Annotated in this window: 44 protein-coding genes and 1 tRNA gene (2 of these 45 cut by a window edge); 23 read left to right on the forward strand and 22 right to left on the reverse strand. The window is 49.7% G+C overall.

Annotation, left to right across the window (positions count from 1 at the left end; all coding sequences use genetic code 11):
* On the reverse strand, positions 1-637 hold the start of the coding sequence (lysS, locus tag JHJ32_RS13670) for a lysine--tRNA ligase (RefSeq protein ID WP_079717771.1). 1082 nt of this gene lie to the left of the window's left edge; 637 of the gene's 1719 nt are visible here — the first part of the coding sequence; it begins with the start codon at positions 635-637; its stop codon lies off the left edge, out of view.
* A 307-nt stretch (positions 638-944) separates the two neighbouring features.
* Between lysS and JHJ32_RS13675 the strand changes: the two genes are divergently transcribed.
* From JHJ32_RS13675 to JHJ32_RS13690, 4 genes are all read left to right on the forward strand, one after another.
* Entirely contained in the window at positions 945-1529 is a 585-nt protein-coding gene (locus tag JHJ32_RS13675; protein WP_233632655.1) for an RNA polymerase sigma factor, read from the forward strand.
* Between the two features lie 12 nt (positions 1530-1541).
* A complete protein-coding gene (locus JHJ32_RS13680) occupies positions 1542-2867 on the forward strand; it encodes a hypothetical protein (RefSeq protein WP_200121314.1) in 1326 nt (441 codons plus the stop codon).
* A gap of 243 nt (positions 2868-3110) precedes the next feature.
* Complete coding sequence (locus tag JHJ32_RS13685; RefSeq protein WP_200121315.1) at positions 3111-5036, forward strand: sensor histidine kinase; 1926 nt, start codon at positions 3111-3113, stop codon at positions 5034-5036.
* A gap of 108 nt (positions 5037-5144) precedes the next feature.
* Positions 5145-6560 (forward strand): alkaline phosphatase, encoded by a 1416-nt coding sequence (locus tag JHJ32_RS13690; RefSeq protein WP_200121316.1) that lies wholly within the window; start codon positions 5145-5147, stop codon positions 6558-6560.
* Between the two features lie 48 nt (positions 6561-6608).
* Here JHJ32_RS13690 and JHJ32_RS13695 read toward each other — a convergent pair whose 3' ends face one another.
* Entirely contained in the window at positions 6609-7235 is a 627-nt protein-coding gene (locus JHJ32_RS13695; RefSeq protein ID WP_079717776.1) for an HAD family phosphatase, read from the reverse strand.
* Complete coding sequence (locus JHJ32_RS13700) at positions 7232-8428, reverse strand: proline dehydrogenase family protein (protein ID WP_079717777.1); 1197 nt, start codon at positions 8426-8428, stop codon at positions 7232-7234. Before JHJ32_RS13700 ends, JHJ32_RS13695 begins: the two co-directional genes overlap by 4 nt.
* A 324-nt stretch (positions 8429-8752) precedes the next feature.
* Here JHJ32_RS13700 and JHJ32_RS13705 point away from each other — a divergent pair, with 324 nt between their 5' ends.
* The 4 genes from JHJ32_RS13705 (at position 8753) to JHJ32_RS13720 (ending at position 11281) form a co-directional block, all read left to right on the forward strand.
* Complete coding sequence (locus tag JHJ32_RS13705) at positions 8753-8962, forward strand: RNA-binding S4 domain-containing protein (protein WP_370584521.1); 210 nt, start codon at positions 8753-8755, stop codon at positions 8960-8962.
* A 4-nt stretch (positions 8963-8966) separates the two neighbouring features.
* Positions 8967-9392, forward strand: coding sequence for a hypothetical protein (locus tag JHJ32_RS13710; RefSeq protein WP_079717778.1), 426 nt, complete (start codon positions 8967-8969; stop codon positions 9390-9392).
* 9 nt (positions 9393-9401) lie between these two features.
* Positions 9402-10469 carry a 3-dehydroquinate synthase gene (aroB, locus tag JHJ32_RS13715; protein ID WP_200121317.1) on the forward strand — a complete coding sequence of 356 codons (1068 nt, stop codon included), beginning with the start codon at positions 9402-9404 and terminating at the stop codon, positions 10467-10469.
* Positions 10470-10549: 80 nt separating this feature from the next.
* The gene (locus tag JHJ32_RS13720; protein ID WP_233632656.1) at positions 10550-11281 is read left to right on the forward strand and encodes a ThuA domain-containing protein; all 732 of its coding nucleotides are present in this window, start codon (positions 10550-10552) and stop codon (positions 11279-11281) included.
* 42 nt (positions 11282-11323) lie between these two features.
* Here the strand turns inward: JHJ32_RS13720 and lpxB are convergent, their stop codons facing one another.
* The 4 genes from lpxB to JHJ32_RS13740 all read right to left on the reverse strand — a co-directional run bounded on the left by lpxB (position 11324) and on the right by JHJ32_RS13740 (position 15824).
* Positions 11324-12439 carry a lipid-A-disaccharide synthase gene (gene lpxB, locus JHJ32_RS13725; protein WP_200121319.1) on the reverse strand — a complete coding sequence of 372 codons (1116 nt, stop codon included), beginning with the start codon at positions 12437-12439 and terminating at the stop codon, positions 11324-11326.
* A gap of 55 nt (positions 12440-12494) precedes the next feature.
* Entirely contained in the window at positions 12495-13703 is a 1209-nt protein-coding gene (locus tag JHJ32_RS13730) for a porin (protein WP_200121320.1), read from the reverse strand.
* 94 nt (positions 13704-13797) lie between these two features.
* Positions 13798-14898, reverse strand: coding sequence for an agmatine/peptidylarginine deiminase (locus JHJ32_RS13735; protein WP_079717782.1), 1101 nt, complete (start codon positions 14896-14898; stop codon positions 13798-13800).
* A 53-nt stretch (positions 14899-14951) separates the two neighbouring features.
* Entirely contained in the window at positions 14952-15824 is an 873-nt protein-coding gene (locus JHJ32_RS13740) for a carbon-nitrogen hydrolase (RefSeq protein WP_200121321.1), read from the reverse strand.
* A 124-nt stretch (positions 15825-15948) separates the two neighbouring features.
* On the opposite strand from JHJ32_RS13740, the gene JHJ32_RS13745 reads away from it, so the two are divergent.
* Positions 15949-17199, forward strand: a complete 1251-nt coding sequence (locus tag JHJ32_RS13745) for a carboxypeptidase-like regulatory domain-containing protein (RefSeq protein ID WP_200121322.1) — start codon at positions 15949-15951, stop codon at positions 17197-17199.
* Positions 17200-17206: 7 nt separating this feature from the next.
* Here the strand turns inward: JHJ32_RS13745 and JHJ32_RS13750 are convergent, their stop codons facing one another.
* From JHJ32_RS13750 to dnaE, 5 genes are all read right to left on the reverse strand, one after another.
* Entirely contained in the window at positions 17207-18070 is an 864-nt protein-coding gene (locus JHJ32_RS13750) for a YncE family protein (RefSeq protein ID WP_200121323.1), read from the reverse strand.
* A gap of 115 nt (positions 18071-18185) precedes the next feature.
* Positions 18186-19664, reverse strand: coding sequence for an RNA polymerase factor sigma-54 (rpoN, locus tag JHJ32_RS13755; RefSeq protein ID WP_079717784.1), 1479 nt, complete (start codon positions 19662-19664; stop codon positions 18186-18188).
* A gap of 54 nt (positions 19665-19718) precedes the next feature.
* A complete protein-coding gene (locus tag JHJ32_RS13760; protein ID WP_200121324.1) occupies positions 19719-20795 on the reverse strand; it encodes a hypothetical protein in 1077 nt (358 codons plus the stop codon).
* A 182-nt stretch (positions 20796-20977) separates the two neighbouring features.
* Entirely contained in the window at positions 20978-21295 is a 318-nt protein-coding gene (trxA, locus tag JHJ32_RS13765; protein WP_079717786.1) for a thioredoxin, read from the reverse strand.
* 185 nt (positions 21296-21480) lie between these two features.
* Positions 21481-25914 carry a DNA polymerase III subunit alpha gene (dnaE, locus tag JHJ32_RS13770; protein WP_200121325.1) on the reverse strand — a complete coding sequence of 1478 codons (4434 nt, stop codon included), beginning with the start codon at positions 25912-25914 and terminating at the stop codon, positions 21481-21483.
* A 392-nt stretch (positions 25915-26306) separates the two neighbouring features.
* Between dnaE and JHJ32_RS13775 the strand changes: the two genes are divergently transcribed.
* Positions 26307-27617 (forward strand): ammonium transporter, encoded by a 1311-nt coding sequence (locus JHJ32_RS13775; protein ID WP_079717788.1) that lies wholly within the window; start codon positions 26307-26309, stop codon positions 27615-27617.
* A gap of 193 nt (positions 27618-27810) precedes the next feature.
* Entirely contained in the window at positions 27811-29721 is a 1911-nt protein-coding gene (locus JHJ32_RS13780) for a class II glutamine amidotransferase (RefSeq protein ID WP_079717789.1), read from the forward strand.
* Positions 29722-29799: 78 nt separating this feature from the next.
* Here the strand turns inward: JHJ32_RS13780 and JHJ32_RS13785 are convergent, their stop codons facing one another.
* The 7 genes from JHJ32_RS13785 to JHJ32_RS13815 form a co-directional block, all read right to left on the reverse strand.
* A complete protein-coding gene (locus JHJ32_RS13785) occupies positions 29800-30774 on the reverse strand; it encodes a bifunctional riboflavin kinase/FAD synthetase (RefSeq protein ID WP_200121326.1) in 975 nt (324 codons plus the stop codon).
* Positions 30752-31489, reverse strand: coding sequence for a tRNA pseudouridine(55) synthase TruB (gene truB, locus JHJ32_RS13790; RefSeq protein WP_079717793.1), 738 nt, complete (start codon positions 31487-31489; stop codon positions 30752-30754). Before truB ends, JHJ32_RS13785 begins: the two co-directional genes overlap by 23 nt.
* The gene (locus tag JHJ32_RS13795) at positions 31489-32283 is read right to left on the reverse strand and encodes an undecaprenyl-diphosphate phosphatase (protein WP_079717794.1); all 795 of its coding nucleotides are present in this window, start codon (positions 32281-32283) and stop codon (positions 31489-31491) included. Before JHJ32_RS13795 ends, truB begins: the two co-directional genes overlap by 1 nt.
* On the reverse strand, positions 32280-32519 hold the full coding sequence (locus tag JHJ32_RS13800) for a DUF3098 domain-containing protein (RefSeq protein WP_079717795.1): 240 nt from the start codon (positions 32517-32519) through the stop codon (positions 32280-32282). Before JHJ32_RS13800 ends, JHJ32_RS13795 begins: the two co-directional genes overlap by 4 nt.
* 9 nt (positions 32520-32528) lie before the next feature.
* Positions 32529-33407 (reverse strand): ABC transporter permease, encoded by an 879-nt coding sequence (locus JHJ32_RS13805; protein WP_079717796.1) that lies wholly within the window; start codon positions 33405-33407, stop codon positions 32529-32531.
* 142 nt (positions 33408-33549) lie between these two features.
* Positions 33550-38100 (reverse strand): efflux RND transporter permease subunit, encoded by a 4551-nt coding sequence (locus JHJ32_RS13810; protein WP_200121327.1) that lies wholly within the window; start codon positions 38098-38100, stop codon positions 33550-33552.
* A 39-nt stretch (positions 38101-38139) separates the two neighbouring features.
* On the reverse strand, positions 38140-39294 hold the full coding sequence (locus JHJ32_RS13815) for an efflux RND transporter periplasmic adaptor subunit (RefSeq protein WP_079717798.1): 1155 nt from the start codon (positions 39292-39294) through the stop codon (positions 38140-38142).
* Between the two features lie 492 nt (positions 39295-39786).
* On the opposite strand from JHJ32_RS13815, the gene JHJ32_RS13820 reads away from it, so the two are divergent.
* Both JHJ32_RS13820 and leuS read left to right on the forward strand, forming a co-directional pair.
* Positions 39787-39975, forward strand: a complete 189-nt coding sequence (locus JHJ32_RS13820; protein ID WP_139378722.1) for a hypothetical protein — start codon at positions 39787-39789, stop codon at positions 39973-39975.
* 208 nt (positions 39976-40183) lie between these two features.
* A complete protein-coding gene (gene leuS, locus JHJ32_RS13825) occupies positions 40184-42976 on the forward strand; it encodes a leucine--tRNA ligase (RefSeq protein ID WP_200121328.1) in 2793 nt (930 codons plus the stop codon).
* Between the two features lie 3 nt (positions 42977-42979).
* Here the strand turns inward: leuS and JHJ32_RS13830 are convergent, their stop codons facing one another.
* From JHJ32_RS13830 to putP, 3 genes are all read right to left on the reverse strand, one after another.
* Positions 42980-43825 (reverse strand): universal stress protein, encoded by an 846-nt coding sequence (locus JHJ32_RS13830; RefSeq protein ID WP_200121329.1) that lies wholly within the window; start codon positions 43823-43825, stop codon positions 42980-42982.
* Between the two features lie 176 nt (positions 43826-44001).
* On the reverse strand, positions 44002-44232 hold the full coding sequence (locus JHJ32_RS13835; RefSeq protein WP_233632657.1) for a hypothetical protein: 231 nt from the start codon (positions 44230-44232) through the stop codon (positions 44002-44004).
* Between the two features lie 79 nt (positions 44233-44311).
* A complete protein-coding gene (gene putP / locus JHJ32_RS13840) occupies positions 44312-45790 on the reverse strand; it encodes a sodium/proline symporter PutP (protein WP_200121331.1) in 1479 nt (492 codons plus the stop codon).
* Between the two features lie 119 nt (positions 45791-45909).
* Here putP and JHJ32_RS13845 point away from each other — a divergent pair, with 119 nt between their 5' ends.
* From JHJ32_RS13845 to JHJ32_RS13890, 10 genes are all read left to right on the forward strand, one after another.
* Complete coding sequence (locus JHJ32_RS13845; protein ID WP_079717803.1) at positions 45910-48030, forward strand: S9 family peptidase; 2121 nt, start codon at positions 45910-45912, stop codon at positions 48028-48030.
* Between the two features lie 109 nt (positions 48031-48139).
* Positions 48140-50056, forward strand: a complete 1917-nt coding sequence (locus JHJ32_RS13850; protein ID WP_200121332.1) for a 7TM diverse intracellular signaling domain-containing protein — start codon at positions 48140-48142, stop codon at positions 50054-50056.
* Positions 50034-50693 (forward strand): response regulator transcription factor, encoded by a 660-nt coding sequence (locus JHJ32_RS13855; RefSeq protein ID WP_200121333.1) that lies wholly within the window; start codon positions 50034-50036, stop codon positions 50691-50693. The genes JHJ32_RS13850 and JHJ32_RS13855 overlap by 23 nt, the downstream gene beginning before the upstream one ends.
* Positions 50694-51096: 403 nt before the next feature.
* Positions 51097-51519 carry a hypothetical protein gene (locus JHJ32_RS13860; protein ID WP_200121334.1) on the forward strand — a complete coding sequence of 141 codons (423 nt, stop codon included), beginning with the start codon at positions 51097-51099 and terminating at the stop codon, positions 51517-51519.
* Between the two features lie 401 nt (positions 51520-51920).
* Complete coding sequence (locus JHJ32_RS13865; RefSeq protein WP_200121335.1) at positions 51921-52148, forward strand: hypothetical protein; 228 nt, start codon at positions 51921-51923, stop codon at positions 52146-52148.
* Positions 52149-52209: 61 nt separating this feature from the next.
* Positions 52210-52283 (forward strand) — tRNA-Ala (locus tag JHJ32_RS13870).
* 469 nt (positions 52284-52752) lie between these two features.
* The gene (locus JHJ32_RS13875) at positions 52753-53727 is read left to right on the forward strand and encodes an NAD(P)-dependent alcohol dehydrogenase (protein WP_200121336.1); all 975 of its coding nucleotides are present in this window, start codon (positions 52753-52755) and stop codon (positions 53725-53727) included.
* 45 nt (positions 53728-53772) lie between these two features.
* Positions 53773-54216 (forward strand): hypothetical protein, encoded by a 444-nt coding sequence (locus JHJ32_RS13880; RefSeq protein WP_200121337.1) that lies wholly within the window; start codon positions 53773-53775, stop codon positions 54214-54216.
* A gap of 135 nt (positions 54217-54351) precedes the next feature.
* On the forward strand, positions 54352-56643 hold the full coding sequence (locus JHJ32_RS13885; RefSeq protein WP_200121338.1) for a TonB-dependent receptor domain-containing protein: 2292 nt from the start codon (positions 54352-54354) through the stop codon (positions 56641-56643).
* Positions 56644-56652: 9 nt separating this feature from the next.
* Positions 56653-57671: the 5' portion of an exo-alpha-sialidase gene (locus JHJ32_RS13890; RefSeq protein WP_200121339.1), read on the forward strand. 196 nt of this gene lie beyond the right edge of the window; only the first 1019 of its 1215 coding nucleotides appear in the window; it begins with the start codon at positions 56653-56655; the stop codon falls past the right edge of the window.

The following is a 57671-nucleotide window of genomic DNA, read 5'->3' on the forward strand; positions in this document are numbered from 1 at the left end:
TGCTCTGCAGGACGGGGGTATCTACTTCCAGTGCACCTCGCTCATTAAGGAAATCCCGGATGGCACTTTTTACCTTGGATACCTTGACGAACGTTTCGCGCACGTGCGGATTGACCACCAGGTCGACATAGCGCTGGCGATAGCGAAATTCGGGGTCTGTGACAGCATCGAACGTCTTGCCGTCGGCAGACTTGACCACAGGCAACGGCTTCAATGATTTCGATAACAGCGTAAGCTGTTGTACATGTATTGAAATTTCACCCGTGTTGGTCGTAAACACAAACCCCCTGATACCGAGGAAGTCGCCGATATCAAGCAATTTCTTAAACACCGTGTTGTAAAGCGTCTTATCTTCCTCCGGGCACAGATCGTCGCGTTTCACATACGCTTGTATCCGCCCGGTGGCATCCTGCAATTCGATAAATGAAGCGTTGCCCATCACACGGCGGCTCATCATGCGGCCGGCAATGCTGATATTTTTATAATTTAACTTGTCGCGTTCGTAGTTTTCCAAAATATCTTCGGCTGTTGCATTGACGTCAAAAGCCTCGGCAGGGTAGGGATTTATGCCCAATGCCGTCAATTTCGCTAACGCATCCCTGCGTTGAAGTTCCTGTTCAGATAGTGTGGTACTCATTCAATGAAAATTGAGCGGCAAACTTACCTAAATTACGGCTGATATGCAATGTGTGTTTGGAAGTTCGGTCGTCGGCTATTAGGTGTAGCATTTCTGTGCTGAGATTCGTTGTGTTACAAAACAAAGGTGATAAGCTTATGGAGCACGGTTCAGGGCTGGCTACGTACTGCCGATAGGTTGAATGTATAGATTCGTTGGCGCTCGTTTTTGATTTGAATATGAAAGCCGGTTTGTCTAAGTTTGCATGTCAAATAAACGAGCTGATTAATAGTAGCATAGCCGCAGCGTGAGTTTTAACATCCGATACTTGAAGGGGAAGCGTGTGTTGTCATTGGAGAACGCAGTGCGGGGGTGTGTCCAAGACGGTGATGAGCGAAGCAAGGAATGGATATACAAGAGCTGTTATGGTTATGTCCGAGCCATTACGATGCGTTATGTTAAGAACGAATTTGACGCGGAAGAGCTGACGAACGAAAGTTTTATCCGGGCATTCAATAAAATAGCGACGTTCAGTAGCGTAGAGTCGGGCGAGCGATTTGAACGTTCATTCCGCGCCTGGTTGGCCCGTATAGCTGTAAACATCTCCATTGACTTTTTACGCGCCCAAAAGCAGTTGCTGGCATTAGATGACGTTGGCGAAGGGGAAATTGAGCAGCAACAGGTGGAGGTGTCGGGAAATTTGCATGTAGAGGATATCATGAAATTATTGTTGCAATTGCCGGAGATTCAGCGTACGATTTTTAACCTGTATGAGGTAGAAGGCTATTCGCATGAGGAGGTTTCCGTTATGCTGGATATTCCTGAAAGTACATCCCGCACTTACCTTACCCGGGCGAAGAAAAAGCTGAGGCAACTTTACTTGGCATCAATAAATATCACAGCAGGATTTTAACGGTATGCTGAAATGAACGAACGTAAAGAAAATAAGGAACTGATTCAACGGATGGCAGAGGCCCTGCGCAACCATGTTGAGCCGTACCGGGAAGGGGCGTGGGAGCGTTTTTCAGCCATGGATGGCGGGCGGAGGCCGCGGGCGCTGCGATGGCCTTACTGGGGTGCTGCGGCGGTATTGCTGTTGGCCGTGGGGCTGTTTTGGTTCAGTCGCCAACCAGGCGATGTGCCGGATATCGTCCAGTACAGCGTTGAATCGCCAGTGTCAGCCCCTTCGGCATCGGATACGCAACGGGCGGTCGAATCGCCCGTAGGCGAATCGGGACAATCGGTGCAGCTCGCGCAACAAGCGCCGGATGGTATGCGCGGGCAGCATGGCCAACGTACACCCGCCGCTGAGCAGCCTTTATTGTCGATGGTTGTAAGTCAAACCAATGCGGCAACGGACAGTGCTGGCGGGCAACATTTCGTGGTTACGGTGGGGGCAGACGACAGCAGTGCGACGACTAAGAATGCGCCTCGTTTGGCGGCTACGGCCGAAGGCAATGCGTCCAAGCAAGAACAATCCTTTGGCCGGTTTCTTGAGCAGGGCGTCTCCCGCCATGCGGCAACGGACCATGCTGCACCGGCGATGGCCGCTGCCAAAACACGTCATGATGCCAGAAAGTGGAATCTGGGATTAGTGGTATCGCCGTCGATGACCAGTGAAAAGGTAAATATGGGAGGCGGTATTGCCGTAGCATACCGGCTGTCGGATAAGTTTTCCATCGGATCCGGTGTATCGATCGGCCAACTTGGTGTCGGCGAGAACCCGGATTACCAGCCAGGTTCGTCGTACGATCGATCGCCGCCAGTGTATGCGTCTCCATCGCCCGTTGGAGGATACTCAGGTTTTACGACCAACGCCGAACAGTATAAACAGGATATTTCGGTGACCAGTAGTGTCGTAACACTGGACATTCCCATAGACTTGCGGTACGAAGTGGCGCGCGGATTCTATACCTCGGTGGGCGTATCGTATGTGGCAGTTTTAAATGAGCAGCGTACCAATCATTTTGTCGGCCAGCTCAATGAACGTACTTTTGGAGAAACGAATTCCGCGCATAGGGATCTGACGGCTTCCACTGAACTCGTATCGATGTCCGAACGGTCAACTGATCGGCCCCTTGAAGGAAAGGGATATGCGGGGTTTATGAATTTTTCCATTGGCCGTAAAATGCCGATCTCCCGTAAAATTTCACTCGCTGTGGAACCTTACTTCAAGCTTCCCATCGGCCGGCTTTCGAAGGAGGAAATGGATTTCACCAATGGTGGTATCCGCATCGTTACCGGGTTTTGATCTGACGTCTCCCCGGAGTAATAATTATTTAATAGCCAACGTTTTGATTAGTTGGTAAAATCTACTACATTTGATGCGTTCGTTTTGCTTGGCAGCTATTTGAACTGGCGAAATGAATATCACATCTACCTTTTTGTGTTTTTGACCGCCGAAAGGCATGCTTCTTGTGGGCTAGCCGTGTTTTGGGTATAAGGTTGGTGCCTTTATATACGATGGAGGCAATGGTTTTACAAACGTCTAACGATGGAACAAAGTCTCGTACGCTTTTACTTGATACCCGCTTTAATGGTTATCCATGGTTTCTTTGGCCATGCCTTTGGAGGCATTGTATTTCAGTCCGAAAAAGACTCTGCCATCATCAACGACTGGTATCACGACGCTTTTCGTTCGTTGAACAGCAACCTCAGAAAATCAGATGATCTCATCAACAAGGCGTGGAAAATGTCTATCGATATCGCCTATGATCAGGGGATTGCCGATGGTTATTATTATACGGGCTGCGTGTATGAACAAAAAGGAGCGTTGAATGTAGCCCGGCGATATTTCGAAAAGGCGGTGACGTTGTATTCGCAGGGAGGCTTTTTGGATAACCTTCCAGATTGTTATAAGCGGTTGGGCAAAATTTATATAACGGAGGGCCGGTACTATACCGCTTTACAACATTTCACGAGTGGGCTGCGTGTTGCCGAGGAGCAAAACAATGACGTTGGCCAGATTGAGCTGGGCATTCAGCTTGCTGACTATCACAATACCATTTCAAAAGATTACAAAGAGGCAGCCGCCATACTGCAAGCTGCTGCCCGCCAAGCGAAAATGGCCAACTACCCCCAGGCCTTGGGCACTATATATTTGCAATATGGCATGAATTATGCCAGTCAGTGCGATTATGAGCAAGCGTTGCATTACACCCAGCTGGCAAAAAAGGAGTTCGGTAGCGTATCAAACACGGAGAACTTATTGAAGGCATTGCTTGTCGAAGGAGACATTCACGGCAAGCTGCATGACGAGAAACGGTTGACGGCGACCCTTGAAGCAGCTGAACCACTGCTTAAGCCGGTTGACGACCAGCAATTGCAGATCGCTTACGAACTATTGCATGCCACGAGGTTGTTTCTGCTTGGGTCGTACAACGCGGCGCTGGACGTCTGTAAGCCACTGTATGCCCAGTTGGACGGCGATGTGCAACAGCGCGCGTGGCGCGAGGTCCGTTCATTGTATTTTAAGGTGTTGTATGCGCTGGGTGATGTGCGGCAAGCCGATAGCTTATTCAATGATTATGAATACATCAAGGACAGCGTTTATACTGCACAATATGTCGGCCAGGGCATGGAGATGCGCGAAAATTACAAGCTGGAGGAATTTGAGCGCCAGATCCGGGAGCAGCAATTGGAGCTATCCAACACCAACTACCAACGCTATGGCTTTATCATCGGCATTCTCGTATTATTGACGGTATTGGTGATTCTTTACTTCCTCTTTCGGGAAAAAGACAAACTTGCCCACCGTGTTGCCATAAAAAACGCTGAAATTTCTGTTCAGAACGAAATATTGAAACAAGCCAACAGGCAAAACGAACTGTTATTGCGTGAGATACATCACCGTGTAAAAAATAACCTTCAAATCATTAATAGCCTGCTTAATCTCCAATCCAGGAAAACAACGAACGAGGAGGTCCTTGCCATGATGCAGGAAAGCAGCAGCAGAATAAATTCCATCGCGCTCATCCACAATAAACTGTATCAACAGCAAAGCCTCAACCGGTTAAACATCCAAGACTATATCGAGCAATTGGGGGCCCACTTGCTAAGCATTTATAATGTCGGCAAAAAGCGGGTACGCTTTGAAGTAGAAGCCAATAACGTTTCACTTGATATTGACACGGCGATTCCGATAGGGTTGATATTGACTGAACTGATGACCAATTCGCTGAAGTATGCCTTTGTTGATCGCGACGAAGGAGAAATCTCCGTTCACGTGAAGCATGAAGGGGAGAAAGATTACGAATTGATTTTTAAGGACAACGGCGTAGGGATTCCCGAGACGAAACTTGCGCAACCCAATGAGACACTGGGATTCCGCTTGATTCACTCCCTGACCAGGCAGTTGGCCGGAATTATCCAATATACCTTTGGCGAGTTTTCGATGTATAATATCCGCTTCAAGGGTTAGGCCTATTCATCCAATAATTATATTTATCATTGCTATTTTACATTACGTTAATCTTTGGTTGCTATTTTTGAAACATTTTAACAACCAATCGTCAAAGTTGCTTATTCAATGAAACGCAGAGATTTTTTTAGAAACGCGGCTTTTACAGCCGCTGGAGCCGCTGTATTGTCCCCCTTTGAGTCTATTGCGGGTGGACGCCATTCCGCAGTTGCCCATTCCGCAGACAAACGGGCCAAGAATATTATTTTTATGGTCAGCGATGGGATGAGCATAGGCACGCTAAGTATGGCCAACATGCTCAGTGAGCGGCGGGATGGCAAGTTGAGCACCTGGATGTCGTTGTACCATGCCGGTACGGTGCAGCGTGGACTCATGGACACCGCATCGGCCAACAGCTTGGTTACCGATTCATCTGCGGCAAGCTCAGCATGGGGTGGGGGCGTCCGTGTAAACAACGGCGTACTCAATGTTGCGCCAGATGGCAGCAAGCCAACCCCCATCCTGCAGAAATTTAAGGCTGCAGGCAAAGCCGTCGGATGCGTCACTACGGTGCCGATTACACATGCGACGCCAGCAGGGTTTTGTGTCAACAACGATAGCCGGTCTGCTCAGGCGGAAATAGCGCTGACATACCATGACTTACGATTTGATGTCATGATGGGCGGAGGTACGGAGTTTTTCAGTGCCGATAAACGGGATGACAGGGTGGATGTCTTTGGCAAATTTGCCTCCAGCGGTTTTCAGGTTGCCAAGACAAGGGATGAGCTATTGGCGATTGATGCGGGTGGTAAGGATGCACCGATTTTGGGTGTTTTCCACCAGGATGGACTGCCCTATGCGTTGGACAGGGAACACGACGAGACGCTGAAAAAAGAGACCCCGTCGCTGGCTGAAATGGTTGGGACAGCGATTCGCCACTTGAAAAAGAATCGGAATGGTTTTGTGTTGCAGGTAGAAGGTGGAAAGGTAGATTGGGCAGCGCATGCCAATGACGTGGGTGCATTGTTGTACGACCAATTGGCATTTGAAGAGGCTTTAGCCACAGCCATTGCTTTTGCCGAGGCCGACGGAGACACGCTGGTCATTGTGACCACTGATCACGGCAATGCTAACCCCGGATTGTTCGGGGGGACAAAAAACTTCGAGCGAATCATTGATTTCAAGCATACCAACGACTGGGTATTGCAGGGCATAGACCGTGATTTCACGGCAAGGCAAGTGATTGAGCGAATCGAACATGCACAGGGAATTGTCATTAAAGCCGACGAAGCCATTCGGCTGCTTTCCCATTATGTAACCGACCGGAATGAGGATGGGTTGTACAATCCTTATAAGTTGCCGTTTGCCGAATTTGCCGAGATCCAGCAGCGTTATACGGCGGTAAGTTGGGCCAGTACCGGCCACTCGGGCGACCACGTTGAGATTGCGGCGTACGGCGCGGGGCAAGGGTTGTTAAAACCATTTGTGCGCAATACCGACATGCATTATCTGATGTTGGAAGTCACTGGGGTATCAAAAGGCTAAGTACAAGATGTGGTACCGTTGCCGGGCATTTTTGCCTGGCAACGGCCGCTATATTATCTCGTCAATCCTTATCCAGTCCATCCCTGCGGCGATGGCCCCCTGTACACCCGGGTTGCCATCTTCAAAGACCAGGCAGTCCTGCGGAGCGACCTGAAGCTGCGCTGCCGCCTTGAGAAAGGGGTCGGCATAGGGTTTGCCTCTATCGGTGTCATCAGCGCAAACGAGTGTTTCGATAGTATCGATAAGTCCGATCACCGTGAGTGTGCGCGTTACCGTTTTCCGGCTTCCGCCGGAAACCACACCGATGCGAACTTTGCCGACATGGTTTTGCAGGTGATGCACCACGAAATCGATCGGCAAGGTGTCTGCTATATAGCGTTCCAGGAAGATGGTCGACTTTGCGGTAGCGAATTCATGGGGTGGCACATGGGTATGATACCGTTTATTGATTTCCTCGGCGATCAGTACCGTTGGCCATCCGGCGAGTTCGTCGATGATTGCCGTGTCGAGCGTTATCCCGTATTGCGCCGCGGCTTCACGGTATGCCGCCTTGTGTGCATGCATGTTGTCGGCAAGGGTGCCGTCACAATCGTATAGGAATGCTTTATAATCTCTTTTGCGACTGAGCTGAGTCAGCGTCGCCAGTTTTTTCTGTATTAAAGCATCGTCCGTCATTTGCTGGATTTCCTCCTTCTTTTTTCTTTGGTTATAAGTGCAAGCTCGCGCCCGGTTTGCCCCGCCACTGATGTGTTTTCCTGCGCCCGCCGGAATAGGTAAGGCATTACGGCCTTCACTGGGCCGTAAGGCATATATTTGGCCACGTTATACCCTACTTCGGCGAGGTTGAAGCTTAAGTTGTCGCTCATTCCCAGCAATTGCGCAAAATGAATGTGCGGATGATTGTGAGCCAACTGCCGCCTGTCCATTTCCTGCGCCAACAGTCTGCTACTGTCCTCATTGTGCGTGCCGGCCATGAAACCAACCCGATCGATGTGATCGAGGCAGAACAGCAAAGCGAGGTTATAGTCCCGATCGGTGGACGCTTTGTCTGGCTGGATAGGCGATAGGTAACCTTGCTCAGCGGCCCTTTCCCGCTCAATTTCCATGTAAGCACCCCGCACCAGCTTAGCGCCGAGGAAAAAGCCATCAGTTTCTGCCAGGTAGCAATCAGCTTGAAGAGACGCCAGCTTGTCATGCCGATAAAGCTGATAAGTATTGTACACAACCGGCGCGTTCCGGTTGTAGCGTTGCATCATTTCGCGTGCAAGGTCGTCAATAGCGTCCTGTATCCACGAATGCTCTGCGTCAATGAGCACCTTTACACCCTCGTCGAAACAAGCCTGGCAAATACGTTCGATACGTTGCTTTACCCGTTCGTATTCGGCCGTCTCCTCCGGGGTGAGCGGTTGTTTGGCATCTACCTTTTCAAACAGCTCAAAACGGCCGAGCCCCGTGGGCTTAAACACCGAGAAGGCTATATTAGGGTTGGTTTTAGCATAAGCGACCGTACGCAGGATTTCATCACAGGTCTCGTCAAAAACCTGTTCGGTGTCTTCGCCTTCCACAGAGTAGTCGAGGATAGTGCCTACACGCTGGCTGGCCAGGCGTTCGATGGCCGGGATACACCCCGTAATGGTTTCCCCACCACAAAAATGGTTGAAAATGGTACTGCGGATAAGGCCGGTCACGGGCAACCCCGCGCGCAGCGCAAAGTTGGTGATGGGCGGGCCAACGTTGGTGAGGAAATTGCTGGCGATGATCTTAAATAGCCAATAAGCCTTGTTTAGATCGGCATTGCTTTTACTTTTGAAAGCGATTTCCGTATTTTCAAACGAAAGAGCGCTTTGCTGCTGAGTTTGCTGAGACATTAATTGATACAAGTATGCGGCGAAATTAGCGATAATTGGTATTTTTCACAAGTTTTTTTGAGCTGGCGGCTATCGACGTTCAGTCATGGGCCGATGGTACATCGGGGACCTTTCGGTGTGTTGCCAAGTTGCTCTTTTACGGGTTGTTACAACGGTATTGAAACAGTTCATTAGATTGCTTATGCACATTCCGAAGCCATTTTGGTAACTAGCCGGGATGCAGGCAACGCGCAGCATGGCCCAGCTTGCGACCGGCTGGCTAAAATACAAGCTGAAATGCACCCCGGTATATTTGCAAATAAACGCAATTTTGTCTTAGTTTGCATGATGGTTACCTTTAAGATCACCGGCGAATATATCCAGCTTATCCAATTGTTGAAAGTACTCAATTGGGTTGAACATGGTGGAGAAGCTCAGGCCGTGGTCATAACAGGTATGGTCAAATACAATGGAAAGACGGACTTTCGCAAACGGCTGAAAGTACGGCCTGGCGATACGGTGGAATTTAGGGGTAAACAAGTATGCATAGTTTGACGACATGAAGAAACCGTTGATAGTCATACTGCTCGCGCTGTTAGGCGCATGCGATGGAACTAAAAAGGACGCCAATAGGCCTTATGTCCTTGCGGTGACCGTGGAGGCTTACGAGAAAAAGAAGTCAGCTGCCTTAATTGAGAAAAAGGAGACCGATACGGTGGAAGCGGCAAATGCATTAGCCGCTTATGGCAAAGGGATCCAGAAATACGCGGCTGTACTTATGCACATCCAACAATTCCCTGATTCAATAAAAGGTACGAAAGGATTAGCAATATTCGATGAGCAGGGCAATGATGTCGTTCCTACGATTCCGCAGCACCAGCGCGATAGCGTCATCATGAACTTTATCCAGTTTGCGAGACGCTCCACGATACCCTATTACGATCGGGTGAAAGATTTTGAACTTAAGCTGATGTCAGCAAGATAGCACACACCGATGAGTCAATATATAACAAGCATAGGCTACAACGTTTTTTTTGATAATACCCTTGCTGCCTTACAGCAGTTTGTCCAGGGCAGTACGTATTCGAAGGTGCTCATACTCGTAGATCGGCATACCAGCGAGCATTGCCTTCCGTTGCTGCAAGCGGCGATGCCAGGCTTTGATGGTTATGATATCATCGAAATTGATCCGGGCGAGGAGAACAAGAATATTGATTTCTGCATAGGCATTTGGAAGATGATGCTTGACTTCGGTGCTGACCGCCAGAGTTTGCTCATCAACTTGGGGGGCGGAGTCGTGACTGACATGGGCGGGTTCGCAGCATCCACCTTCAAGCGAGGAATAGACTTTGTGCAAGTGCCGACGACGCTTTTGTCGCAGGTGGACGCGTCCGTGGGGGGTAAGACAGGCATTGACATGGACAATGTAAAGAACATCATTGGCACGTTTGCCCAGCCCAAAGCGGTATTTATCGCGGACCGGTTTTTAGCGACCCTGGACAAGCGGCAGCTTGTATCGGGCTTTGCGGAAGTTATCAAACATGGCTTGATTGCCGATAAGGCATTTTACGAGACGGTGAAGGGCATGGATGCTGCCGATCTATCCTTGGAGCACATCCGGCACTCGGTGGCTATTAAAAATGAGGTGGTCACGCAGGATCCTACTGAAAAAGGACTGCGCAAAATTTTGAACTTCGGCCACACAATAGGGCATGCCATCGAAGGGTATTCATTAGCCCATGATGCCAACCCGCTGCTTCATGGCGAAGCAATCGCCGTAGGTATGATTTGCGAGGGGTATCTGGCACATCGTGCCAATGGGCTGGTTAAAGACGCTTTGGACGACCTGATTTATACATTCCGTACTCATTTTCCGGACTACACCTATCATGCTGGAATATACGACTCATTGATAGCGCTGATGAAAAATGACAAGAAAAATAGTGGCGATCGAATCGGGTTTGCCCTGATTAGTGATATCGGGCGTTGCAGCATTGACCAGTTTGTTGGTGAGGAGCTGATTCGGGAAAGTCTTGATTTTTATCGGGAGTTGGTTGGTTAGCCGAGCGCCATGGGGAGTCAGCGGTCGGCTTGCTTGTCCGTCTAAATAATTTATAGGTAACCAGTTAAACTAAATTTGACATGATTCAACGTTCTAAAAAAATGCTACGGTTGTCAGTTTTAATGCTGTTGACCATGGCCAATGTGATGTGTAGTGATGCGCAGCCTCGCGTATTGGTGTTTTCAAAGACAACGGGATTTCGGCATGATAATATAGAAAAAGGCGCAGAAACGATCAAACAACTGGGAGCAACGCACGGCTTTACCGTAGATCATACCGAAGATGCATCGTTATTTACCGATGAGAACCTGAAGCAATACAGGGCCGTTGTTTTCCTGAGCACCACGGGTACGATACTGGATGACCAGCAGAAAGCGGCATTCATGCGCTACATCCAGGCGGGAAATGGTTTTGTGGGTATCCACGCTGCCAGCGATACGGAGTATGAATGGCCTTGGTACGGGAAACTTGTCGGGGGGTATTTTTTAAGCCACCCGCAGGTGCAGCACGCTGATATCCATGTTGTGGATAAATCCCATCCCGCCACCAAGCACCTGCCCGACGTGTGGAATCGAAAGGATGAGTGGTATGATTTCAAAGACCTCAACGATGAGGTGACGCTTTTAATGCGGCTTGATGAAACCTCATACCAAGGGGGCAAAATGGGTGACTATCATCCCATGTCTTGGTATCATGAATACGACGGTGGGCGAGCCTTTTACACCGCGCTGGGCCACACCAAGGAGTCTTTTGACGAGCCGGCGTTCCAACAGCACATCGTTGGTGCGTTACACTACGCGATGGGTAATTGATGGACTGAACGCGCCAAGGATGCCTATCCAGCTCGGAGATGTCTATCCCGTTCGGAGAAAGGCGATAATCTGCTGGGCCGTGCGTTCGGAAGCCCCCGGTCCTCCCATTTCCTTGTGGAGGGCGGCATAATCTTCCAGTACTTGTGCCCGATGCTTTTTGTTGTTCAATAGGCGGTTAAGCTCTTCGGAAATGTTTTCTACGGTACACTCCTTTTGGATGAGCTCGCGGACAGCTGGTTTGTCCAAAATGAGGTTGACCAAGCTGATGTGTTTAACTTGGATAAGCCACCGGCCGATGGCGACAGATAAGGGGTGGGCTTTGTATACGACCACTTGGGGTACGTCAAACAATGCCGTTTCCAAGGTAGCCGTACCACTGGCCACGACAGCTACTTCGGCATGTTTGAGTAAGTCATATGTTGCATCAAAAACTATGGGAAGGTTGGCTTCCCCCATATGCTGCCGGTAATATTCGGGGGTGAAATTGGGTGCTCCGGCTACCACGCAGTGATGAGCGGGAAAGCGGAAAGATAATTGGCTCATAATGGGAAGCAGCTTGCTGATCTCCATGTGCCGGCTACCTGGAAGCAGTGCGATAATGGGTCTGCCTGTAAGGCCATGTGCATCGCGGAAGCGTTCGTTATAGGAGTAATCGGCAATGGCATCCAACAACGGATTGCCAACATAATCGACATCCATGTGCCACTTTCGATAGAAATCAACTTCAAAGGGGAGGATACAAAATAGCTTATCCACCACGCGTTTGATTTTCAATACCCTCCGTTGGTTCCAAGCCCAGACTTTGGGCGAAATATAATAGCATACCTTGATCCCGTTTTTTTTGGCGAAAGTCGCGATTTTAAGGTTAAAGCCGGGAAAGTCGATCAAGATAAGGCAGTTTGGCTGATAAGCCAAGAGGTCTGCTTTCACACGACGTAGGTTGGCGGAGATGGCGCGGATATTAGCCAACACTTCCACAAATCCCATAAAAGCCATTTCAGAGGTGTGAATAACGGCTTTTTCGCCGGAGGCTCCTTGCATGCGGTCACCGCCGACCACGCGGAATTGTGCTTCCGTATCCTGTTTTTTTAGTGCCAGAATTAGGTTAGCGCCATGTAGATCGCCCGATGTTTCGCCTGCAATGATATAGTATTTCATGACGTAAAAATAAGGTTTTCCAATAACGTTTAACGCCGGATTCTGATACCCCGTCTTAAATCCCTAGTTCGATCTGAAAAGTTGCCGCCCAGTTATTCCCATCATGGCTTGTCCGATAAGTGCCGTCTTCGACGTTATAGCTTGCATTGAATTGCAGCTTTAGGCGGTGTGCACGGAAATATTTAGTCAGGCCCAATTCGATAACCTCGGTCTGCGCCTCGTAGGCGCGGATATCCCGATGGGGTTTGATCCACGTGTAGCGGCCGGCAATTTCGTAGCCCAGTTTTCTGTCTAGGAGATAAGACAGCTGCTGGTTTACGCCCTGTCCCTTAAAGGCATAGGTAACTTCCCCGTCCTCGTCGGTAGTAAATGGATTGTCGACGCCTCGTTTCATGTATTCGACCTGGTAGGCCCATCCGCGGTATTTGAAGATGGCATCATAAAACGTAGTTTTGAGCGTCAGGGGCGTCATGACATATGTGCCCGTCTGGCCTCCGGTACGCGTTGTCCGGTCGTTATAGCTGTACCCGCCGCCGAAGGAAAGTTTGGGCGTTTCCTCGTATTCAAGGTCGCCTTCATAATAATCGCCCTCATTCGTGAATTCGCCCAGTGGGAGGAACTCCGCCCGGCCGGTGTACGCAAGGCCGTTGTCCGTGGTGGTGGAAACGCGGCCTTCACCGGTGCTAATGGCTCCTTTAAGATGAATGGGGACTGCTCCGATTTTAGGCGAGTAATACGCTTTGATGCCGAAATCGCGGTCGATGTTGAACGTTGCGTTGACGAGCGACCGTTCGGCAAATTGCAGTTCTCCGGAGGAGTTTACCCGTTGGCGGTTTCCCGGAAGCTTGTTTTGCCCAAAAGCGACATAAAAGTTATCCGTGAAGCTGTAGAAAACAACCGCATCCCGCACAATATTTACCACATCCGTGTCGTCGTAATCTTGATCGCCGCGTGTAAATCCAAGCTGAATGCTGTAAGACAGCCTGGGATTATAGATGTAGCCATCCATGCGCAGCCTAAGCCGTCTGATGCGGGCTTCAAAGTCTTCGGCTCCTAAATCATCCCCCCCGATGGTCGTATATTTCAACCGGTTTTGCATCCTGAACCTGAAGTTGATGTAGAAGGTCGAGTCATCGCCGGTATATTGAATGCCTTTGAAGTCTTCGATGGTCGGGCGTTCGTCACGCTGGCGCTGGGCAAAGGATGAGCTGCAAAATCCGATACTCAACGCGAGGATGAAAAGAGTAAGGAGCCGATAGTTCATGTAATGTGTGGGTTAAATTTCGGTTACGAATATCTAACGGTAACGTTATCGTATTGTTTGTTTAATGTTAAGTAATCATTAACTTCCCTCTACATTACACAACGTCCGGCTCCTGCTGGCTGAGGCAATGCCAACTGCCAAGGCCCCAAATAATATCTGTACTGTCGATGCCTACTACACGGCGTTCAGGGAAGCATGCTGAGAGGATATCCAAGGCTTTTTGATCGTTAGAATCGTCCCGATAAGTGGGCACTATCACTGCGGCATTGGCAATATAAAAGTTGGCATAAGAGGCCGGTAGCCGCTGGCCATCGTAAATAACGGGTTTCGGCATGGGCAATTCGATGATTTTGAGCGGCTTGCCATCCGGTAGGCGCATTTTTTTGAGCAACTGAAGGTTGTCCTGCAAGATGGAGTAGTTTTCATCTGATCGATTTTCCTCGATCACGGTTACGACGGTGTCGGCATTGACAAAACGGGTAATGTCGTCAATGTGGCCATCGGTATCATCGCCCACGATACCGTCGCCGAGCCAAAGTACCTGTGATGCTCCATAATAGGCATATAGATAGGCCTCAATTTGCTGCTGATTCAACTGTGGGTTACGGTTTTTATTCAGTAAACAAGCCATACTGGTCAAGATGGTCCCTGCGCCGTTAAAATCCACCGACCCGCCTTCCATGACAATACCGGGATGGTAGACCGGAATGCCGAGCGCCTCGCCTACAAGCGTCGGAATAACATCGTCCTGCTCATACGGCGGATATTTATTCCCCCATGCATTGTACCCCCAGTCCACGATGACCTTTGGGACGGCAGCTTCCGGGTTAATTAGGAATGCAGGCCCGTGGTCGCGGCACCAGGCGTCATCCGTCGGATGGTGATAAAAAGTGACGGCAGAGAGATCCACGTTCGCATTGATCAGGTGTTCGCTTGCGAATGCCTCCATGGCCGCATCTTTAACATTGATGCATACGTGTTCACCAGCGGATATTTCCCTGATGAATTGCGAATAAGGCGCAAAAACAGCGTCCAGTTTGCCGGGCCAGCTTGCTTCTTTATGGGGCCAGCTCAACCAAGTGGCCCGGTGCGGGTGCCATTCCGCGGGGAATTGATAGCCGGATGCTTTTGGCGTTTGGGAGTCTGGAGTTGGAAGTCCCGACCCTGAAGCGGTGTATTGCGATTTAGTTGTCATTGATCAACGTGTTTTTACTTCCTTCCATGGTTCTTTTTGGCAGCTCCCCACTGCTATTCATCAATAAACCGTTTAGTAATGGGCTGGTAACTATCTATCCGCCTGTCGCGCAGGAAAGGCCAATGTTTACGGAAATAATCGGACTGCGTCAGGTCGACCTCAGTAACTTCAGTTTCCTCGGCATCATGCGAGGCGAGGTAAAGCAATCGGCCCTGTGCGTTGGTAATAAAACTACCTCCCCAGAATTTCATTGCGCCATCCTGTTCAAACCCTACACGGTTGACGCTGACCACCGGCAATCCATTGGCCACCGAGTGGCTCCGTTGGATGGTTTGCCAGGCATTATATTGATCTTGGTTGGTCTCCTCGTCTTGGTCGGCGGCCCAGCCGATGGCGGTAGGAAAGAAGAGGATTTCGGCGCCCATCAAAGCTGTGATGCGCGCGGCCTCGGGGTACCACTGGTCCCAGCAGATCAATACGCCGATGGTTGCATATTTTGTCTTGAAGACCTTATAGCCCAAATCGCCCGGTGTGAAATAAAATTTTTCATAGTACCCCGGATCGTCAGGGATATGCATTTTCCGGTATTTTCCCAAATACGCACCGTCGGCATCGATTACCGCCGTGGTGTTGTGATATAAGCCTTCTGTGCGTTTTTCGAACAAGGAAGCAATTATGACCACACCTAATTCCGCAGCGACGGCTTGCAAAGCTTCGGTTGACGGCCCTGGAATGGGCTCGGCCAGTTCGAAGTTGTCGTAATCTTCCACATCGCAGAAGTAAAGCGATGTAAACAGCTCCTGCAAACAGATAATTTGCGCGCCCTTAGACGCGGCTACACGGATTTGATCCACCGCTTTGGCAAGATTGGCGGCCTTATCTGCCACACAGCTCATCTGCACGGTCCCTATCTTTACATTAGTCATGATGATGTCGTATTATTGAACTGCAAAAATACGAAAACTATGCCAATAACCCCTGTTGCCGAGGCGGATAAAAACACTTATAAACTGACAAATAGGTTTTACGAAAATTTCGTAAATTAGCGCTGTGAGAACACCTATAATGGTATTGCTGGCAGCGGCCATCGGTTGGCTTGCGCCCGTCTATGCACAACAGCGGCTTGTGGGTAAGGTGGTGCGCGCTGAAAATGACGAACCGATCGCAGGTGCAAGCGTATTTATCAACAATACGACGTATGGCACCAGTTCGGCAAACAACGGAGACTTTGAATTGCCGGCGATTGCAACGGGCACGTACGAGATAATCGTTTCGGCAGTGGGCTATCATACCTATGCGATGCCAATCGATCTTTCCGGACGGCAGCCGGCATTCCTGCATATCAAGCTGGAAGCGAAGCAGACGATGCTAGAGGAAGTGGAAGTAGTAGCTTTTGAAGCGAATGGGTGGAAGCAATGGGGGCGGCTCTTCCTTGAAGTGTTTATTGGCACTTCACCCAATGCCGATAAGACGCTGCTCCTGAATCCGGAGGTGTTGCGCTTTCGGCACTACCGGGATGAAGGGTATCTCGAAGCGATAGCCACGGCGCCGCTGGTTATTAAAAACCGTTCGTTGGGATACACCGTCGAATATGTGCTTGAAAATTTCCGCGTAGATTTTCGCAACCGTATTAACCAATATGCAGGGTATCCCCATTTTATAGAAATGGCCGGAGGGGCGCGTAGCCGGCGGGTTTACGCGAAGCGGCGGAAGGCAACTTATCAGACATCTTTGATGCATTTTATGCGTAGCTTATACCAAGGTACCCTAAGTGAGGATGGATTCGAGGTGCGTCGCATGCAGCGCAAACCGAATGAAGAAAAGCGGAGAGTAAGAACGTTGCAGCGGACCATCTATAAATCGGTCTGGGATTCGACACGCCGGATGCATATCTCGGTATTGGCTGACCCCGTGGTGTATACCGAAGACTCGCTGGCCTATTTCCGTGAAATCATGGCGCAGGATGACGAATTGGTTACTGTTTTTCCGCAGTTGTTAACCGTAGACAGCTTACTTGTGGACAGTTTGGACGGCCGGAAAAAAATGGTCTTTGAAGATTACCTGCATGTGCAGAACACGCGGCTTAAGGAAGAGCCCGGCTATCTGCGCCATTTCAATGAAGTGCGTAAGCCGGGCCCTCAAACATCTATGCTGCTGCTCTATGACAACCCTTACATTTGGATTGAGCGCAATGGCAGCTATTTTCCGCCGCAGAGCCTTTATACCGGATGGTATTGGGCTTGGTGCGATAAAATAGCCGATCTGCTGCCGCTCGATTACAATCCACCCACAGTTGATTAGTAAACTATCAATATCGCAATTGATACGCTGCCACCTCATTTTTTAGAAAGGTGGGAACGATGACGAGATCTTTCCCCCGCACGAAGCCGATGTCAGCCGTGTTGGATTTTTCAGCTTGTGTGTCTAGAATCACGGAGGTTTCGCTTCCACGGATGAAAAAGATCTCTCCATGCCACCTGCTGGCGACAAACGTGCTATCGTTAAGAATGATCAACCCATCTCCACCCGTTACTTCCGTATTAATTACTTCCTGGGTATAGTTGCCATCATCACTGAATTTTTTCAACCCTTCGCCATCGAGGGCATACAAGTGGCCGTCGTGGTATTCCAGTCCATTTACATTTTTATTCGTGGTTGAGATGGTCGTATAGCTCCCGTCGGCCGTCATGCTATAAATTTTGCCTGTACGGCTATCTGAAAAATAAAGCCGCTCGCCATCGGTGGCGAGGTCGTTCAGGAAAACAGCACTGTCTACCGCAACGGTCTTTTCAATGGTTGCCGAGGACACGTCGATGATTTTTACCGCATCAATGTCTGTGACGTAGAGTTTGCCATCAAGCAACGCCATGCCTTTGGGGGCGTGCAAGTCGCCTTCCACCCATTTAATGTCGCGGATGGTACCGTCGGTATTGAGCACGGAAATAAACCCATCATTGTCTTTCTCTCCGGCATTGGTGTTGCCGTTTGAAACGTAGATAATATCAGCAGACGGGTCGTACAAGGCGGATTCCGAGCCCGTAAACACGGTGTCGGTTTTCCAAGAAAGTGTCAGTTCCGGGGCAGCTGGCGCTTCCGTTGAGTCGCTGTTTTGGGCGCCGGTGCATCCCAGTAAAGCCGATGTCGCGGCGGCAAGAAGAATTGAATGTTTCATTATATTTAGGAATTTAATTAATAATGCCTATCTATCCCTCATGGGCACCTGCCTATCTATCCCTCATGGGCACCTGCCTATCGCCCGCCACGGGGGCACTCGCAGCTGTTCACGCCTAAAGCTGTTTCCGAAGCCGGGCTACCGGTATTCCCATCGCTTCCCGGTATTTGGCCACCGTCCGGCGGGCGATGGTGTATCCTTTCTCTTTCAGAATCTCCGTTAATTTTTCGTCGGCCAGCGGCTTGCGTTTATTCTCATTGGAGATGCATTCTTCCAGAATTTTCTTGACTTCTTTATTGGATACCTCTTCTCCCGTATCCGTCTGTATGGCTTCCGAAAAGAACGATTTCAGCAGGAAGGTGCCGAATTCGGTTTGTACATACTTGGAATTGGCCACCCGCGAAACGGTCGAAATATCCATGTCAATACGGTCGGCGATATCCTTGAGGATCATGGGTTTCAACTTCCGCTCATCAGCCGTAAGGAAATACTCGTACTGATAATTCATAATGGCATTCATGGTTTTGAGCAGTGTTTGCTGTCGCTGCTTGATGGCATCGATAAACCATTTTGCTGAATCGAGCTTTTGTTTGACAAACTGCACGGCCTCCTTCATCTTTTTATCCTTTTGTGCCGCTTTGTCATAATGGTCAAACATTTCCTGGTAGGAGCGGCTCACGCGGAGTTCGGGTGCATTGCGCGCATTGAGGGTCAAATGGAGTACACCGTCGTTGTTGGTGATATGGAAATCCGGGATAATGTGCAGTTGCTTACCGGCGACGGCACCTGAATCACCAGGCTTGGGGTTAAGTTTGAGAATTTCATTGACGATTTCCTTCAATTCCTCTGAGCTGATGTTGAGCGCACGCTCCAACTTGTCGTAGTGTTTTTTGGTAAATTCGTCCAAGTAATTCTCTACGATAGCCATTGCTTTTTTGATTACCGGATTTTCCTGATCCTTCTTGCGCAGTTGTATGAGGAGACACTCCTGGAGGTTGCGGGCGCCGATACCTGCTGGGTCAAATTCCTGGATGACCTTTAGCATTTCTTCCACCTCTTGCTCTTCGGCGATTACGTTTTGCGAAAACGCCAGATCATCAATGAGTGATGAGATAGGGCGTCGGAGGTATCCATCATCGTCTAAGCTGCCGATGATTTGCTGTCCGATAAGGAAATCCTTATCGGATAAGGCCAGCAAATCGAGCTGTTGCTGCAGATTTTCAAAGAATGAATTTTGTATAGCAATGGGGATTTCCTTGCGGTCTTCTTCATCATCGCCGTTGTGTTGACCAGAACCGTAGTCGTAATCGTTGATATCGTCCGTTTGCAAATAGTCGTCTACATTGAATTCGTCAAGTTCTGCAGACTGATCGTCATCACCAAAGCTATCCTCGTCGGGATCTTTGTCCGGATATTCCTCTACCGGATCATTCATATTAGCCAGGCTGATGTCTTCCAAAGCCGGGTTTTCTTCCAGTTCTTCCTTGATACGAGCATCCAACGACACCGTCGGCACCTGCAGCAGTTTGATAAACTGGATTTGCTGAGGGGATAATTTTTGTAATAGCTTTTGTTGTAAGGTCTGTTTCAGCATAACTAATTCACTTCACAAACATACGCAAAAATATGGGTTATTAAATAAAAGGAGTTACTTCATCAACCGTCGGATCTTGAAATGATCGTTCAGCATTTTTATACCGTCGTTGAAGCGCATGAGCGCTGCACCTTCCTTTTTTGAGTTTGCTTTACTGATTTTATAAAGTAGTTGCCAGTGTCTGCAGACTTCTTTCCAGGCAAAAAATACCGAGTGTTTCGGATCGTAAATATGCGCCGGTTCGCTTGCAGCCCCATTCAGCTCGATGAGCGAAAAGTTTTTCCCTTGGTTCAGCTCGTCCCATCCTTTAAATTTAACGTCCATGCGTCCATAATGAAATTTCGGTATGCGTTGGCAGATGTCATCGATGACATTCAAAAGCTTGTCATTGATTTTATCGCTTACGTCTCGGAACAGGGCACCCCGGCAGTGGCTGCCGTAAGGGAGCGTATATTTCGCGCCGCGCTGCAATACGGTATCGAGTTTCTTCCCGTAGGTCGCTTTAAGTCTCGGTAATTGAATGATGTAGCGGTTTTTCGCGGTGAGCAGGGCCTCAATGCTGGATGTGCCGTCGCCGGTTACAGTTAGGTATTCTTTGCTTACGATACCCGAGATGCGTCCGCGTTTTTCGCCCGGGACCCGGTAATAAAAGATGCCGATCTCGTGGTCATAGTCGATAAATTCCTGGATAAGGAAATTGACCTTGCTCGCTGCCGCATAGTGGTGTAAGTCAGTAGAAGATTCCAGTATTTTTACCTGTACGCCCCGATCACCTATATTGGGTTTTGCTATTAGCGGAAAATGGAGCCCATTGTCGTTTAGAGACTGCTCCAACGTATGGACGTCTGTGCCTGCTGCGATTAAAAGGGTCTTCGGATAACAATGAGCCGGTAAGAGCCGATAGATTTCGTCTTTGGGGGCGAGTGTAAATCCGGAGTACGGGATACGAGGGTTTGCGGCACTGAAGAAGAACGGTGTACGGGCCCTTATGCTGATCCATATCCAATACCATCCGATAGGAAGGTAGAAGACAGGGGCTGGCCAATACTCCCAATTCGCGAGCTTGATAAAAAAGTTCCGAATGGGCCATGTCCAGCTATCGCGTATCGTCGTGGTTGCCTTTAGATGCATAAATGATTAGTTGAACCTTATCAGTAATCGACAACAATCAATACTACGTTTTGTTGGGCCGATTAAAGCAAGCTGCGGGACGGTGTCGAATACGGCGGGGCTGGCATAATCCGCATTTGGGAAAAGCCATGAAACAGGAAGGGCGCTTACCTAAGCGCCCTTCCTGTTTCATATGTTGTCTTTTACAACTGTTTTACCAATTTGTCAGCCAAAATGGATTTGGGCACTGCCCCAATCTGTTTATCCACAATTTGGCCATTTTTGAAGAACAGCAGGGCCGGGATGTTACGGATACCATATTTCACCGAAATGTCGGGATTATGGTCTACATTCACCTTGCCGACCACGGCTTTACCGTCATATTCCTTTGCCAGTTCTTCCACGATGGGGCCAACCATTCGGCAGGGTCCGCACCATTCTGCCCAAAAGTCAACCAATACGGGTTTGTCTGATTGCAGTACCACTTCATCGAAGTTGCTGTCTGTGATTTCTAATGCCATGATGTTAGTTAGTTATGCCTGAGCATCGGCCTTCGGCTTTCAGCTGCCGGCTTATTTATACGTTAATTTTTACTTGTTTTGGCCGTAAGCGCTAAGCCTACTGCCTATCGCTTCACGCCTACTGCTTTCCATGCAAAGATAACTATCAAATTCATTGCCAGTGCATAAACCCCGACAATCTGACATTAATTTAACTTGTAATTGACACCGTTCATTTCGGTGAGGGCCTCAATGAAGTCGTTGCTTGGGCTGATTTTCAGTCCTTTAGAGGGCATTTCAATGCTTATTTCCGATTCAAAGTCGCGCACGGCAAATTTCAGTTGGCAGGTCTTGTTTTCGTGCTGTTCCATATTGGTATGCACCAGGTGCTGGATGCGGCTGACGAAATTGTCATTCAGCTCATGCAACGGTACTTGGATGGTGATGCATTTGGCCAACTTATCACGCAGATCCGACAGCAATTGCATCCCCTTGACCTCAAACCCCCAATTCCCGGGTTGGCGGAAGCGTTCTTGGATGATGCCGCGTATTTGGATGAAGTATCCCTCATGAAGGTAACCTTTCATTTTGACATAGTCTTCACCGAACAGCGCAATCTCATAGGAATCGGCATAATCTTCAAGTACCATCACGCCGAAAGGTTTGCCATTCTTGGTAATGCGGTGGCTGGCCACGGTAACCATGCCGCCGATGGTCAGTTCCCTGTTTTTGATTTTGTTAAATTCTGCACGGGTTTCTTCATCTACTTCCGTTGCTTTCATCCGATCGATCAGTGTAAGCAATCGTACGGGGTGCTGGCAAAAATGGCTGATTTCAAAGCGGTAATTGTCAAGCGGATGGCTGGTCAGGTAAATACCGATGACATCTTTTTCATATTTCAGCTTTTCGATAAGTCCCCATTCTGTGCAGAAGGGGAGAGTCGGCTCGGGAATCTCGATGTTGCTGCTGCCGCCAAAGAGGCTTACTTGCGCAGAGTTCTCGGTTTCCTTGTACTTCGCTCCATATTTCAGTGCTTTTTCCAGTGCCGTGCCGCCGCCGTCGCCGTCCGAATGAAAATATTGGGCACGGTGTGTACCTGCAAAGCAGTCAAAACCACCGGCATAGGCGAGGCTTTCAAAGGCTTTCTTGTTGGCTGCCCGCAGGTCAATGCGTCGTGCCAGGTCAAAAATGGATCTATAAGGGGTGTCTTTGCGGCTTTGCACAATGGTATCCACGGCACCTGCACCCACCCCTTTTACCGCACCCATACCAAAGCGGATAGCTCCTCTATCGTTTACGGTGAATTTGTAATAAGATTCGTTTACGTCCGGGCCTAACACCTGAAGGCCCATACGCTTGCATTCCTCCATGAAGAATGTCACCTGCTTGATGTCGTTCATGTTGTTGGAAAGCACCGCCGCCATATACTCCGCCGGATAATGTGCCTTCAAGTAAGCCGTCTGGTAGGCAACCCAGGCATAACAGGTTGAGTGCGATTTGTTGAAGGCATAGCTGGCGAAGGCTTCCCAGTCTTTCCAGATTTTCTCCAATACCTTGGCGTTATGTCCGTTGGCCGCTGCCTGGTCAACGAATTTGGGCTTCATCTTGTCGAGTACGTCACGTTGCTTTTTACCCATGGCTTTCCGGAGCACGTCAGCCTCGCCCTTGGTGAAGCCCGCCAGCTTCTGGGAGAGCAGCATCACCTGTTCCTGATAGACTGTGATGCCATAGGTTTCCTTCAGATATTCTTCGCAGGCATCGAGATCATATGTAATAGGCTCGTGGCCATGCTTACGTCGGATAAAGCTGGGGATGTACTCCATGGGGCCCGGGCGGTATAGGGCATTCATGGCAATGAGATCGCCAAAGACTGTAGGTTTGAGTTCCTTCATGTACTTCTGCATGCCGGGCGACTCGTACTGGAAGATGCCGATAGTTTCGCCGCGCTGGAAGAGTTCGTATGTCTTGATATCGTCTATCGGAAATTCATCCGGATTAAGCTCAATGCCGTGGCGGTGTTTTACGATGGCGACGGTATCCTTGATGAGCGTGAGCGTTTTGAGCCCCAGGAAGTCCATTTTGAGCAGCCCTGCACTTTCGACGACCGAGTTGTCAAACTGAGTCACATACAGATCGGAGTCTTTCGCTGTGGCCACCGGTACGAAGTTGGTGATATCATCGGGCGTAATGATGACACCGCACGCATGGATACCGGTATTGCGAAGTGAGCCTTCAAGTACCTGCGCCTGTTTGATGGTCTCCGCTTCCAAACCTGTGCCCTGCGCCATGGATACCAGCTGCTGCACATTTTCGAGCTCTTCCGAACGTAGGGCACTTTTGAGCGCTTGCGCATCCATGTTGAATATCTTGTTCAGTTTCAGGTTGGGAATGAGTTTGGCGATTTTATCCGCTTCGAACAAAGGAAGGTCCAAAACCCGCGCCGTATCGCGGATGGACGATTTGGCCGCCATGGTGCCGTAGGTGATAATCTGGGCTACCTGGTTGGCCCCATATTTATTAATGACATATTCCATGACACGACCTCGGCCTTCATCATCGAAGTCGATATCAATATCGGGCATGGATATCCGATCAGGGTTGAGGAACCGTTCGAAAAGCAGGTCGTACGCTATGGGATCAATATTGGTGATGCCAAGGCAATACGCTACGGCTGATCCCGCTGCGGAGCCCCGGCCAGGGCCTACCGATACGCCCATATTGCGAGCGGCGGCAATAAAATCCTGTACGATGAGGAAATAACCCGGATATCCGGTACGTTCGATGGTGGCCAGTTCAAAATCCAGCCGTTCGCGTATTGCGGGCGTGATTTCGGGGTAGCGGCGTTCGGCGCCTTTATAAGTGAGATGCCGCAGATACTTGTTTTCGCCCCGCTTGCCGCCGTCCTGTTTGTCTTCCTCCACCTGAAATTCTTCTGGAATTTCAAATTTGGGCAGGAGCACATCCCGGTAGAGCGAATAAGGTTCGATCTTGTCGACTATTTCCTGGATGTTGAGGATGGCGTCCGGTAAGTCGGCAAAGACCTTTTTCATTTCTTCGCCTGATTTGAAATAATACTCATCGTTGGGCAAGCCAAAGCGGAATCCACGTCCGCGTCCTTTGGGCGTAGCCAATTTCTCGCCATCCTTCACGCAGAGCAGAATGTCATGCGCATGAGCGTCAGCTTTATTAATATAATAGGTGTTGTTGGTCGCGACGACTTTCACGTCATGTTTATTAGCCAATGCAATCAGGCTTTGGTTGACGCGGTCTTCGTCTTCCTGCCCGTGCCGCATCAATTCGATGTAAAAGTCGTCGCCGAAGGTGCCTTTCCACCACAATAGTGCTTCTTCAGCTTGGTTTTCGCCCATATTGAGAAGCTTATTGGGGATTTCGCCATAAAGATTTCCTGAGAGGACGATGACGTCTTCCTTATACTGCTCGATGATGGAGCGATCAATACGGGGTACGTAATAGAATCCTTTTGTGTACGCAATGGACGACATCTTAGCCAGGTTGTGGTAGCCGTTTTTGTTTTTGGCCAGGAAAACTACCTGGTAGCCATTGTCTTTGCGCGATTTGTCGGTATGGTCATCGCAGATGTAAAATTCACAGCCTACGATGGGTTTAATGACGACCTCTGTGGGAGTTTCGCCCTTTTCGATTGCGGCCTTGTTTTTGGCTTCGGCCCCTTTATTGTGATTCAGTACATTGCTTACAAAGTGAAACGCGCCCATCATGTTGCCATGGTCGGTAATGGCCACCGCGGGCATCCGGTGGGTGGCTGCTGCTTTCACGAGGTCACCTACGGATATTGTTGATTGCAGGACGGAGAACTGCGTGTGGTTGTGCAGGTGTACAAAATCCACTTTCGCCATGTCGCGCCGGTTGGCTTCGAGATCCTGCGTAGGTATGGATGCCTGTTGCTGGCGTTGCAGGCGCTTGCGGATTTCATCTGACGCTGCTTTGAGGTTGACATGCGTCAATCCAATGGGTTGAATCGGTTGGGGGTTGCATTCGCGAAAAGTGACGAAATATCCCGTGTCTACCTGCAGTTCCGCAGCGGTGAAAACTTCACGCTTGATGAGTTCGAGGAAGCAGCGCGTGGTCGCCTCGACGTCGGCGGTAGCGTTGTGCGCCTCTGCGAAGGGGATGCCGAAAAGGTATTGGTGAAGCTCGGTGAGGTTGGGCAGTTTGTATTTGCCGCCTCGCCCACCAGGAAGCTGGAGCAACTCAGCCGTTATCTCCGTACAGGTGTCAAGCACCGGCAGCTGCGCCAAAGGCGTTTCCACCCCGTACCGATAGTACTCACACCCCATGATGTTGATGTCAAACCCGATGTTCTGTCCTACGATAAATTTTGCTTTAGCCAGTGCAGCATTGAATTTTCCAAGCACGTCCATCATGGGGACGCCCTGCTCGTCGGCCAGCTCTGTCGAAATGCCGTGTATGCGCTCCGCATCAAAGGGAATATTGAAGCCATCAGGCTTAATCAAGTAGTCCTGATGTTCAATAAGCACTCCTTTGTCATCGTGCAATTGCCATGCGATTTGTATACAGCGAGGCCAGTTGTCTGTATCAGTAATCGGTGCATCCCAGCGTTTTGGGAGGCCAGTAGTTTCGGTGTCAAAAATCAGATACATCGCTTGCCAAAAAAATAAGGTGGAGAAAATGCCCAAACAAACTTACGGAATTAAAAGAGGAAAGCGAACAGAAAAACGGCCCAGTGCTTCACTGCCCGACCAAGACGCTGGAATTAATTGATTTATTTTTTCCACATGTTACTTTACTTAGCTTGATAGCCTGCGGGGGCGCTTGCCTGCATGATTTAACCGGTCTGTGCCCAATGGTGGTCCATGAGTTAGTGGTTTAGCTAAGGTATTTCGCTTTATGGTGCTGAATTATTCAATAAATAACTTGTAATATCGATAAAATTATTGTGTATTTTGAATTTTTGTCAAGAAAAATATGAAATACTTGTAATTTTGTTATATAAATTACTACTTTAGTAGCGAAATTATTATCGATAATCAAAATGTATTCGAAAAAATCTACAATTCCTTTTGTTTTGCTGGTTATAATAGCGGTTTTGGCGCTATTTTTTCCCGGGTTGCCTGTTGACGGCGAGCATGAGTACGACAACGCAGACATTGCCTGGATGTTGACTTCGACGGCTTTGGTGTTGATTATGACGCCGGGGTTAGCATTTTTCTATGGCGGCATGGTCAAGAAAAAGAATGTCATCTCTACGATGTTGCAGAGCTTTATCTGTATGGCTGTTGTGGCTGTTATATGGGTAGTGTTTGGTTTCAGCTTGGTATTCGGCGAATCTATAGGCGGCATTGTCGGCAATCCCGCGACCTATTTTATGTTCAGCGGTGTCATTGGCGGCGAGAACTGGCCTGGCGCGCCAACCATACCGTTTGCCTTGTTTGCCATGTATCAGCTTAAGTTTGCCATCATTACGCCGGCATTGATTACCGGGGCATTTGCAGAACGCATCCGTTTCACGTCTTACGTGTTGTTTCTTTGCTTGTTTTTTATCTTTATTTATGCACCGTTAGCCCATGCCACCTGGCATCCTGATGGATTATTGGCGGGTATGGGGGTGCTTGACTTCGCTGGCGGGACGGTGGTCCACATGTCAGCCGGCGTTACGGCATTGGCATCTGCGCTTTATCTTAAGCGGGGATATGGAAACGGCGGGCATGATCCGGCTCGGATTTCGTATGTGATTCTGGGTACCGGTTTTCTATGGTTTGGTTGGTTCGGTTTCAATGCAGGATCGGCGTTCGGTGCAGGCGAGCTGGCCGCGACGGCCCTGGCAACAACCAGCACGGCATCCGGCGCAGCCGCGTTGGCCTGGATATTTTTTGATGCCGCCCGCGGGAAGAAGCCGACGGCGATGGGTGTCTGCATCGGCGTAGTGGTCGGTTTGGTGGCTATTACCCCCGCCGCCGGTTTCGTTACCGTGCCGCATTCCCTGATTATCGGGATAGTCGCGGCTATTATCAGTAGGCTTGTGGTGGAATGGCGTACGCGTTCGCGCGTTGACGACACCTTGGATGTTTTTCCAAGCCATGGGGTAGGCGGGATGGTCGGCATGATTTTGACCGGCGTGTTCGCTACCCATACCATCAATGAGGCGGTGAGCACGGATGGATTGTTCTTCGGCGAAACGGGTTTGTTCACTGCGCATGTCATCGGATTGATAGGTGCTGTGCTGTTTACCTTAGTCATGGCCTTTGTCATTCTTAAACTTACCGATGTGATTACAAAATTGCGGGTTTCACCCGAAGAAGAAGAGGTGGGGTTGGATATCAGCCAGCACGGTGAAAAATTATAGTTTGATTTTTTGTTGTTCAAAAACCGCCTAACCAATACAGGTAGGCGGTTTTATTATCTCGATGCAGCGCCAGCCTGGCGTCATGGATTGGCGAACGCCACTGCGGGTTTTCAAATGTCACCACAGCTTAAAAAAAACAAGTTGTAACATAATGATTTAAAAATTGTGTATCTTTGCGCACTCAACACACGACATGAGTGACGCTATTAAACATGAGTGCGGTATCGCACTGATTCGCCTGTTAAAACCCCTCTCTTATTATCAGGAAAAATATGGTACGGCTTTATACGGCATAAACAAGCTGTATTTATTAATGGAAAAACAGCACAACCGTGGACAGGACGGCGCCGGTATTGCCACCATCAAGCTTGACGTAAAGCCCGGCAACCGTTACATCAGCCGTTACCGTTCCATGGCACCAAACGCTGTTGCAGATATTTTTGAGTATGTGCAGAAGAAGTTTGCTACCGTGCAACGAGCTTATCCAGATAGGTTTGCCAATGCCCAGTGGCTCAAAGATAATGTGAGTTTCACAGGAGAGGTTCTGATGGGGCATCTCCGATACGGTACACACGGCAAAAACAGCATTGAAAATTGCCACCCTTTCCTGCGCCAAAATAACTGGATGACCCGTAACTTGGTCATCGCGGGAAATTTCAACATGACCAATGTGGATGAACTGCTCGAACAACTGTATGAGTTGGGCCAGCATCCCAAGGAAAAAGCGGATACGGTGACCGTGCTGGAAAAAATCGGCCATTTCCTTGATTCCGAAAATCAGGAACAATTTGACAAATTTAAGCGGCAAGGGTACAGCAACGTTGAAATCAGTGGATTAATCGCTGAGCACTTGGACGTTGCCCGGATACTGCGCAAATCGGCCAAGAACTGGGACGGCGGTTATACCATCGGCGGGATAGTCGGTCATGGCGATGCATTTGTGATGCGTGATCCGGTAGGTATCCGGCCTGCATACTATTACGTGAATGACGAAGTAGTCGTCGTAGCATCCGAACGGCCCGCTATTCAAACCGCCTTCAACGTAAAGTTTGAAGAGATTACGGAAATAAAACCCGGTTATGCGTTGATTGTCAAGAAAGACGGTACGATTACCGAGGAAATGTTCCGGGAACCCGCGGAAAAGAAATCCTGCTCGTTTGAACGTATTTATTTTTCACGGGGAAGCGATGCCGCCATCTATCAGGAGCGCAAGTACTTAGGAAGGCTCCTTTGTCCGCAAATTCTGGATGCCATCAACTACGATATCAAGAATACCGTTTTTTCTTATATTCCCAACACCGCGGAGGTCGCCTTTTATGGGCTTGAGGAAGGTATCAATGCTTACGTACGGAAGCTTCAAAAAGATACACTGCTCAATCGAGCCGACAAAATTTCGGACCATGAATTGAACGAAATGCTGAGCATCGCTCCAAGGTTTGAAAAACTGAATATTAAAGACGCCAAACTCCGCACATTTATTACCCAGGATGCCGATCGGCAGGATATGGTGCAGCACGTGTATGACACGACCTACGGCATTGTTAAAGATCATCAAGATACCATTGTAGCGGTAGATGATTCCATTGTGAGGGGAACTACGTTGAAGCAGAGTATCTTAACGATCCTGGATCGCCTTAACCCCAAGAAAATTATCATCGTTTCCTCGGCGCCGCAGATTCGCTATCCCGATTGTTATGGCATTGACATGTCCCGCTTGGGTGAATTTGTGGCTTTTGAAGCAGCAGTTTCGCTGTTATATAAAAGAGGGATGGGGAATGTGGTGGAGGAGGTGTATCGCAAGTGCCTCGCTTCGCTGGAGTTACCTAAGGAAGAAGTGGAGAACTATGTGAAGGCCATATATGCGCCGTTTACCGACGAAGAAATTTCCAAGGAAATAGCCGGAATCATCCGAGGTACCCACATAAATGCCGAAGTGGAGGTAATTTACCAGAAGCTGGAGAACTTGCATATCGCTTGTCCAGACCACAAGGGCGACTGGTATTTTTCTGGCGACTATCCTACACCGGGTGGAAACCGCGTGGTCAACAGGGCATACATGAATTGGGTAGAAGGGAAAAACGTTCGGGCGTATTTCAGCGCATGACAGCGGCAGGATCATGAGGTAGGAAGGCGCCGATTGCTTAACGTTTCCTTGGATACTGCCTGAAGGCTAGACCCGCGACTAAATCCCGAACAGCGCTTTTACCTTTTTCTCGTCAACGGCCATCTGGTCAATCAGTTCCTGCATCGTTTCGAACCATTGATCATGCCGGACGAAGTGGAGAAATTTTACGCGCAATGTCTTCCCGTATATATCTTCTTTGAAGTCAAACAGGTGTATTTCGATGCTTCGGCTGACACCATCTATGGCTGGCCGCGTGCCGATGTAACCCATCCCTTTAAGTACCCGTTCGGGTACGGTGGGGACATACGGGCCGGTTTTAATTGCTATAGGTTCGATGATGGCCGCTTCCACGGCGTAGATACCGTAAGCCGGAATAAGCTTGTGATTTTCATGCACCTGCAAGTTGGCCGTGGGATAACCGATGTTGCGCCCCAGTTGATTGCCCCGGATAACCTGCCCCGTCAATTGAAAAGGGTACCCCAGATAGCGGTTTGCCGCATCGATATCGCCTTTGATCAGCGCTTCGCGTATTTTGGTTGACGATACTGCCACATCGTTGATGTCCTGCTCGGGGATTTCTTCCACCGTATAGCCATATATTTCGGCGTGGTCTAGCAGATCGTTGAGCGACCCACTGCGGTCTTTGCCGAAATGGTGGTCGTAGCCGATGACGATCTTTTTGGTGCCGATTCTGTCAACCAGTACTTCGCGGATATATTCCTCGGGAGACTGGTTGGAAAAGTCACGCGTGAAAGGGGTGATGATCAGGTGATCGATGCCTGCCTCGGCCAGTAGCTGTACTTTTTCCTCGATGTCGCTGATAAGCCTCAGACTGTCATCTTCGGGATGGAGAATTAAGCGTGGGTGCGGGAAGAAGGTCAATAGCACCGTTTCGCCGCCGTTTTCTTTCGCGCATTCCTTGAGCGTGCTTAGTATTTTTTGATGGCCCACATGTACGCCGTCAAATGTGCCGATGGTGACCACCGCGTTGTTCAGCGGACTGAAGTCCTCAAGATTTTTGTATATCTTCATCTGATACTGCAAGCGTAAATCCCTTTATATGGTTTACCAAATCCGTCATCTGCCAAGCATGCGCTACGTTGAAATCGCCGCTTCTCGTCCGTCGTAGGCGACTGAGGTGTGCCCCATTATTCATTGCTTTGCCGAAATCGTGCGCTAATGACCTGATATACGTGCCCTTGCTGCATACCACCCTGAAGTCAACGTCTGGCAGTTGAATAGCTGTGATTTCAAACTCGTAGATGTGGACGTTGCGTGGCTTCACTTCGACGGCCTCCCCGCGGCGTGCTTTTTCATACACTCGCTCTCCATCCATTTTTATGGCTGAATGAGCCGGCGGGATCTGCTCGATTTCTCCGACGAAGGAGGCGGCTGTCCCGTTAATCTGTTCGTACGTGATACCCGACAGGTCGAACCGTTGGTCTATTGCACGCTCCAAATCGTAGGATGGCGTGGTGGCGCCCAACGTTATTGTACCGGTGTACTCTTTTTTTTGAGACTGAAACTCGTCAATGCGTTTCGTGAATTTGCCCGTGCAGACAACAAGCAGACCGGTAGCCAGCGGATCGAGGGTGCCCGCATGCCCGACTTTTACCTTCAAGGGTTTCATGGCATTGCGGATTTTCCGCACAACGTCAAAGCTAGTCCACCGAAGGGGCTTGTCGATTAGCAGCACTTCGCCTTCCGCAAAGTTAAATGCCGGGCGTGACGGGCAGGGGGATTCCATTAGATAATCTGCAAACTGTGACCACTGATTAACAAGGCAATGATGATGCCACCCACGATGATTCGGTACCAGCCAAATGCTTTGAAGCCGTACTTGGAGACGACGCCAATGAACGATTTGATGGCCACGATGGCCACAATGAAGCCGATAACATTTCCGACTATCAATTGATTGATTTCAGCGCCACTCAGCCCATTTCCGTCTTCGAAGTGATCTTTCAACTTAAGTAAGGTTGCGCCAAACATCATCGGGATGGCCAAAAAGAACGAAAATTCGGCCGCAGCCTTGCGGCTAAGGTGCTGGGTCATGCCGCCGACGATTGTACTTGCCGACCGCGATGTGCCTGGGATAAGCGCCAGGCATTGAAAAAGACCGATTTTCAACGCTTGGCCGTAGCTGATTTCATCAGAATCATCAATACGTGGCTTGTTGAACCATTTGTCTACAAACAATAAAATGACACCGCCGATGACCAAAGAAATGCCGACAATCAGCGGGCTTTCAAGCAGTCCGTCGATGGCGTCGCTGAATAAAAAACCCAATACCGCCGCTGGCACTGCAGCCACCGCGAGCTTGTAGTAGAAGGTGAGCGATCGAAAAAAACGCTTATAATACAATACCAACACCGATAAAATCGTGCCCAGTTGGATGGCGATAGTGAAAAGTTTGACAAAAGCGGTAGGCGATATACCCATCAATGCTGTGACAATGATCATATGCCCGGTCGACGATACCGGCAAAAATTCGGTGAGGCCCTCTACGATGGCCAGCACGACTACTTCAAACCATGTCATTGGCTGTTTCCGGTGTTTTTAGGCTTTATTAAAATAGCTACTACGCCCAAAGCGAAGCCGATGACGACGATCAGCGGGGCTAGGGTGATTTTCGTAAAACTATAGATATCCGATGTGCCCATCATCAAAATAAAGCCCAGTATAACTACTGCGATACTTAGTAAGAAAAACTGATAATTCCGTTTGCCAAATACAAAGGATGCCTTTTGGGGCTGTTGTGATTTCTTATATGACATATGCTGTGATTATCTATACAATTCGTTTGACTTGAGCCGCAGGTATTTACTGACAGCAAAATAGGTGCTCAGCCCTGAAATAAGGATGCCGAGCAGTGCCACGACGACGAATATAACGACAAATTCAAACCAATTGCGCAAAAATACCAATTCGGGGATTTCCCGCTGTCCGAGGTGCAGGGTGAGCAGAAGCAGCAAGATGGCTATGAGCGCACCGAGCAGGCCATGTAGGATACCATAGCCCAGAAACGGCCGTCGGATGAATCCCCTGGTAGCCCCCACCATCTGCATGCTTTTAATTAGAAACCGCTGCGAGTAAATCGCCAGCCGGATGGTATTATTGATAAGTGCAACGGCAACGATTAATAACACCGCGGTGAATGCCAAGATGACGATGCTTATCGTCCGGATATTTTTGTTGACCATGTCAATCAGCGACTCTTGGTAGACCACTTCTTTCACCATGTCGTTGGCCGAAACTTTTTTAATAAAGGTTTCGATACTGTCCGTGTTTGCGTACTCCGCCTTGAGGTAGACGTCAATAGAAGACAGCAGGGGATTATGTCCAAGAAATTCGACAAAGTCTTCGCCCAATTCCTGGGAAAGGTTCTTGGCCGCCAGTTCCTTACTGATGTATTGTGACCGGAGGACATACCGGTCTGATTCCAATTCTTTTTGGAAAGCCAGGACATTTCCCTCCCCAGCGCCCTCGTTCATGATGATGTTGAGGACGATATTCTCCTTCACATAGTTGGACAAGTTTTTCGCATGGACGAGGAGAAGGCCCAAAAGACCAGTCATCAGCAAGACCAAAGCGATGCTGATGACCGTGGATATGTATACGGACTTGGTCTTTTTCGAGGATGTACTTACTTCATATACTTCCATATGCCGTGCTGTTTTCGTTGCGAAAGTAACGAATTGTGCTGATATAAATACAATTGGGTCGGCATAAAATGAATTTATGCCGATTCTCCGCTTGTCGTTGCCATCAGCGATCCTTTATGTAGCAACGTGTGGGCGGCGGCATTTATTGCCAGCCGCCACCCAACGCTTTATACAACGAGAGCTTAGTAATAGCTTTTTCCCGCCGGGTATGTATCAGGTTGATTTCGGCATCGAGCACGTTCCGCTGGGCCGTGATGATGTCCAAGTAGGTCGCCCGTCCGGCCTTGAAGAGCTCATTGGCCGCGTCTACGGCTTTAACCAGGGCGTCGACTTCCTCCATATTGTGTATACGGCGCTGATTGATGTAATCTTGGGCCTTCAGGCTTGTCTGCACCTCCCGCCAAGCGTTTAGCACTACCTTTTCGTAATCCTGAAAGGCTATGCCATAAGATGCCTTAGCCGCTTCGTAGGCAGACCGGATGGCCCGCTGGTTGAATATCGGCGCGGTGAAGCCACCCAGCAAGCCGTAGGCGACTGACGTTGGCGCCATAAGCAATCTATCCATGGCGAACGCTTGGAAGCCGACATAGGGCGACAATACCAAAGACGGCAGAAAAGCTGCCTTTGAAGCTTTGGTATCGGCCTCCGACGCCAATAATTCCAACTGGGCCTGCCGCACATCAGGGCGGAGTGCAATCAATTGCGAAGGAATGCCCGGAGCCAGAGAATCCGTAAACGCGGTGGTCATCCAATGCGTGGTATCCCTGGCTATCTCGCCGTGGAAGCGGCCGAGCAGAAAATTCAGGTGATTTTCGGCAGCGGTGATTTGCTGAAGCACTTCCTGCTCTCTACCCTTGGAGTTTTGAACCACCGCGGTAAACTGCTGAATACCCAGCTCGTCGGCCCTGCCTGCATCTTTTTGTACCTTGATGATAGCCAATGCATCTTCTTGCAGACTGATATTTTTTCGCAAGATCGCCAACTCATTGTCCAGTGCCAGCAAGTCATAGTAAGCCAACGCCACTTCCTCAATCAGTGCTGTCTGTACCAACTTTCTGCCTTCATAGGTAGCAAGAAACCGCTGGTAGGCCGCCCGTTTTTGGTTTTTCAGCTTTCCCCAAAGGTCGATTTCCCAGGATGTACGCAGCCCGATGAAATAATCAGGCAACGGGTCGGGCAGTTTTTCATCCTCATCGAGGTTTTCCGAAAAGTTGGTGTCATAGTTGCCGATACCATCCATGGTGTAAAAGCCATATTTCCGAAGGCCAGCCTCCGCCAGCGCATCGACGGAGGGGAAGAGGCTGGCCTTCCGGAGCCTTAAGTTTGCGCGGGCAATTTCCACTTGGTGGAGAGCCTTTTCCATGTCGGGATTGTTGGCCAGCGCAGTGTCGATAAGGCGGACCAGCTGGTCATCGTTGAAGAACTTGCGCCAGCCGACGTGGGCAGTATTGACCGTATCCGTGTCGCCTTGATAGGTGGTGGGTACAGCGCGATGCTGGTACTCCGCAAGTGGTTTGCTGGCTGAACATCCCGACAGCAGTATCAGCGCACCGATGGCCACTACGCCGGCCGCTCCTATTTTAGTTTTCTTTTTTTTGGAGGATGCGAACAGTACATACAGACCGGGTATCACGATGACCCCAATGAGCGTGCCCACCACCATACCGCCAACAGCCGTGGTACCGATGGAACGGTTGCCCAGTGCACCAGCGCCGGAAGCCATGGCCAACGGGATGAGGCCGGCGACGAACGCAAAAGATGTCATTAATATCGGCCGTAAGCGGGCCACCGAGCCTTCGATCGCTGCCTGTAACTGCGTAGCGCCCTGCTTGTAGCGCAGGATGGCGTATTCCACAATGAGGATGGCATTTTTGCCCAACAATCCGATGAGCATAACAAGTGCTACCTGTGCGTAGATGTTGTTTTCCAAGCCCAGCAGCTTCAGGAAGAGAAACGCTCCGAATACGCCGGCCGGTAAGGATAGGATAACGGGCAATGGCAGCAGGAAGCTCTCATATTGGGCAGCCAGGATAAGATAAACAAACAGCAGGCACAAGGCAAACACGTAGATAGCTTGGTTGCCAGATAGAATTTGCTCGCGTGTCATGCCCGACCATTCAATGCCATAACCTTGAGGCAGCGTAGCCGCAGCTACACGTTCCACGGCTTCGATTACCTGCCCGCTGCTGTATCCCGGTGCGGCATCACCGCTGATCAGTGCAGAAGTGAACATGTTGTACCGCGTTACCTGTTCGGGCCCATATATTCGTTCCATGGTCACAAAAGCCGAATAGGGGACCATTTCGCCGCTATCATTTTTTACATACAACTTAAGCACATCCTCAGGTTTTTCGCGATAGCCCGGCCCGGCTTGGACCATCACCTTATACATCTGGCCAAACCGGATGAAATTCGTCGCATAAAAGCTGCCCATCAAGGTTTGCAACGTGAGCATGGCATTCTCAACGCTGATGCCCTTTTTGGCAGCGATATCATAATCTACCTGAATGAGGTACTGCGGAAAGCGCGGATCAAAGGTCGAAAAGGTATTACCCACTTCCGGCGTTTCGTCGAGGGCTGTCATAAATTCAGCCAGCACATCGGCCGTGCGGTTGAGGTCGTCGGCACCCGTACGATCCAGTAAGCGGAGCTCAAAGCCGCTGGAATTGCCGAAGCCGGGCACCGTAGGCGGTGGAAAGTACTCGATACTGGCATCCATGAGGTGGCCGGTATGCGCTTCCAGCCAGGCCATGACGTCGCTCACCGACGCTTTGCGGTCTTCCCACGCCTTCAAGTTGATCATGCCCATGCCATACGAAGCACCAGACACTTCCGTTACGATACTATACCCCGCAAGGGTAGAAACCGTCTCCACGGCCTCGTGCTTACGCGCAATCGAATCGACCTGGTTGAGCACGGCGATAGTCCTATCGACGGTCGCACCCGGTGGTGTTGTGACATTGACATAAATCATTCCTTGATCTTCGGTGGGGATGAATCCGGATGGCAGGATGCTGTTGACGCCCCAGGTCGCGACAAAGAATGCGGCCAACAACCCCAATGTCAGGGTACGCCTACCGGCGATTTTGCCAATGAGGCCCGCATACCGCGTGGAAACCCGGTTGTACCAGTTGTTGAACCGCCTGAAAAATGCGGCCAGCCATCCTTTCGGCGCGGGTTTATCATGCGGCGACTTCAGAATAAGCGCGCAGAGTGCCGGTGTCAATGTCAGGGCATTGATGCCGGATATGACGATGGAAGCAGCCAGTGTCAGCGAAAACTGCCTGTAAAAGATGCCAACGGGGCCCGAAAGGAATGCGACTGGCACGAATACCGCCGACATGACAAGCGTAATGGCGACCACGGCGCCACCAATCTCTTTCATTGCTGCCAAGGTGGCCTCCATGGGCGGTAGATGTTCTTCCTCCATTTTGACATGCACCGCCTCCACCACCACGATAGCATTGTCTACCACAATGCCGATGGCCAATACCAGCGCAAAGAGTGTTAGCAGGTTGATGGAAAAGCCAAGCAACTGCATGAAAAAAAGGGCGCCAATGAGGCAAACGGGAACCGCTAAAGCGGGTATCAACGTAGAGCGAAAATCCTGCAGGAAGATGAACACCACGAGAAAGACCAACAGGAAAGCTTCGACAAGCGTGCGGATAACCTCGCTGATGGAGGCATCGAGGAAACGCGAAACATCGTAGCTGACCGTGTACTTCATGCCCGGAGGGAATGAACTCGCTTGGAGTTCGGCCATGCGTTGTTTAACGTTCGCTATGACCTCTTGCGCATTCGATCCGGGCAGCTGTTTCATCATGATGGATGCTGAAGGGCGGCCATCCGTCCTGGACTCCATTTCATAGTCCAATGAGCCAAACTCCACATCAGCGATATCCCGGATGCGCAGGATTGAACCGTCCGCATTGGCACGGATGGGGACATCCCGGTATTGGTCAGGCTCAGAGAATTTGCCTGGGTAGCGCAACACGTACTGCTGCATATTTACCCGCTGGTCGGAGCCGATGCCCGTTTGCCCGGGTGCCGCCTCCACGTTTTGTGCACGCAGGGCGGCGATGACCTCTTCGCTGGAGATATCGTATGCCGCCATCCGATCGGGCTTGAGCCAAACCCGCATGGCATAATCGCGTGCACCCATGATCTGAGCAAACCCCACACCCTCGATGCGTTTGAGTTCTTTCAAAATGTTGATGTCGGTAAAGTTGTAGATGAAACGCTCATCTGCCGTTGGGTCGTCACTGAACACATTGAGGTACATCAACATACTGTTCACCTCTTTTTCTGTCGTTACACCAGCTTTAATGACTTCTTCAGGTAGTTCGTCGAGCACGGTGGTCACTCGGTTTTGTACGTTTACAGCCGCAATATCCGGGTCGGTACCCACCTTGAAAAAAACTTGAATAAGCGTAGTGCCATTATTGGTCGACACCGAGGTCATGTAGGTCATTCCGGCAACGCCATTGATGGCCCGCTCAAGTGGTATGGCTACCGCGTCTGTACATACTTCGGCATTCGCCCCCGTGTAGTTAGCCGTAACCACCACCGACGGTGGGACAATATCAGGAAATTGGGTCACCGGCAAAGTGAATAACGCAAGGATCCCTAATAAAGTGATAAGCAATGAAATAACCAGCGACAAAACTGGCCTTTTTATAAATGTTTCAAGCATCTTACTGATTTTTTGGAGATATATTAGCTTAGTGACAGTTTATTGCGTTCCGCTTGCAGCGAGTGTATGGTCCGCCAAGGATGTCATCTTCGGCGAAATCGTCATGCCGTCTCTCAGGTTTTGCACGCCTTCAAAAACAATGGTGTCACTAGTACTTAATCCGTCTTCAACGAGGTAGTAATGTCCAACTCGCGGCCCCGCCCGGAAAGGTGTCATGACGAGGGTACCGCTATCCTTCACTTTATACACATACGTGCGATCCTGGATTTCGAAAACCGATTTCTGGTGAACCACCAGATTCTCGCCGCGTTGCATGGGCACACTCACCTTGCCGGATGCCGCATGTTTAATCAATCCAGCCGGATTGGGAAAAAGCGCTCTTAGGGATATGGTACCCGTGCTTTCTTCAAATTCGTTTTCGGCAAATTCAGCGGTACCAGCATGGGGGTAAATGGTTCCATTGGCCAAAGTCAATGTCACTGGCATGCTAAAATCAACGGTGCGCGCACTGTCGTTAGCTACGATGCTGAGGTATTCCTGTTCGGAAATATCGAAATAAGCATATACTTGACGCAAGTCTGAGATGGAGGTCAGCAGTGCGCCTTCATCCAGCAAACTCCCTTCTTTCAGTGGAATGCGGTCAATCCGACCAGTGAAGGGTGCGCGGACGGTTGTATAAGACAGCTGTGCTTTGGCGTGCTGCAAGAGCGATTTGGCCTCTTTAATCTTCGATTCGGCCGCAGCTAACCGAGCTTCAGCCACCTCCAAATCGGTTTCCGAAACGATGTTTTTAGCGACGAGCAGCTTGGTACGGTCGACTTCGAGTGCTGTGGTTTTTCCGTCAGCGATTGCGTTTTCCAGGACAGCCTCACAGCGGGCAACCTCGGAAGCGTATTCCGTATCATTCAGCTTAAACAAAGGCTGCCCCTGAGACACCTCGCTGCCTTCATCTACATAGATTTTCTCAAGAAACCCTTTCAGTCTGCTGCGGATTTCCACATTTTTAAATGCTTGGATATTGGCCACATAATCCTGATATATGGTGGTATCCAGGCTTTCCACTTTGACAACAGGCGTCGCCGGCGCCGATTGTTGGTTCCCCTGTTGTCCGCCGTCAACAGCACATCCGGTAAGAAAGCCCGCCAACAGACTTAAAGCGATTGGCGCCTGAACTCGTATTGATTTAGTATCCATGTTTTTAATTTATTTCATCTAGTTGTTTTCCTTTACTTGCCCGATGAGCGCTCGATGTAAATAATGATTGCCGTGTGTCAGTACGATTTACATCTCGGTTTCATCAACATTGTTCTGTTTCGACGTTGAACTTGCATGAGCCGTTAACCATTCATTCGACAGTTATTCGTTTCCAGTACAAGCAGCCCAATCGCAAGCCGGGCAAAGCTTACCATGACCCCGACCCATCAGTGGCCAGTAGTTATCTCTCCCGAAAATAATAAGGTTAACTTACGCGTTGTCAGCGTTATAATGGAGGCTGGGATAGTGTTAAAACGGCTTTAGTCGAAAAAGAAATCTGTAATACCCTATTAGGTGTGATATTTTGGTGTTCAAACCTAAACGGAGCCGTTGATCGAAGATGTCAACAATGGGTGGCGGATTAAGTTCAGCGTTTCCCCTTGGGACGGGGACAGAAATCCATTTTGAAGAAGCGGGCCGGTAATCGTCGTATTGGAAATCATTATCCTGCTCGCTTTCTTCTCCGGCGCACGGGATATCCAACACATCTTCGAGGATAACCTCAACCAATGGTGTACCGTCGATTACTTGGTAAGAATTATCACCATGTATGTGCCCATCTTGATAGAAGATTGTGTTGATGTAAGCAACTATGACAAGAAAATAGACCAATCTCGCTAGCATAATCGTGCGCTAAAGTAAGCAATTTGCAATCATCATGATTGATTATCACTTTTTTGTTACTTGTGTACTGGATTTGTTAATGATTTCGTAATATTAGCTGCGTATCACTTCGCGTACCGGAAATAAACCGTAAAGTCCGGCAGCCATTTCTACCGTAAGCTAAAAAAATCGTATTTTCGCCGTCCTTATACGACACCTTGTTACTATGGACTACCATCACCGTACGATTGAGCAGAAGTGGCAACGATTCTGGGCAGATAACCACACCTTCCGTGTGACGAATACATCGGATAAACCCAAATATTATGTACTGGATATGTTCCCTTATCCGTCCGGTGCAGGATTGCATGTGGGGCATCCGCTGGGTTATATTGCGTCGGATATTTTCAGCCGATACAAACGACTGAAAGGATTCAATGTACTCCATCCGATGGGGTACGATTCGTTCGGCCTGCCGGCGGAGCAATACGCCATCCAAACCGGACAGCACCCGGCCGTCACCACTGAGGCTAACATCAAGCGTTACCGGGAGCAACTCGATAATATCGGATTCTCCTTTGATTGGGACAGGGAGGTACGGACAAGCGATCCCGCTTTCTATAAATGGACGCAATGGATATTCATGCAGCTTTTTAATGCGTGGTATAACAAAGCCAACGATAAGGCCGAACCCATTGCAACGCTTGTTGCACATTTCGAGTTGCATGGAAGCCGAGGTATACAAGCCGCGTCGGATGATGACGTCCTGTCGTTTACCGCTGCCGAATGGGCCGCGTTCAGCGAGGAGGAGCAACAACGCGAATTACTGAAATACCGGCTGGCCTACCTACGGGAGAGTACCGTCAACTGGTGCGCAGCCTTGGGTACGGTGCTGGCCAACGATGAGGTAATCAACGGCGTTTCCGAACGGGGTGGATACCCGGTAGAGCAGAAGAAAATGATGCAATGGAGCATGCGCATCACCGCCTACGCCGAGCGTCTACTTCGGGGGTTGGAGACCATCGACTGGCCGGAACCCTTGGTGGAGATGCAGCGTAACTGGATAGGTAAAAGTGTTGGTGCAAGCGTACGGTTCGGCGTGCCTATCCTCGGCGACGGCCGTTATATCGAAGTGTTTACCACGCGAGTCGACACCATTTATGGGGTGAACGCATTGGTGCTCGCCCCAGAGCACGAATTGGTGGAGGCGCTCACCACCGGATCGCAGCAGGCAGAAGTGGAAGCCTACATCGCTCAAACCAAGAAAAAATCCGAGCTCGACCGCATGGCGGATGTAAAAGCCGTATCGGGTGCCTTCACCGGTAGCCATGCCATCCATCCGCTGACGGGTAAAGAAGTTCCGATATGGATAGCGGATTATGTATTAGCCGGTTACGGAACCGGAGCTGTGATGGCTGTGCCATCGGGTGATCAGCGCGACTACCTGTTCGCTACCCATTTCGGGTTGCCCATCATCCCCATTTCGGATGCCCAGCAATTGGATGGACAGGCGGACCCCACCAAAGAAGGACGGTACATCAACTCCGATATTATCAACGGCATGACCTACCGGGAAGCCGTGGATACGCTGATTGAAAAGCTGGAATCGCTGGGGGCGGGAAAGGCTACCATCAACTACCGGATGCGCGATGCCATTTTCGGCCGCCAGCGCTACTGGGGGGAACCTGTGCCAGTATACTTCAAAGGCGGACTGCCCCAGCTTATCGACGAAGATGAGTTGCCGCTATTGCTGCCGGACGTGGATAAATACCTGCCCACGGAAACGGGAGAACCCCCGCTGGGCCGTGCCAAAGACTGGAAGTATCGCGGCACGTTTGAATATGAACTCAGCACCATGCCCGGCTGGGCAGGGTCAAGCTGGTATTGGTACCGGTATATGGATGCGCAGAACGAGGCGGTATTTGCTTCTAAAGAAGCTATCGACTACTGGCGCGATGTAGACCTCTATATCGGCGGTTCGGAGCACGCTACAGGCCACTTGCTTTACAGCCGCTTTTGGAACAAGTTTCTGAAAGATATGGGGTATGTACCCGAAGAAGAACCTTTCAAGAAACTCATCAACCAGGGCATGATCCAAGGGCGCAGCAATTTTGTATATCGCGTACTGGATGGGGAGGGCAAGGGAACCAATACCTTTGTTTCCTACGGATTGAAGGACCAATATCGCACGGTGGCGCTGCATGTTGATGTAAACATCGTAACCAACGACGTGCTCAATCTTGATAAATTCCGCCGGTTCCGGCCTGATTTTGCCGATGCCGAATTTATCCTCGAAAACGGCAAATACATCTGTGGCCATGAGGTGGAGAAGATGTCCAAGTCTAAATACAACGTGGTCAATCCCGATGACATCATCGAACAGTACGGCGCTGACACCCTGCGCATGTACGAGATGTTTCTCGGCCCGCTGGAGCAGAGCAAGCCCTGGAATACCAATGGCATTGAAGGGGTTTATAAGTTCCTCCGTAAATTCTGGAAATTATTTCACGACGCTTCGGGCAACTTTGCCGTAAGCGATGATGCGCCCACCCGGGCCGAGTTGAAGGCTTTGCACAAGATTATCAAGAAGGTAGAAGAGGATATTGAACGGTTTTCGTTCAATACATCGGTATCTTCTTTTATGATTTGCGTCAATGAGCTGACCGACCTGAAATGCAACAAACGGGCTATCCTCCAGGAACTATGCGTGGTGTTGCATCCTTACGCTCCACACATCACCGAAGAGCTGTGGACGCTGCTGGGGCATGAACCCGGTACCCTGTCGTACGCAACGTATCCGGCATTCAATCCCGAATACCTGGTGGAAAGCGAATTTTCATATCCCATTTCTGTCAATGGAAAAACACGGATGAACCTTACGTTGCCGCTTGACATGGAACAGCCGGATGTGGAGAAAGCCGTGTTGGCCAATGAAGATGTGCAACGCTACCTCGAAGGCAAGGCGGTGCGCAAGGTGATTTATGTGAAAGGCCGGATAGTGAATATCGTGGCGGGATAGCCATCAGGCATTATGGAAAAATATGGGTATTTCCAGTTGGTGTGCCATAGCTTTGACCCTATCGCCGGAAAACAGCTTGTCGAAGAAACCTTTCCGTTCACGGGATACTATCAGCAAGTCCATACCGTCGGACTGCGCTAAGCGGAACACGTGTTCAGGGAAATCTTCCTTGACGTCCATGCGGTCAGAGAACGGGGCCGTTTTATCCAGCACGCGGCTGATTGCCGTCCGGTCCTGGATGTGTTTGGCCCAATCCGCGAGGTCTCTTTCGTCTTTATTGGCGCCTTTCTCAAACAAATGGATCAATGTCACCTGCTGTGGGGCTTCTCCTATGGCGATAAAAGCTTCCAGGGCTTCAATCTCCGAGGGTTGGAAGTTGGTCAGCAACCCAACATTACGCTGCTGGAAGGTTGGCGGGGTTTCGGGTACCGCCAATACCGGTATGGGTGAATTTTTGATGATTTCAAATGTGTTGCTGCCTAAGACGGCATGCTTAAGGCCCGATGCGCCCTTGGTACCCATCACAATCAGGTTGTTCTTGGCTTCACGTGCGGTTCGGTAAACCACATCACTCATTACCCCTTGCTTGCAGTCCGTGGTAATCACTACCCCGGAAAACTCCTCCTCTAAATCGGCAGCTGCAGCGGTCATGTTGCTTTCAGCTTCATTGGCTGCTAACTCCTGCGCCTCGCGGTTTAGCTCTTCACCCCCGAAGGCCGTGGAAAACGGTGTATATAGGTGTAGTAGGTGGATTGACCAACCAAAATGCCGTGCCATCTGAGCCGCATAACGCGCGGCTGCTGCTGCATTGTCTGAAAAATCAGTGGGAACCAAAACTGCCTTGCTCATATTACATGCTATTTTCTATCTATCTAATTCGCGACTTATCTTATAACATCCCTGCATGCGACTTTGTTGGGATAAGCTATTATTTATCGGATGGTGCCCCTAATTGGATAGTCCGTTTGTTTTCAAATTGGGGGAAAACCCTGATAAATCACTTGCGCAGCTACGCTATGTTTGCATCAGTTAACCCAAGAGCATTGCGTTATGGATAGATACAACTGGTTGGCCAATCCGAGCAAACTGTCGGCCTGAAGTGGATTTCTTACGGCGTCGTTGAGGTATCCGGCCATTGCAATGGAATCATCGGCAGTTGCAGCACCGATAGGGCTGCTGGAACCGGTTTGCCGGTTACAGGCGGCAGCGAGCAAAACGGCGAGAAATAACGGTGGTATAAGCGTTAAGACATTCATCACAATGGCAGGTTCATAAACAAATGGATCTTAAAGACAGTAAGGCTGCGTTTCAAAGATACATAAGTTTTTCCAATGGTCAACCCATCGCTTTTAATTCCGTTTGCACCTCGTCAAACTGTTCCTGTATCGTTTTATCGGGTTTGCCGCTGATTTTGGAAACGATGACAATAGCCAGGAATGAAAGGATGAAGCCCGGAATCATGGAGTACCATGCTTTCAGGGGGTGGTCGATGTAGGTCCATAGCAGCACGGTAAGTCCGCCGACAGCCATGCCGGCTATGGCGCCGTTGCGGGTAGTGCCTCGCCACAGCAGGGAAAGGAGAATCAATGGCCCAAATGCAGACCCGAACCCTGCCCAGGCGTGTCCCACCAAATCCAGGATGGTGTCTTTAGGACTTAATGACAATAGTATCGCGACGATGGCGACCACCAAAACCGATAGGCGGCTGACGAGGAGCAACTCCTTTTCGGAAGCTTGCTTCCGGAAGAGCGCCTTATAAAAATCTTCGGTCATCGAACTTGAAGTCACAAGAAGCTGTGAGGATATTGTACTCATCACTGCAGCCAATATTGCTGAGAGGAGGAAGCCGCCAATCAACGGGTGGAACAACACACGCGAGAAGTAAATGAAAATCGTTTCCGGATCAGCAATCGATAGCTGCAATTGTTCCATGTATGCAATGCCGATGAGTCCGATAAGCATCGCGCCACCTACGGTAAAAATCATCCACGAAATGCCGATATGTCTTGCCGCCCGCAATTGTTTCACCTGGTCGATGGCCATGAAACGCACCAGGATATGCGGCTGGCCGAAATAGCCCAACCCCCAGGCCAATAACGAAATAATACCCACGGTGGTCGTGCCCTTGAATAGGCTTAAATAGCTGGGGTCTTTTAATCGAATGGTTTCAAACGCTACCCCGATGCCCCCTACCTCAATGATCAGTACGATAGGAATGATGACCAGCGCCAGCACCATGATTGTGCCTTGTACGAAGTCGGTCAGGCTAACTGCCAGAAAGCCGCCCAGAAACGTATAAAGGACAACAACAGCGCTTGTAATGAACAACCCCGTATGATAATCCATGTGAAAAGCCGATTCAAATAGGCGGCCACCGGATACCATACCGGCTGACGTATACAACGTGAAAAATACCAGAATGATAATGGCCGAAATCAACCGCAGTACGCTCGCTGAATCATGAAACCGGTTTTCAAAGTAATCCGGGATCGTAATCGAATTGCCTGCCTTTTCTGTGTATATCCGCAGGGCAGGCGCAACCAGTAGGTAGTTCAGGAACGCACCGATGGTGAGCCCGATGGCGATCCAGCCACTGGATATCCCGGTAGCGAACATGGCTCCAGGTAATCCCATCAGTAGCCATCCGCTCATGTCGGAAGCACCTGCGGACAGCGCCGTGACGGCCGGACCGAGCCGGCGGCCGCCCAGTAAAAATTCGTTGACATTGCTGGTCGATTTGCGGTAGGAATAGATGCCAATACCTATCATGAGCAACATGTAGGTACTTATTGCAATCAGTTGGTTGATGTCCATACGTTGTTTGTTGTTGTTTGCATAACTTGGTTTCCGCAAAAGTATCAAAATTTCTTACCTTAGCCACAGTTATTCGCTTTTAGGTATTTATTAACTGGAAAAGCCAAAATATCATCCCTATGCATAAAAAAATATACCTTGCCATCGGCGCTTTCCTCGTGTTGGGCTATTCATTGTCGGCGCAGACCAAGCGGCTGGATTTGGAACAATCCCTGGGCCTGAAACCTTCGCTCACCAAATCCATCAATCCGGTAATCGGTTGGGCGGACGCCGAACATTATATCGAATCTGATGGGCAAACCCGGCAACAATACCGGGTGCATATCAAATCCGGCGCACGAAGCCCATATACACCGCCACCCAGCAGCGATGTAGAGGTATATGTCGCGCATAATGATATTTTTATTCGCGAAGGGGCTAATGCCGCGCGGCAACTCACGCATTCGCCGGAAGATGAAGAAAAAAATCCGACGTTATCGCCGGACAATCAGTATGTGGCCTTTACCCGCAACAACGACTTGTATGCGGTACGTGTTTCAGATAGCCGGGAAATCCGCTATACCAACGACGGCACGGATGTGATTTATAACGGATGGGCATCGTGGGTATATTTTGAAGAGATTTTGGGCCGGGCTTCACGTTATAAAGCATTTTGGTGGGCGCCAGATAGCAGGACGTTGGCTTTTATGCGGTTTGATGATACGCAGGTGCCGATGTTTCCGATTTATGCTGCCGAGGGACAGCATGGATACCTTGAGCAGACCCGTTACCCGAAAGCAGGCGACCCCAATCCGGAAGTGCGGGTCGGCTTTGTTCCTGTTGACGGGGGGCGCGTCGTGTGGGCAGACTTCAACGAAAAGGACGATCAGTACTTCGGTGAACCCTATTGGAGCTTCGACAGCAGCAACTTGATGGTGCAGTGGATGAACCGCGACCAGACTAACCTGAAATTCTATCAGGTTGAACCCCTGACGGGAGCCAAACAGGAAATTTACGACGAACATCAGGACGCTTGGATAGACCTTAGTCATAGTGAGCGTATCACCTACCTGAAAGACAACAAGCATTACATCCTCAAAAGTGATAAAACCGGATGGGCACATTATTACCTTTATACCTTGGATGGCACGCTGGTCAATCCCATTACCGAGGGCAAATGGCAAGTGTCTGCTTTGGAGCTTGTCGATGAGAAAAATAAGGTGATTTATTTCACGGCACGGAAGGAACACTCGGCCAGGGTTGATCTTTACCGTGTAGACTACAACGGTAAAAACCTACAGCGGCTCACGTTCGGCGATTATACCCACAACGTAACCGTATCGCCCGACGGCAGGCATTTCATCACCACGTATTCCAATGTGGGCACGCCGCCTAAGGTCGCTTTGCTGGATAACAAAGGCAAGCTCATCAAGCAACTTGCAGACAGTAAAGCCGAAGATTTTGACACCTATCACTATGCTAAAACCGAATTGATCACTATTCCCACGCCGGATGGCTATGAGCTGCCGGCGACGATCACCTGGCCCACGGACTTTGATGAGACTAAGCCGCATCCCGTTATCTTCAGTATTTACGGCGGGCCGGATGCCGGCACGGTGCGTGACACTTGGAAGGGTACGGCCAATCAGCATTGGGCAAATGAAGGGATTATCCAGATCAGCGTAGACCATCGCGCATCCGGCCATTTTGGAAAGGAAGGTGTGGCATTGATGCACCGTAATCTCGGTCATTGGGAAATGGAAGATTACGTTGCCGCCGCCAAATGGCTCAAGAGCAAACCTTGGGTAGCTAAAGATAAATTGCTCATTACCGGCCACAGCTACGGTGGTTACATGACCTGCTTGGCATTGACCAAAGGTGCCGATTATTTCGACTTCGGTATTGCAGGGGCCCCCGTGACGAGCTGGGAACTGTACGATACCCATTATACAGAGCGGTATATGGATACCCCGCAGGATAATCCGGAAGGGTACAAAAACGGCTCGGTACTCACCTATGTAGATAACTACAAAGGTGTGCTCCGAATCCTGCATGGCGACATCGACGACAACGTGCATATGCAGAATACCATGCAATTGGTAGACGCACTGACCAACCGCGACACGCCGTTTGAATTGATGATTTATCCCGGTAGCCGGCACGGCTTTGCCCGTGAAAAGTCGGGATATGACCGTAAAGAGCGGTACCGGTTTTATTATCAGTACCTGTTGGAAAAACCGATGCCGGCAGGGTTGAAGTAGGAATCGGGTTCGAATATAGCCTACACAAAATTACCTGTCATTGAGTATTTCAGGCAATGCATGGCTATTGTAACTTTGTTCTATTCGCATCATGTTATCATAGCCGTCAATGAACAAGGGTCTGTCGATTCCGCTATTAGTTTTACTGTATTTTACTGGCTTCACGGTAGCGGTACATGCGGATGATATCAGGCCGGTCATGGTTGATTCGTCTGCCATCTATAGCCTCAATGGCCACATCGGTTATTACGAAGATACGACCTTGGAGGCCACCCCTGAAGACGTACTGGCGATTAAGCGTACAGGAGGGCTTATTCCCATCAATGGCGATGAATATGTCAGCCTGGGCTATACCGATTCGTATTACTGGCTGGTTATCGATCTGAAAAATACACTGGCGGACTACGTGGATTTATTTCTGTCGATTCCCAGTTCGAGCATAAACCTGCTGGAATTATATCAATGGAATGCGGGAAACCGTACGCTCACCTTCGTAAGCCGAACCGGCGATCGGCTGCCCTTCGCCGAGCGGCCGTGGCCCGTCTGGGAATTTCTTTTTCCGATTAGGCTCAATGGCGGCGAAGCCTCCACACTGTTATTCAAGGTCGACAAACGTGGCCAGAATTTCATTATCAAAACACAATTGGGGAGGAGGGAAGCTATTTTACAGCAAGATATTCCGATATATTCCGCCTTCAGCTTTTATGCAGGTATATTCGCATTTGCGCTGCTCTTAAATGTACTCATGTACCTGTCGGTCGGAGACCGCATCCATTTGTATTATTCGCTATATATATGTTGCTCAGTGACCTTGGTGCTTGACGAAGTGGGGTTGACCAAGGAGTGGCTGTTTCAGGACCTTGGCCGGCTTCATGATTATGTAAAAGCCATCAGTGGAACGTTGAGCTGTGCCCTGTTGATCCAGGTGATGCAACTGTTTACCAACCAGACCGCAGCAAACAGCAAACTGTATCATTTCACCAATGGCTATAAATACCTGCTTTGGGTGCTGGGAACGATGCCTTTTTTGGCGCTGCTCTTTCCCATCGACATTCGGGTAGAAAAAGCGATTTTTTATTCGGCCACGATACAGGGTATTGTTTCCATGTTGGTGATCATGGTCTGTGTCATCGATCGGATAAGAAGCGGCTTTGTACTCGGTTATTATTATTTGCTGGCGCTTTTGCCGCTGACAATCGGTGGGATTAACTACGTCTTGCAGGTAATGGGTATCGTGGGAGCACAATTGCTTAAACCCAACGGTGTTGTTGTAGGGTTCGCCGCCGAAGTGGTCATTCTTTCCTTTGCGTTTACCCTGCGTTATAACTTTCTGAAGCGGGAAAAGGCGCAATTGAAAAAAGAAAATGACCGGATCAGGCAACAAGCGGTACAACAAGTTTTTCAAGCGCAGGAGGATGAGCGCGATAGGCTGGCGAAAGATCTCCATGACGATTTGGGCGGCACGCTGTCGGTTATCCGGCTAAAGGTGACCGACTTTCAACAGAAGTTAAATGGGATGCAATTGATAGAACGTGAGGCTTACGACGAGACCGTTCGGCTCATTGCCCGGGCGTGCGACGACCTGCGTGAGATATCGCATAGCCTCAAACCCAAGTTCTTTCTGGAGAATGGGCTTATCGGGACCATCAAGGAGCGCCTTTCCATTCTCAATCGCGTCAGCGCCGTTGGTTTTGAGTTTGTTTATCAATATACGCATCGTCAGGACTACGACACCGAGCTGTCCATTTATCGCATAGTCAACGAGCTGATCAATAACATCATGAAGCATTCGTGTGCGACACAGGCGACCGTGCAGCTGGTGGAAACGGCGGATATGCTAATTATTACGGTAGAAGACAACGGTATCGGGTTCGATGACCTTTCGACGTCAGCGGGCATTGGTCTCAAAAACGTGTATTCGCGCACGCAGTACCTTGGAGGCCGTTGTCTTATCGATACAAATAAAAACGGGACAACCATTACGATAGAAATACCTTTGCAGGATGATGGAAACCAAAGCACTTGACCAGCAAAAGATCAATCTTTTGCTGGTAGATGATCACCAACTCTTTATTGATGGACTACGTTCCATCCTTGGCAACCACCCACGTTTTTCCGTGTGGCGTACCGCCCGTGATGGGCGGGAAGCACTTCAACTGCTGCAATATCACAAGCCTGATGTGGTCGTCATGGACCTGAACATGCCGAGGATCGACGGGCAACAAGCAGCGGCTAAAGCCCTGTCGATGTACCCGCAGCTAAAGATCCTTGTTGTCTCCATGTATTACACGGCTTCCTTGCAAGCTTCCTTGCGAAACATGGGAATCGGGGGCTTTATACCAAAAGATTCGGATGCCACCGTGCTCATACGTGCCATTGAAGCAATATACGAGGGCGGGCGTTATTTTGTAGAACAGCCGGACAATGCCGCCACAGACGATGAGAACAATCAGAAAAGTGTCCGGAAAAAATACAACCTTACCAAGCGGGAGGCGGAAATCATCCGGTTGGTCCGGCAAAATAAGACAACACAGGAAATAGCTGAACAGCTTTTTGTCAGTCCATTTACCATTGAAACGCACCGGAGAAATATCTGCGCCAAACTGGACATTAAAGGGAATAACGGTTTGTTTCTTTTCGCACAGCAACATGTGGATATCTAAGAACGAATGATGCCGGAAAATACACTGAAACAGGTATTGTTCCGGTGGTAGCTTTTTTCTTACTTTGTGTCGAACGATGCGGGATGGCGGCCTTTGTTATCTGTTACAGTCTGTTTTGGAAGTACACATCGCTTGTTAGGCAGATAGAAATAACATTGGTAAAACAACAATATATGAATAAAACTAAAGTCAAAGAGGCTGCGATACTGAATGTGCTCCGCGCATCGGTTGACGGGAAGCGAGTAAGTGATATTTGCAGAGAATTGATGGGAAACTTAATGCATATACAGGAGCTAGTTTAGTGGATGTACGGCTGAAACCGAAGAGGAAGGGTACTAAGAATGAACATATCCCAACATTGGAGCAGGTATGTGCGCTGCTGTCGGAATATAATAGCGCCAGCGTGAAACGCGTAAATCTATACGTGGATTGTAAGGATGTAAACCCTGAAATACTTATTGGTATCCTTAAACGTCATGACCTGGATAAAGAGGCTGTTTTTTATGGCAACGACGATTACCTGAAGAGGCTGAAAGGCGTATTGCCTCAAGCGCGTATTATACCGGCGTTGAGGCAATTGGAAGATTTGGAAAAAAAAATGGCAGATCTGGCGCCTTATGGGTTCGATGTGACATGGAAGGCATTGAATGCTAATGCGGTCAGACTGATCCAATCGAAGGATGTAAAAATACATACTGATCTGCTGTTTATAAACGATCGGAAGAGAAATTATCTTAAAGCACAGCGATGGGGCATACATGCTATTCAAACGAATAAGGCGAGAAAAGCCATAGCATCCTTTCAGAAAACCAATCGATGTTTGTAACTGGGCACAGTTAATTAACCAAGAAAGTTCGATGGAAAGAAGGTTGGTGATAAAACAATTCTTATCGTAGCCATCGTCAAGCATAACCTGTAAAGTACGCTGTCCATCTACGAAATCATGCAGACCCTCGGAATCTCGGAGTTTGATAAGACGTCGCTAAAGGATTTAATCGTTCAGGATCAAAAAATCAAAGTACCAAAGAACAAAAACTGTTAAACTTATTTGATGCAAAAGTTAACGCATCAGTACTATTTGTTTATCAATATACGCATCGTCAGGACTACGAAACCGAGCTGTCCATTTATCGCATAGTCAACGAGCGGATCAATAATATCATCAAGCATTCGTGCGCGACACAGGCAACCGTGCAGCTGGAGATGGTGCCTGACCCCGGAAAATGCATGTTAGCTGCAATCGAACAGTTGGAGTTGTCTGGCAGTGAGCCGGCTTTTCTATACTATCTGAACTATTACCCGCTCTTGCAGATGTCGGTCGGTGTGATTGTACAGCACGCCGAGAGGTTATTTGGTGGTTGGCATGGCGATATACTGGTTTTTCCAGCTGATGCTCGGTGGCTAATTTTCCAATCGCTGGAGGAAATATGGTATGCAGGTCTCCGGAGACCGTAAAAAAGATGTGTTCTTTTCTTGGAGAAGTGGTTCTTATCACTATATTTGCAGTCCGAAAAACGGGGGTTTAGCTCAGCTGGCTAGAGCGCTTGCATGGCATGCAAGAGGTCACCGGTTCGAATCCGGTATCCTCCACTTAATTATCAAGCACTTATGAATCAGTCGTAGGTGCTTTTTTAGTGCCCTGCCAGTATCCCCCAAGCAGTTGCTACAACGTTTTTTCAGCATAACATTTCCTTGTCAAGGCGAAGCGTTTGCAAAAGTTGGATTAAACGCAAATAACAAAACTTTTCGTGTGTAGCTTAATCACTACACCCAATACCGTTGTTGGCATGTCCTTTGGATATTAGTTTACTATGAAAAGAAACGAATATACATTGCCAACATTGATCGCATTGCTATTAACTGCGATACTCGTATTTGGATCGTTTGCGGGATAATCGGCTATCTGAAAGTCGACAAGGAGCTTTTCTTCAAGTCTGGTCAAGCCCTACAGATAGGAAACGGATGCACATCGGAATCACATCTGGCAGGTAGGCAGGTTTACTTAACATAGGCTAAACATTGATGTCGTATATTTGGTAGGCATAAATAAACTAAAGCGATGAAAGCAGCCCTGCGTTTCCGATATGGACCGCCCAAGAAATTGGTCGTAAAAGAAACAGACCGTCCGGAGCCAAAAAGAGATGAACTATTGATCCGGGTATACGCAACAACCGTCAACCGGACAGACTGCGCAGTGCTCACGGGAAAGCCGTTTGTCTTGCGTCTTTTTACCGGGCTCTTTCGCCCCCGTTTTCCTATTCCGGGAACTGATTTCGCTGGCGAGGTGGAAGCGGTCGGTGACGGCGTTAAGTACTTTAAGAAAGGAGACCGGGTATGGGGATTCGATGATAACGGGCTGTCTTCCCAAGCGGAATACATGACCATATCCGAAAAAAAAGCCGTATTGCTTATCCCAAACGGAATTTCATATCGACAGGCGGCCGCCAGCGCGGAAGCTGCCCATTATGCGTATCATTTTATAAAGAAGGTGTCGCTGAAGCCCGGACAACAGGTACTCCTGAACGGAGCAACGGGAGGTATCGGCTCCGCTACCCTCCAGTTCCTTCGCTATTACGGCATTGATGTCACCGCCGTTTGTGCTACAGACCACATTCCGTTGGTGAAGTCTTTAGGAGCGGTTCGGGTCATTGACTACCTCAAAGAGGATTTTACGGAAGATACGGCACGTTATGACTTGATATTTGATGCGGTCGGCAAAAGTACTTTCTTTAAATGTAAGAAACTACTGAAGGAAAACGGCGTATATCTTTCATCTGAGCTGGGGCCTTATTCGCAGAATATTTTACTGGCTTTGCTTACGCCCATCGCAGGCGGCAAGAAAGTCAAGTTTCCCGTTCCCCTCGATATCAAAGCAAGCTTGAAATTCATCGCACGGCTGACAGAAGAAGGGAAATTCAACCCGGTAATAGACCGCAGTTATCCAATTGACCACATACAGGAGGCGTATACCTATGTAGCAAGCGGACAAAAAATAGGTAACGTCCTTCTTATTCTTTCAGGCGATCAAAAGTAACTGGTTTAGCGGTGACAAAACACGTTTGGCCAATGCCGACGGCGGATGAAAAAAAGTGACAGACTTTCTGTCGCCGGACATGAAAATCAACTGAAAATTGATAAGTTTGCAGCGATGTACAGAAACGCCATCAGTTTTCTTTTTCTTGCGTTGATCTTATATAACGCTACTTCAGCGGTGTGGATCAACGGGGCGTTTCTGCTGAACCGCGATTATGTGGTCGAGAACCTGTGCGAACAGCGGCTTTCCCTGGATAATGAGTGCCAAGGACAATGCGTGTTGATGAAAAAGTTGAAGGAGAGCCAGGAAAGAGACAGCGAGCATTCGACCACTAAAATGCAGGAGCTGCAGCTGGTGTTTACCCAAAATACCTGGTTATTCAGCCTGAGCGCGGCCGTTGGCGTTCGGACTCGGATGCCCATACCCGCTGACCTGGGGCAGCGTACCGATAGCTTTACCCTTGCTATCTTCCGCCCTCCCATTTCCTAATGACACCGGCGACGCGCCTTCAGGCGCCTTTCCCGCCGGACAAAACGCTTTTATTGCTTAGTTAATGTCGGTATTGGACTGAACGTGCCAATGCCCGATCATGTATTTACAAATTATTGAATTATTGCCATTAACGTGAAAACCAAAGAACTTGTCATTGGATTATTGAGTTATTTATGTTGCGTTCCCATGTTGTTCGGACAGGTAAAGGGCCGGGTCACCGATGCCGCGACCGGAACCCCGGTCGGTAATGCAACGGTATCGGTTGCCGATTCGGTCCGTGTATTATCCGACGGAACGGGTTATTTCGGTTTTGAGTCTTCTCAGGAAATGGGAGAGTTAACCGTTACCTGCATCGGCTACGAGCCCATCGCCGTTCCATATTCCGCCGGTCAATTCCTGCAGGTGAAGGTCCGGCCGTCGGGCACCATATTGAGCGAGGTGATGGTGACCGGATACCAGACAGGCCGGAAGCTGATCGAGAATGCCGGAGGCATTTCCGTACTGAATGCCGAAGATATCGGCCGCCAATCGCAGGTAGATATCCTGCCTGCATTGAACACGATACCGGGCTTGAAAATGGAGGCCTATAATTTCGGCGACTATCGGATGTCCATCCGGGGTAGCCTGCTTCGTTCGCCGTGGAGCGTGCGGAACGTAAAGATGTACTGGAACGATATCCCCATGACCACGGCAGCCGGCGGCAACCCGATTACGCTGGTGGATGCAGCCTCACTCGGCAGTGTCGAAGTGTTGAAAGGTCCCGCTGCCAGCATGTATGGCGCCGGTACGGGCGGTGTGCTGATTTTCCGGAGTAAACGGGCTGCCGTGGGGCAACGCAGTGTGGGCACGGCGTTCACCGCCGGTTCGTACGGGCTCTACCGCGCGACGGCCTCTGCAAACATCTCGACGGATAATGGCAGCCTCGTGGCCAACTACATCAACCAGCATAGCGATGGCTACCGGCCGCAACAGGCGTTCGACCAACGGGCAATCAACGTGATGGGATATTTCACGCCGAACAGCAAACAGACCCTGGCTTTCTTTATGCTCCACAATAGGACCGGAAGCCAGATCGCCGGGGGTCTGACACGCGAACAGGTAGCCGAAAATCCGCGGCAGGCGGCATCGGAGTTCAATATCCTGCACAACACCTCGATAAACAGTACAAACACGAATGTCGGCGTGTCGCACAAGTATACATGGAGCTCCAGTTTTGAAAATATAACGTCCGTGTTTACCAACTACCAGTTTGTTGACCATCCGTTCGGAAGCGGACCTTCCTACAACGGGTACCTGCGTGAAAACACGTTCGGCTACGGGGCACGTACGCAGTTCAATTACCGGGCTCAACTGGGACGGACGATCTCAGGCCGGTTTGCCTTCGGTGCCGAGGCACAGCAATCGTTCATCAGCCCGAAGTATTACGAAAACCTCGAAGGTGGGTTGCCCGGCGAGTTATACAATGACAATGAAGTCGTCGCCCTCGGGCACATGTATTTCGTACAGGCCGAACTTGACATTGCCGAGCGATTGCTGATTACGCTTGGTGCGGGCCTGAATGCCCTTTCCTATGACGTGACCGACCTGTTCAAAACAGGGGATGCCAATGCCAGCGGCAAGCGTACATTCGATCCGGTATTTTCCCCGAGATTAGCAGCGGTATACCGTATCGGGGAACACGTTGGTGCCCACGCCAGTATCAGTTATGGGTTTGCCCAGCCCGACAATTCCGAGATTTTCAATCCCGGCGGCGTCATCAACGACATCCGCCCGGAGAAAGGCATCAACTATGAGGCCGGGATCAGGGGCACCCTTGCCAGAGGCCGGTTTGGGTTCGATATCACCGCATACAGCCTGCAGCTGACCGACGAGATCGTTTCCATGCGCGACGAAAGCTGGCAGACCTTCTACAGCAATGCCGGGAAAACCTCGCACCGCGGCGTTGAGGCAGCCTTTTACTATGATTGGCTGCTCGGCCTCAATCCGGTTATTTCCCGGATCCGTCCGTGGGCAAATTTCACCTATAATGATTTCCGGTTCGTTGAATACCTGTCCAACAGCATTGATGTGGCGGGCAATGACATTCCCGGGATATCGCCCGTGGTATTTGCCGGGGGCGTGGACGTGCGTGGCACGGCCGGTCTGTATGTCAATCTGGTTGCCTACCGCTATGGACGAATTTTCCTGAATGATACAAACGAGGACACCATGGCCGCGTATTGGCTTTTGAACGGCAAAGTAGGCTATGCGTTCCGGATATCCCGCCGGTGGCTGTTGGACGCGCATGCCGGGATCGAGAATGCAGGAAATGCCGTGTACACTTCGCTTCCCAACCTGAATGCCACGGGACCGCATCCGGCTTATTTCAATGTTTCGCCGGGAAGGACGTTCCACGGAGGTTTATCCATCAACTACAGTTTTTAATCGCATATTATGAAAACACGTGCCATATATCTCATCCCTGCTGCCCTTATCCTGTTCCACACATGCACGAGCCAACAGAAGAAAGAATCGCTGGCCACGGTGCTATCCCAACAGGAAGGGTGGGCCAAGACCGTATACCTTACCCAGGATTTTTCCGGGCTGCCTGTATTGGCGTGGACGGAGGCTGATGGCGCCGGGAGTACTTCGACGCTCTATTTTTCCGGATGGGATACAGTGAACAGGAGATTCAGCGAGCGCATCCGTGTACCTGCCAATCCGGCCCTTGTAGCCCATGCCGAAGGAATGCCCAAGATCGTGTTTTCCACGGACGGCGCCATCTACGCGGTTTATGCGGTACGGATTGAAAGCCGGCACAATCCTTATGCGGCACGGATTGAATACCTTGTTTCCCGCGATGGAGGCGATAGCTGGACCGATTCCGGTACCGTTCACCGCGACAGCACACAGGAGGCCGGCCATGATTTCTTCGATGCCATTGCATTGCAGGATGGCCGCATCGGTGTAAGCTGGCTGGACAAGTCCTACGAAAAAGGCGGAAGACCTGTCCACTTTGCCGTTACGGACCGTTCAGGCCGTTTCACACACGAGACGGTGGTGGATGATTTTGCCTGCGAATGTTGCCGCACAGCGCTGTACGAGCGTGATGGGGTCATTGCGTTGTTGTACCGGGATATTAAGCAGACTGCATCCGGTACGGTCAGGGATATCCATTACAGCATCTCGGAAGACAGTGGCCGATCGTTCCGTGAAGGAAGTGTATACAGCAAGGATGAATGGCGGGTGGACGGCTGTCCGCACAACGGCCCGGATGTGGTTACCCAAAAGGACTCGTTGTTCGCCACATGGTTTACGGCTGGCCGAAACAAAGGGCTTTTTTACGGCGAGCTCGATTATGCTACCGGAATGATCAAGCGGCAACTACTGGACTCGGAAGGACAGTTCGCACAATTGGCCCTGCTGGCGGATGGTAGGCGGATCGCCGTATACAATGCCCATCGCGCTGCGGA

It is taken from the genome of Parapedobacter sp. ISTM3 (genome assembly GCF_016533505.1).
GTDB lineage: Bacteria > Bacteroidota > Bacteroidia > Sphingobacteriales > Sphingobacteriaceae > Parapedobacter > Parapedobacter luteus.

Bases quoted from the DNA above. Each gene is read 5' to 3' on its own strand.
- JHJ32_RS13680 (WP_200121314.1), top strand. From the start codon at position 1,542: ATGAACGAACGTAAAGAAAATAAGGAACTGATTCAACGGATGGCAGAG.
- JHJ32_RS13685 (WP_200121315.1), top strand. From the start codon at position 3,111: ATGGAACAAAGTCTCGTACGCTTTTACTTGATACCCGCTTTAATGGTT.
- JHJ32_RS13690 (WP_200121316.1), top strand. From the start codon at position 5,145: ATGAAACGCAGAGATTTTTTTAGAAACGCGGCTTTTACAGCCGCTGGA.
- JHJ32_RS13695 (WP_079717776.1), bottom strand. From the start codon at position 7,235: ATGACGGACGATGCTTTAATACAGAAAAAACTGGCGACGCTGACTCAG.
- JHJ32_RS13700 (WP_079717777.1), bottom strand. From the start codon at position 8,428: ATGTCTCAGCAAACTCAGCAGCAAAGCGCTCTTTCGTTTGAAAATACG.
- JHJ32_RS13705 (WP_370584521.1), top strand. From the start codon at position 8,753: ATGATGGTTACCTTTAAGATCACCGGCGAATATATCCAGCTTATCCAA.
- JHJ32_RS13710 (WP_079717778.1), top strand. From the start codon at position 8,967: ATGAAGAAACCGTTGATAGTCATACTGCTCGCGCTGTTAGGCGCATGC.
- aroB (WP_200121317.1), top strand. From the start codon at position 9,402: ATGAGTCAATATATAACAAGCATAGGCTACAACGTTTTTTTTGATAAT.
- JHJ32_RS13720 (WP_233632656.1), top strand. From the start codon at position 10,550: ATGATTCAACGTTCTAAAAAAATGCTACGGTTGTCAGTTTTAATGCTG.
- lpxB (WP_200121319.1), bottom strand. From the start codon at position 12,439: ATGAAATACTATATCATTGCAGGCGAAACATCGGGCGATCTACATGGC.
- JHJ32_RS13730 (WP_200121320.1), bottom strand. From the start codon at position 13,703: ATGAACTATCGGCTCCTTACTCTTTTCATCCTCGCGTTGAGTATCGGA.
- JHJ32_RS13735 (WP_079717782.1), bottom strand. From the start codon at position 14,898: ATGACAACTAAATCGCAATACACCGCTTCAGGGTCGGGACTTCCAACT.
- JHJ32_RS13740 (WP_200121321.1), bottom strand. From the start codon at position 15,824: ATGACTAATGTAAAGATAGGGACCGTGCAGATGAGCTGTGTGGCAGAT.
- JHJ32_RS13750 (WP_200121323.1), bottom strand. From the start codon at position 18,070: ATGAAACATTCAATTCTTCTTGCCGCCGCGACATCGGCTTTACTGGGA.
- rpoN (WP_079717784.1), bottom strand. From the start codon at position 19,664: ATGCTGAAACAGACCTTACAACAAAAGCTATTACAAAAATTATCCCCT.
- JHJ32_RS13760 (WP_200121324.1), bottom strand. From the start codon at position 20,795: ATGCATCTAAAGGCAACCACGACGATACGCGATAGCTGGACATGGCCC.
- trxA (WP_079717786.1), bottom strand. From the start codon at position 21,295: ATGGCATTAGAAATCACAGACAGCAACTTCGATGAAGTGGTACTGCAA.
- dnaE (WP_200121325.1), bottom strand. From the start codon at position 25,914: ATGTATCTGATTTTTGACACCGAAACTACTGGCCTCCCAAAACGCTGG.
- JHJ32_RS13775 (WP_079717788.1), top strand. From the start codon at position 26,307: ATGTATTCGAAAAAATCTACAATTCCTTTTGTTTTGCTGGTTATAATA.
- JHJ32_RS13780 (WP_079717789.1), top strand. From the start codon at position 27,811: ATGAGTGACGCTATTAAACATGAGTGCGGTATCGCACTGATTCGCCTG.
- JHJ32_RS13785 (WP_200121326.1), bottom strand. From the start codon at position 30,774: ATGAAGATATACAAAAATCTTGAGGACTTCAGTCCGCTGAACAACGCG.
- truB (WP_079717793.1), bottom strand. From the start codon at position 31,489: ATGGAATCCCCCTGCCCGTCACGCCCGGCATTTAACTTTGCGGAAGGC.
- JHJ32_RS13795 (WP_079717794.1), bottom strand. From the start codon at position 32,283: ATGACATGGTTTGAAGTAGTCGTGCTGGCCATCGTAGAGGGCCTCACC.
- JHJ32_RS13800 (WP_079717795.1), bottom strand. From the start codon at position 32,519: ATGTCATATAAGAAATCACAACAGCCCCAAAAGGCATCCTTTGTATTT.
- JHJ32_RS13805 (WP_079717796.1), bottom strand. From the start codon at position 33,407: ATGGAAGTATATGAAGTAAGTACATCCTCGAAAAAGACCAAGTCCGTA.
- JHJ32_RS13810 (WP_200121327.1), bottom strand. From the start codon at position 38,100: ATGCTTGAAACATTTATAAAAAGGCCAGTTTTGTCGCTGGTTATTTCA.
- JHJ32_RS13815 (WP_079717798.1), bottom strand. From the start codon at position 39,294: ATGGATACTAAATCAATACGAGTTCAGGCGCCAATCGCTTTAAGTCTG.
- leuS (WP_200121328.1), top strand. From the start codon at position 40,184: ATGGACTACCATCACCGTACGATTGAGCAGAAGTGGCAACGATTCTGG.
- JHJ32_RS13830 (WP_200121329.1), bottom strand. From the start codon at position 43,825: ATGAGCAAGGCAGTTTTGGTTCCCACTGATTTTTCAGACAATGCAGCA.
- JHJ32_RS13835 (WP_233632657.1), bottom strand. From the start codon at position 44,232: ATGAATGTCTTAACGCTTATACCACCGTTATTTCTCGCCGTTTTGCTC.
- putP (WP_200121331.1), bottom strand. From the start codon at position 45,790: ATGGACATCAACCAACTGATTGCAATAAGTACCTACATGTTGCTCATG.
- JHJ32_RS13845 (WP_079717803.1), top strand. From the start codon at position 45,910: ATGCATAAAAAAATATACCTTGCCATCGGCGCTTTCCTCGTGTTGGGC.
- JHJ32_RS13850 (WP_200121332.1), top strand. From the start codon at position 48,140: ATGAACAAGGGTCTGTCGATTCCGCTATTAGTTTTACTGTATTTTACT.
- JHJ32_RS13855 (WP_200121333.1), top strand. From the start codon at position 50,034: ATGATGGAAACCAAAGCACTTGACCAGCAAAAGATCAATCTTTTGCTG.
- JHJ32_RS13865 (WP_200121335.1), top strand. From the start codon at position 51,921: ATGTTAGCTGCAATCGAACAGTTGGAGTTGTCTGGCAGTGAGCCGGCT.
- JHJ32_RS13875 (WP_200121336.1), top strand. From the start codon at position 52,753: ATGAAAGCAGCCCTGCGTTTCCGATATGGACCGCCCAAGAAATTGGTC.
- JHJ32_RS13880 (WP_200121337.1), top strand. From the start codon at position 53,773: ATGAAAAAAAGTGACAGACTTTCTGTCGCCGGACATGAAAATCAACTG.